Source organism: Streptomyces sp. NPDC001292 (assembly GCF_042896465.1).
In the GTDB taxonomy this organism is placed as follows: domain Bacteria; phylum Actinomycetota; class Actinomycetes; order Streptomycetales; family Streptomycetaceae; genus Streptomyces.
The window spans coordinates 1-57,671 of sequence record NZ_JBIAXG010000035.1 but is presented as its reverse complement, the minus strand read 5'-3'; the positions used below and the strand labels follow the sequence as shown (position 1 = coordinate 57,671).

The 57,671-nt window shown below is 71.6% G+C and carries 44 protein-coding genes, 10 tRNA genes, 1 other RNA gene, 3 pseudogenes and 1 riboswitch (1 of these 59 running past the window's edge); of the genes and pseudogenes, 32 read left to right on the top strand and 26 right to left on the bottom strand.

The window, feature by feature from the left end; all coding sequences use genetic code 11:
- Nucleotides 1-6, bottom strand: partial view of an MOSC domain-containing protein gene (locus ACFY4A_RS30305; protein WP_390832522.1) — the 5' portion only. Its footprint begins 858 nt before the window's first position; the window shows 6 of its 864 coding nt (coding positions 1-6); the start codon lies at nt 4-6; the stop codon falls past the left edge of the window.
- 372 nt (nt 7-378) lie between these two features.
- On the opposite strand from ACFY4A_RS30305, the gene ACFY4A_RS30300 reads away from it, so the two are divergent.
- Nucleotides 379-1,629 carry a tyrosine-type recombinase/integrase gene (locus ACFY4A_RS30300; protein ID WP_390832521.1) on the top strand — a complete coding sequence of 417 codons (1,251 nt, stop codon included), beginning with the start codon at nt 379-381 and terminating at the stop codon, nt 1,627-1,629.
- Here ACFY4A_RS30300 and ACFY4A_RS30295 read toward each other — a convergent pair.
- Nucleotides 1,600-1,687 (bottom strand) — tRNA-Ser (locus tag ACFY4A_RS30295). The genes ACFY4A_RS30300 and ACFY4A_RS30295 overlap by 30 nt on opposite strands.
- Before the next feature lie 73 nt (nt 1,688-1,760).
- Here ACFY4A_RS30295 and ffs point away from each other — a divergent pair.
- From ffs to ACFY4A_RS30265, 6 genes are all read left to right on the top strand, one after another.
- An RNA gene (ffs, locus tag ACFY4A_RS30290) (signal recognition particle sRNA small type) lies at nt 1,761-1,855 on the top strand.
- A 47-nt stretch (nt 1,856-1,902) separates the two neighbouring features.
- Nucleotides 1,903-4,140, top strand: a complete 2,238-nt coding sequence (locus ACFY4A_RS30285; RefSeq protein WP_390832520.1) for a DNA polymerase III subunit gamma and tau — start codon at nt 1,903-1,905, stop codon at nt 4,138-4,140.
- A gap of 160 nt (nt 4,141-4,300) precedes the next feature.
- The gene (purD, locus tag ACFY4A_RS30280) at nt 4,301-5,554 is read left to right on the top strand and encodes a phosphoribosylamine--glycine ligase (RefSeq protein WP_390832519.1); all 1,254 of its coding nucleotides are present in this window, start codon (nt 4,301-4,303) and stop codon (nt 5,552-5,554) included.
- A gap of 273 nt (nt 5,555-5,827) precedes the next feature.
- The gene (locus tag ACFY4A_RS30275) at nt 5,828-7,702 is read left to right on the top strand and encodes a hypothetical protein (protein ID WP_390832518.1); all 1,875 of its coding nucleotides are present in this window, start codon (nt 5,828-5,830) and stop codon (nt 7,700-7,702) included.
- 289 nt (nt 7,703-7,991) lie between these two features.
- Nucleotides 7,992-9,485 (top strand): N,N-dimethylformamidase beta subunit family domain-containing protein, encoded by a 1,494-nt coding sequence (locus ACFY4A_RS30270; RefSeq protein WP_390832517.1) that lies wholly within the window; start codon nt 7,992-7,994, stop codon nt 9,483-9,485.
- A 138-nt stretch (nt 9,486-9,623) separates the two neighbouring features.
- Entirely contained in the window at nt 9,624-10,523 is a 900-nt protein-coding gene (locus ACFY4A_RS30265) for a phosphoribosylaminoimidazolesuccinocarboxamide synthase (RefSeq protein ID WP_390832516.1), read from the top strand.
- Nucleotides 10,524-10,567: 44 nt separating this feature from the next.
- Here ACFY4A_RS30265 and ACFY4A_RS30260 read toward each other — a convergent pair.
- From ACFY4A_RS30260 to ACFY4A_RS30235, 6 genes and pseudogenes are all read right to left on the bottom strand, one after another.
- Nucleotides 10,568-10,640: transfer RNA gene (locus ACFY4A_RS30260), tRNA-Gly, on the bottom strand.
- 23 nt (nt 10,641-10,663) lie between these two features.
- A pseudogene (locus ACFY4A_RS30255) lies at nt 10,664-11,099 on the bottom strand (LuxR C-terminal-related transcriptional regulator); the annotation flags it as partial.
- Nucleotide 11,100: 1 nt separating this feature from the next.
- A pseudogene (locus ACFY4A_RS30250) lies at nt 11,101-11,642 on the bottom strand (ATP-binding cassette domain-containing protein); the annotation flags it as partial.
- A 157-nt stretch (nt 11,643-11,799) separates the two neighbouring features.
- Nucleotides 11,800-11,872: transfer RNA gene (locus tag ACFY4A_RS30245), tRNA-Gly, on the bottom strand.
- 81 nt (nt 11,873-11,953) lie between these two features.
- Nucleotides 11,954-12,025, bottom strand: a tRNA-Gly gene (locus ACFY4A_RS30240).
- Between the two features lie 147 nt (nt 12,026-12,172).
- Nucleotides 12,173-12,490 carry an Lsr2 family protein gene (locus ACFY4A_RS30235; RefSeq protein WP_141359994.1) on the bottom strand — a complete coding sequence of 106 codons (318 nt, stop codon included), beginning with the start codon at nt 12,488-12,490 and terminating at the stop codon, nt 12,173-12,175.
- Between the two features lie 364 nt (nt 12,491-12,854).
- On the opposite strand from ACFY4A_RS30235, the gene purS reads away from it, so the two are divergent.
- From purS to purM, 6 genes are all read left to right on the top strand, one after another.
- Complete coding sequence (gene purS / locus ACFY4A_RS30230) at nt 12,855-13,127, top strand: phosphoribosylformylglycinamidine synthase subunit PurS (RefSeq protein ID WP_390832515.1); 273 nt, start codon at nt 12,855-12,857, stop codon at nt 13,125-13,127.
- Nucleotides 13,124-13,804, top strand: coding sequence for a phosphoribosylformylglycinamidine synthase subunit PurQ (gene purQ / locus ACFY4A_RS30225; RefSeq protein WP_390832514.1), 681 nt, complete (start codon nt 13,124-13,126; stop codon nt 13,802-13,804). The genes purS and purQ overlap by 4 nt, the downstream gene beginning before the upstream one ends.
- Nucleotides 13,801-16,059, top strand: coding sequence for a phosphoribosylformylglycinamidine synthase subunit PurL (gene purL, locus ACFY4A_RS30220; protein WP_390832513.1), 2,259 nt, complete (start codon nt 13,801-13,803; stop codon nt 16,057-16,059). The genes purQ and purL overlap by 4 nt, the downstream gene beginning before the upstream one ends.
- A 128-nt stretch (nt 16,060-16,187) precedes the next feature.
- Nucleotides 16,188-16,985 (top strand): sterol carrier family protein, encoded by a 798-nt coding sequence (locus ACFY4A_RS30215; protein WP_390832512.1) that lies wholly within the window; start codon nt 16,188-16,190, stop codon nt 16,983-16,985.
- A gap of 234 nt (nt 16,986-17,219) precedes the next feature.
- The gene (gene purF, locus ACFY4A_RS30210; protein WP_390832511.1) at nt 17,220-18,749 is read left to right on the top strand and encodes an amidophosphoribosyltransferase; all 1,530 of its coding nucleotides are present in this window, start codon (nt 17,220-17,222) and stop codon (nt 18,747-18,749) included.
- Between the two features lie 33 nt (nt 18,750-18,782).
- The gene (gene purM, locus ACFY4A_RS30205; protein WP_390832510.1) at nt 18,783-19,850 is read left to right on the top strand and encodes a phosphoribosylformylglycinamidine cyclo-ligase; all 1,068 of its coding nucleotides are present in this window, start codon (nt 18,783-18,785) and stop codon (nt 19,848-19,850) included.
- Nucleotides 19,851-19,994: 144 nt separating this feature from the next.
- Here purM and ACFY4A_RS30200 read toward each other — a convergent pair whose 3' ends face one another.
- Nucleotides 19,995-20,246: a DUF3073 domain-containing protein gene (locus ACFY4A_RS30200; protein WP_390832509.1), complete on the bottom strand. Its 252-nt coding sequence runs from the start codon at nt 20,244-20,246 to the stop codon at nt 19,995-19,997.
- 299 nt (nt 20,247-20,545) lie between these two features.
- Nucleotides 20,546-21,631, bottom strand: coding sequence for a Leu/Phe/Val dehydrogenase (locus tag ACFY4A_RS30195; RefSeq protein ID WP_390832508.1), 1,086 nt, complete (start codon nt 21,629-21,631; stop codon nt 20,546-20,548).
- A 283-nt stretch (nt 21,632-21,914) separates the two neighbouring features.
- Here ACFY4A_RS30195 and ACFY4A_RS30190 point away from each other — a divergent pair, with 283 nt between their 5' ends.
- On the top strand, nt 21,915-22,784 hold the full coding sequence (locus tag ACFY4A_RS30190) for a hypothetical protein (protein ID WP_390832507.1): 870 nt from the start codon (nt 21,915-21,917) through the stop codon (nt 22,782-22,784).
- A gap of 543 nt (nt 22,785-23,327) precedes the next feature.
- On the top strand, nt 23,328-23,534 hold the full coding sequence (gene bldC, locus ACFY4A_RS30185) for a developmental transcriptional regulator BldC (protein WP_003949541.1): 207 nt from the start codon (nt 23,328-23,330) through the stop codon (nt 23,532-23,534).
- Between the two features lie 472 nt (nt 23,535-24,006).
- Here bldC and ACFY4A_RS30180 read toward each other — a convergent pair whose 3' ends face one another.
- From ACFY4A_RS30180 to ACFY4A_RS30160, 5 genes and pseudogenes are all read right to left on the bottom strand, one after another.
- Nucleotides 24,007-24,201, bottom strand: coding sequence for a DUF6274 family protein (locus tag ACFY4A_RS30180; RefSeq protein WP_390832506.1), 195 nt, complete (start codon nt 24,199-24,201; stop codon nt 24,007-24,009).
- A 198-nt stretch (nt 24,202-24,399) separates the two neighbouring features.
- A tRNA-Asp gene (locus ACFY4A_RS30175) sits at nt 24,400-24,474 on the bottom strand.
- A 93-nt stretch (nt 24,475-24,567) separates the two neighbouring features.
- A complete protein-coding gene (gene hrpA / locus ACFY4A_RS30170; protein WP_390832505.1) occupies nt 24,568-28,545 on the bottom strand; it encodes an ATP-dependent RNA helicase HrpA in 3,978 nt (1,325 codons plus the stop codon).
- Between the two features lie 302 nt (nt 28,546-28,847).
- On the bottom strand, nt 28,848-29,642 hold the full coding sequence (locus ACFY4A_RS30165; RefSeq protein ID WP_390832504.1) for a DUF4389 domain-containing protein: 795 nt from the start codon (nt 29,640-29,642) through the stop codon (nt 28,848-28,850).
- Between the two features lie 183 nt (nt 29,643-29,825).
- Nucleotides 29,826-30,080: pseudogene (locus tag ACFY4A_RS30160) on the bottom strand (YdcF family protein); the annotation flags it as partial.
- Nucleotides 30,081-30,106: 26 nt separating this feature from the next.
- Here ACFY4A_RS30160 and ACFY4A_RS30155 point away from each other — a divergent pair.
- From ACFY4A_RS30155 to xerC, 3 genes are read left to right on the top strand one after another with little or no spacing between them, the layout of a single operon-like run.
- Entirely contained in the window at nt 30,107-30,346 is a 240-nt protein-coding gene (locus ACFY4A_RS30155) for a hypothetical protein (RefSeq protein ID WP_390832503.1), read from the top strand.
- A 55-nt stretch (nt 30,347-30,401) separates the two neighbouring features.
- Nucleotides 30,402-30,626: a hypothetical protein gene (locus ACFY4A_RS30150; RefSeq protein WP_390832502.1), complete on the top strand. Its 225-nt coding sequence runs from the start codon at nt 30,402-30,404 to the stop codon at nt 30,624-30,626.
- Nucleotides 30,623-30,973 (top strand): tyrosine recombinase XerC, encoded by a 351-nt coding sequence (xerC, locus tag ACFY4A_RS30145; protein WP_390832501.1) that lies wholly within the window; start codon nt 30,623-30,625, stop codon nt 30,971-30,973. Before ACFY4A_RS30150 ends, xerC begins: the two co-directional genes overlap by 4 nt.
- 92 nt (nt 30,974-31,065) lie before the next feature.
- Here xerC and ACFY4A_RS30140 read toward each other — a convergent pair.
- The 4 genes from ACFY4A_RS30140 to ACFY4A_RS30125 form a co-directional block, all read right to left on the bottom strand.
- Nucleotides 31,066-31,139 (bottom strand) — tRNA-Phe (locus ACFY4A_RS30140).
- A gap of 24 nt (nt 31,140-31,163) precedes the next feature.
- A tRNA-Asp gene (locus ACFY4A_RS30135) sits at nt 31,164-31,238 on the bottom strand.
- A gap of 48 nt (nt 31,239-31,286) precedes the next feature.
- A tRNA-Glu gene (locus ACFY4A_RS30130) sits at nt 31,287-31,359 on the bottom strand.
- Between the two features lie 80 nt (nt 31,360-31,439).
- Nucleotides 31,440-33,041 carry a metallophosphoesterase gene (locus tag ACFY4A_RS30125; protein ID WP_390832500.1) on the bottom strand — a complete coding sequence of 534 codons (1,602 nt, stop codon included), beginning with the start codon at nt 33,039-33,041 and terminating at the stop codon, nt 31,440-31,442.
- Nucleotides 33,042-33,120: 79 nt separating this feature from the next.
- Here ACFY4A_RS30125 and ACFY4A_RS30120 point away from each other — a divergent pair, with 79 nt between their 5' ends.
- The 10 genes from ACFY4A_RS30120 to ACFY4A_RS30075 all read left to right on the top strand — a co-directional run bounded on the left by ACFY4A_RS30120 (nt 33,121) and on the right by ACFY4A_RS30075 (nt 41,484).
- Nucleotides 33,121-33,471, top strand: coding sequence for a metallopeptidase family protein (locus ACFY4A_RS30120; RefSeq protein ID WP_390832499.1), 351 nt, complete (start codon nt 33,121-33,123; stop codon nt 33,469-33,471).
- Between the two features lie 83 nt (nt 33,472-33,554).
- Nucleotides 33,555-34,088 carry a hypothetical protein gene (locus tag ACFY4A_RS30115; protein ID WP_390832498.1) on the top strand — a complete coding sequence of 178 codons (534 nt, stop codon included), beginning with the start codon at nt 33,555-33,557 and terminating at the stop codon, nt 34,086-34,088.
- A gap of 230 nt (nt 34,089-34,318) precedes the next feature.
- Nucleotides 34,319-36,484, top strand: coding sequence for a DEAD/DEAH box helicase (locus ACFY4A_RS30110; protein WP_390832497.1), 2,166 nt, complete (start codon nt 34,319-34,321; stop codon nt 36,482-36,484).
- A 235-nt stretch (nt 36,485-36,719) separates the two neighbouring features.
- The gene (locus ACFY4A_RS30105; RefSeq protein WP_390832496.1) at nt 36,720-37,166 is read left to right on the top strand and encodes a hypothetical protein; all 447 of its coding nucleotides are present in this window, start codon (nt 36,720-36,722) and stop codon (nt 37,164-37,166) included.
- Complete coding sequence (locus ACFY4A_RS30100) at nt 37,145-37,426, top strand: hypothetical protein (protein WP_390832495.1); 282 nt, start codon at nt 37,145-37,147, stop codon at nt 37,424-37,426. Before ACFY4A_RS30105 ends, ACFY4A_RS30100 begins: the two co-directional genes overlap by 22 nt.
- 12 nt (nt 37,427-37,438) lie before the next feature.
- Nucleotides 37,439-37,511 (top strand) — tRNA-Lys (locus ACFY4A_RS30095).
- A gap of 140 nt (nt 37,512-37,651) precedes the next feature.
- Nucleotides 37,652-38,782, top strand: coding sequence for a dihydrofolate reductase family protein (locus ACFY4A_RS30090; protein WP_390832494.1), 1,131 nt, complete (start codon nt 37,652-37,654; stop codon nt 38,780-38,782).
- Nucleotides 38,783-38,880: 98 nt separating this feature from the next.
- Nucleotides 38,881-38,954 (top strand) — tRNA-Met (locus ACFY4A_RS30085).
- 230 nt (nt 38,955-39,184) lie between these two features.
- Nucleotides 39,185-39,341, top strand: a riboswitch (cyclic di-AMP (ydaO/yuaA leader).
- Between the two features lie 11 nt (nt 39,342-39,352).
- Nucleotides 39,353-40,411: a M23 family metallopeptidase gene (locus ACFY4A_RS30080; protein WP_390832493.1), complete on the top strand. Its 1,059-nt coding sequence runs from the start codon at nt 39,353-39,355 to the stop codon at nt 40,409-40,411.
- A 128-nt stretch (nt 40,412-40,539) separates the two neighbouring features.
- Nucleotides 40,540-41,484: an aldo/keto reductase gene (locus ACFY4A_RS30075; protein WP_390832492.1), complete on the top strand. Its 945-nt coding sequence runs from the start codon at nt 40,540-40,542 to the stop codon at nt 41,482-41,484.
- 19 nt (nt 41,485-41,503) lie between these two features.
- Here the strand turns inward: ACFY4A_RS30075 and ACFY4A_RS30070 are convergent, their stop codons facing one another.
- The 4 genes from ACFY4A_RS30070 to ACFY4A_RS30055 all read right to left on the bottom strand — a co-directional run bounded on the left by ACFY4A_RS30070 (nt 41,504) and on the right by ACFY4A_RS30055 (nt 46,510).
- Nucleotides 41,504-42,847, bottom strand: coding sequence for a PrsW family intramembrane metalloprotease (locus ACFY4A_RS30070; protein ID WP_390832558.1), 1,344 nt, complete (start codon nt 42,845-42,847; stop codon nt 41,504-41,506).
- Between the two features lie 19 nt (nt 42,848-42,866).
- Nucleotides 42,867-43,709: a tRNA (guanosine(46)-N7)-methyltransferase TrmB gene (trmB, locus tag ACFY4A_RS30065; protein WP_390832491.1), complete on the bottom strand. Its 843-nt coding sequence runs from the start codon at nt 43,707-43,709 to the stop codon at nt 42,867-42,869.
- A 67-nt stretch (nt 43,710-43,776) separates the two neighbouring features.
- A complete protein-coding gene (gene lhgO, locus ACFY4A_RS30060; RefSeq protein ID WP_390832490.1) occupies nt 43,777-44,997 on the bottom strand; it encodes an L-2-hydroxyglutarate oxidase in 1,221 nt (406 codons plus the stop codon).
- 85 nt (nt 44,998-45,082) lie between these two features.
- Nucleotides 45,083-46,510: an MFS transporter gene (locus ACFY4A_RS30055; protein WP_390832489.1), complete on the bottom strand. Its 1,428-nt coding sequence runs from the start codon at nt 46,508-46,510 to the stop codon at nt 45,083-45,085.
- 683 nt (nt 46,511-47,193) lie between these two features.
- Here ACFY4A_RS30055 and ACFY4A_RS30050 point away from each other — a divergent pair.
- Nucleotides 47,194-49,293, top strand: coding sequence for an asparagine synthase-related protein (locus tag ACFY4A_RS30050; protein ID WP_390832488.1), 2,100 nt, complete (start codon nt 47,194-47,196; stop codon nt 49,291-49,293).
- Here the strand turns inward: ACFY4A_RS30050 and ACFY4A_RS30045 are convergent.
- Both ACFY4A_RS30045 and ACFY4A_RS30040 read right to left on the bottom strand, forming a co-directional pair.
- Nucleotides 49,280-50,134, bottom strand: a complete 855-nt coding sequence (locus ACFY4A_RS30045; protein WP_390832487.1) for a sigma-70 family RNA polymerase sigma factor — start codon at nt 50,132-50,134, stop codon at nt 49,280-49,282. The genes ACFY4A_RS30050 and ACFY4A_RS30045 overlap by 14 nt on opposite strands.
- Nucleotides 50,135-50,588: 454 nt before the next feature.
- On the bottom strand, nt 50,589-51,356 hold the full coding sequence (locus tag ACFY4A_RS30040; protein ID WP_390832486.1) for a TetR/AcrR family transcriptional regulator: 768 nt from the start codon (nt 51,354-51,356) through the stop codon (nt 50,589-50,591).
- Nucleotides 51,357-51,751: 395 nt separating this feature from the next.
- Between ACFY4A_RS30040 and ACFY4A_RS30035 the strand changes: the two genes are divergently transcribed.
- Nucleotides 51,752-53,128, top strand: a complete 1,377-nt coding sequence (locus tag ACFY4A_RS30035; RefSeq protein WP_390832485.1) for an NAD(P)/FAD-dependent oxidoreductase — start codon at nt 51,752-51,754, stop codon at nt 53,126-53,128.
- 234 nt (nt 53,129-53,362) lie between these two features.
- Entirely contained in the window at nt 53,363-55,048 is a 1,686-nt protein-coding gene (locus ACFY4A_RS30030) for a SpoIIE family protein phosphatase (protein ID WP_390832484.1), read from the top strand.
- 66 nt (nt 55,049-55,114) lie between these two features.
- Here ACFY4A_RS30030 and ACFY4A_RS30025 read toward each other — a convergent pair whose 3' ends face one another.
- Nucleotides 55,115-56,386, bottom strand: a complete 1,272-nt coding sequence (locus ACFY4A_RS30025) for an MFS transporter (RefSeq protein WP_390832557.1) — start codon at nt 56,384-56,386, stop codon at nt 55,115-55,117.
- 167 nt (nt 56,387-56,553) lie between these two features.
- Here ACFY4A_RS30025 and ACFY4A_RS30020 point away from each other — a divergent pair, with 167 nt between their 5' ends.
- Nucleotides 56,554-57,117 carry a MarR family winged helix-turn-helix transcriptional regulator gene (locus tag ACFY4A_RS30020; protein ID WP_390832483.1) on the top strand — a complete coding sequence of 188 codons (564 nt, stop codon included), beginning with the start codon at nt 56,554-56,556 and terminating at the stop codon, nt 57,115-57,117.
- The last annotated feature ends 554 nt before the right edge of the window (nt 57,118-57,671 follow it).

Below are 57,671 nucleotides of genomic sequence, written 5' to 3'. Positions count from 1 at the left end.
TTGCATGGCGGCCTCCTTCGATTCAACGCACGAGCGCAGCACGCCACACCAGCGCCCTCCCTTCCAGCGGAGAACCTCGCCATCCTCATGTCAAACGGAAAGACCGATGCACGGGAGTGCCCACGCGGGCGGTGCTGGGCATATGCGCAGGCCAGCAGCTTGATCACCCTGGCTGCTGCGGAGTGCCCCGATAGGCTCCGAACCGGCGACTGAGGCCGGCACCGCCGCTGGATGCAGAGTCTGAGGTCTGGCCTCATCCCTGCTCTATGAGCCCTTTGTGCAGGTATAAGGGCCGCACCTGTACCGGGTAAACCCGATCACCTGCGCCCTGGCCCCGAGGTCGGCGGAGCGACTTTGGCCAGGAGCTGCTTTGGCGCGATGGTGACGGTCGGCGTCCGTGATGATGGCAAGCCCGACCGCCGCCACATCGAGCGGAAGACCAAGGCAGAGGTCACCAGAGCTGTTCGCGAGATGGAGCGGGCACGGGACGCCAAGAAACTCCGGAAGCCTGGGCAGAGCTGGACCCTGCAGAGCTGGCTTGAGCACTGGGTCGAGGACATCGCCAAGCCGTACGTCTCCGAGAACACGTACGCCGGGTACGAGGTCGACGTCCGCGTGCACCTCGTGCCCGGCCTGGGCGCCCACAAGCTCGACCGTCTGGAGCCCGAGCATCTGGAGCGCTTCTACCGGAAGATGCAGGAGTGCGGGAGTTCCGCTGGCACCGCCCACCACGTTCACCGCACCGTCCGGACTGCCCTCGGAGAAGCCGTGCGGCGCGGGCACGTCCCGACCAATGCGGCTGAGATCGCCAAAGCTCCGCGGCTCGAAGAAGAGGACATCGAGTCGTACACGATCGAAGAGGTTCAGAGCCTGCTCGTGGAGGCGGCCAAGCTCCGCAACAGCGCTCGTCGGGTCGTCGCCCTGGCGCTGGGTCTTCGGCAGGGGGAAGCGCTCGGGCTGCACTGGGAAGACGTCGACTTGGAGGCGGGGTACGTCCGTATCCGGAAGAACCGGCTGCGCCCCAAGTACGCGCACGGCTGCGGTGCCGACCCATGCGGTCGGAAGGCCGGCTACTGCCCCAAGCGGGAGCAGACCCGGCGCGAACACAAGTCCACCAAGTCCCGAGCCGGACGGCGCACCATCGGCCTGCCCGACCCACTGATCAAGATCCTGCACCAGCACCGGGAAGCCCAGGAGCGGGAGCGGAGCGTGACCGGTGCCGACTGGGCGGGCAAGGGGTACGTCTTCGCACTCGCCCACCGGCGGGCCGCTGAGCCCGAACACCGACTTCCAGTCTGGAAGCGGCTGCTTCGGGATGCCGGCGTCCGGGACGCCCGTCTACACGACGCTCGCCACACCGCTGCGACCGTCCTCCTGATCCTGGGTGTCCCGGACGTCGTGATCGACTCGATCATGGGGTGGGAGCCCGGGGGAGCGGCCCGGATGCGCGCCCGGTACATGCATGTGACGGGGTCATGCTCCGCAAGGTCGCTCAGCAGGTCGGCGACGCGCTCTGGACTGACGGAAACTGAGACGGACAACGTCGAAGGGCCCTACCGCGAACGGTGGGGCCCTTCGACATCGTGCCCGGTGAGGCACTGGCGGAGGATACGAGATTCGAACTCGTGAGGGGTTGCCCCCAACACGCTTTCCAAGCGTGCGCCCTAGGCCTCTAGGCGAATCCTCCGCCGGAAACATTACATGACTCGGAGGAGTGCTCGCGAACTCGTTGCCGGTCCCCGGGATCGGGTACTCTTTGCGGAGCCCCTCACGCGGCGCTATCTGACTGAACTCCCCCAGGGCCGGAAGGCAGCAAGGGTAGGTTGGCTCTGGCGGGTGCGTGGGGGGCGCTCGCGTCCGCGGCCGGACACGTTGTCGGTGGGCGCCTATAACCTCGTATGCGTGTCGTCTCTCGCGCTGTACCGCCGCTATCGCCCGGAGTCGTTCGCCGAGGTCATCGGGCAGGAGCATGTCACCGACCCGTTGCAGCAGGCGCTGCGGAACAACCGGGTCAATCACGCGTACCTCTTCAGCGGTCCGCGCGGGTGCGGCAAGACGACCAGCGCACGGATCCTCGCCCGGTGCCTGAACTGTGAGAAGGGCCCGACGCCGACTCCCTGCGGGGAGTGCGAGTCGTGCCGCGACCTGGCCAGGAACGGCCCGGGGTCGATCGACGTCATCGAGATCGACGCCGCTTCGCACGGCGGTGTGGACGACGCCCGTGACCTGCGCGAGAAGGCCTTCTTCGGGCCCGCCCGCAGTCGGTACAAGATCTACATCATCGACGAGGCCCACATGGTCACGTCGGCCGGTTTCAACGCGCTGCTCAAGGTGGTCGAGGAGCCGCCGGAGCACCTGAAGTTCATCTTCGCCACGACCGAGCCCGAGAAGGTCATCGGGACCATCCGGTCGCGCACCCATCACTATCCCTTCCGCCTGGTGCCGCCCGGCACCCTGCGGGACTACCTCGGCGAGGTGTGCCAGAAGGAGAACATCCCCGTCGAGGAGGGGGTGCTGCCCCTCGTGGTGCGGGCCGGCGCCGGATCCGTGCGTGACTCCATGTCCGTCATGGACCAGCTGCTCGCCGGTGCGGGGGAGGAGGGTGTGACGTATGCCATGGCCACCTCGCTCCTCGGGTACACCGACGGCTCGCTGCTCGACTCCGTCGTCGAGGCCTTCGCCTCCGGTGACGGCTCCGGTGCCTTCGAGGTCGTCGACCGTGTGATCGAGGGCGGCAACGATCCCCGTCGGTTCGTGGCCGACCTGCTGGAGCGGCTGCGGGACCTGGTGATCCTCGCCGCGGTTCCGGACGCCGCCGAGAAGGGGCTCATCGACGCCCCGGCCGACGTCGTCGAGCGGATGCGGGCCCAGGCCCGGTCCTTTGGTGCCGCTGAGCTGAGCCGCGCCGCCGACCTCGTCAACGAGGGGCTGACCGAGATGCGCGGCGCCACCTCCCCCCGCCTCCAGCTCGAACTGATCTGCGCCCGCGTACTGCTGCCCGCCGCCTACGGCGACGAGCGGTCGGTGATGGCCCGCCTCGACCGGATCGAGCGCGGTGTCAGCTTCTCCACCGGCGCGGGTGCGCCTGCGATGGGGTTCGTGCCCGGACCCGATGTGCACGGGGGAGCGCCGACCGCGGCGGGGGCCGACGCGGGTGCGGCGCCGGTTCCTCCTGGTCCTCCTGTTCCGCCGGGCGGCGGGGCCGCCGCGGCTCGGGCGGCCGTACGAGGTTCGGGGGCCCCTGACGCGCCCTCTGCACCCCCTGGTCCCGGGCCGACCGCCGGTGACCGTCCCCAGGAGGCGGCTCCGCCTGCCGCGCCGCCCGCTCCCACTGCCGCACCGCCGGCCGCCGCACCCTCCGCGCCCGGTGCCTGGCCCACCGCGGCGGCCGCGGCCGGTGGCCGGCGGCCGGGCGGCTGGCCCACCGCGGCAGCCCCTGGCGGCGGGCAGGCGCCGGGTGCGCCGAGTGCGTCCAGCGCCCCGGGGTCCGCGCAGCAGGCACCCGCGCAGAGGCCTGCCGCCGCCCCGGTGTCCTCCGCCCCACCGGCCCCGGCGGGCGGCGGGCTCGACCCGCGCGCCCTCTGGCCGAACATCCTCGAATCGGTGAAGAACCGCCGGCGCTTCACCTGGATCCTGCTCAGTCAGAACGCCCAGGTCTCCGGCTTCGACGGCACCACCCTCCAGCTCGGCTTCGTGAACGCCGGCGCCCGCGACAACTTCGCGAGCAGCGGCAGCGAGGACGTGCTGCGCCAGGCGCTGGCCGAGCAGTTCAACGTCCAGTGGAAGATCGAGGCGATCGTCGACCCGACGGGAGGCGGCGGCTCCGGGCCCCCGCCCCCTGGCGGCGGCTACGGCGCTGGGGGCGGCGCGGCAGCGCAGCGTACGCCGGCTCCCCAGCCCACGGCCCAGGCGGCACCCGCTCCCGCCGCGTCCCCGGGCCGGCCGCCGTCCGCGGCGGCACCCGCGCCCGCCGCCGCCCCGGCACCCCGGCCCTCCGCCCCCGAACCGGCTCCCGTCGCCCCCGAGGACGACATCCCCGAGGACGACGACCCGGATCTCGACGAGTCGGCCCTGTCCGGTCACGAACTGATCGTGCGGGAGCTGGGCGCGACGGTGGTCGAGGAGTATTCGACGGAGTAGAGGAGTATTCAGCGGAGTAGCGGAGTAGCGGAGTAGCGGAATAGTGGAGTAGGGCCCTGCCCCGGCTCGGCCCGGCTCGGAGGAACATATGAACACCTCGTCGCCGTCCCCTCGGGCGGCCCGCACAAAGGGCCTCCGCCGCTGCCGTTAGGCTGACCTCGTGAAGGTCCTCGTCATCGGCAGCGGCGCCCGCGAGCACGCCCTGTGCCGTTCCCTGTCCCTCGATCCCGCCGTCACCGCGTTGCACTGCGCGCCCGGCAACGCAGGCATCGCCGAGGTCGCCGAGCTGCACCAGGTCGACGTCCTCGACGGCGCGGCCGTGTCCGCGCTGGCCGCCGAGCTGGGCGCCGATCTCGTGGTCGTCGGCCCCGAGGCCCCGCTGGTCGCCGGGGTCGCCGACGCCCTGCGCGCGGCGGGCGTCCCGGTGTTCGGCCCCTCCAAGGAGGCGGCGCGGCTGGAGGGCTCCAAGGCCTTCGCCAAGGACGTGATGGCCGCGGCAGGTGTGCCCACGGCCCGTTCGTACGTTTGTACGACGACCGAGGAGGTCGACGCGGCCCTCAACGCCTTCGGCGCCCCCCACGTCGTCAAGGACGACGGGCTCGCCGCCGGCAAGGGCGTCGTCGTCACCGACGACATCGAGGCGGCCAGGGCGCACTCGGCGGCCTGTGACCGCGTGGTGATCGAGGAGTATCTCGACGGACCCGAGGTCTCCCTCTTCGCCGTCACCGACGGCGAGACGGTCGTGCCGCTCCAGCCCGCCCAGGACTTCAAGCGGGCGCTCGACAACGACGAGGGCCCGAACACCGGCGGTATGGGCGCGTACTCGCCGCTGCCCTGGGCCGACCCCAAGCTCGTGGACGACGTCCTGCACAGCGTGCTTCAGCCCACCGTCGACGAGATGCGCCGCCGCGGCACGCCGTTCTCCGGCCTGCTCTACGCGGGGCTCGCCATCACCAGCCGCGGCGTCCGCGTGATCGAGTTCAACGCCCGTTTCGGCGACCCCGAGACCCAGGTGGTCCTCGCCCGCCTCCAGACCCCCCTGGCGGGAGTCCTCATGGCCGCCGCCACCGGTGATCTCGCCCACCTGGAGCCCCTGCGCTGGAGCGACGACGCGGCCGTCACGGTCGTCGTCGCCTCGCACAACTACCCCGGCACCCCGCGCACCGGTGACCCGATCACCGGCCTCGACGAGGTGGCCGCGCAGGACGCCCCGCACGCGTACGTGCTGCACGCCGGTACCCGCCGCGAGGGCGACTCCGTCGTGAGCGCGGGGGGCCGCGTGCTGTCCGTCACGGCGACCGGCAAGGATCTGACCGAGGCCCGCGACCGCGCGTACACCGCCGTCGCCCGTGTCCGCCTCGACGGCTCCCAGCACCGCTCGGACATCGCGGCACGGGCCGCGGCGGACGCCTGACGCGAAACCCGCCTCTTGCTCCGTACTTTCGTTCACCGGCAGGCCCCGGCTCCCCGAGCCGGGGCCTGATCATTGCGCTGTGTCGCCCGGCTCTGACCAAAGCCATTCCATCGAGTGACCAATGCTCCATCCGGCTGACGCGGGCCGGGGGCCCAACTAGGGTGCGCCCAGGCATTCCGGCACTTGGCCCATCGGCATTGCGATGTCAGTCATGGGTGCCACAGTGGGGGAATGAGCAACGCCAGGACAGTCGGGAGGGGGTGACGGCCGGCCGTGACCGGTATGGGTGTGGAGGTCGGTGTGCAGGCCGCGCGCTCCAGGGCCCTGGCCGTGCTGCGCGTGCGCAGCCGGGCGCTGGCCGCCGCCCTGCTGCCCGCCGCCCTCGCCGTGATCCTGCTCGCCGGCGGCTCGGCCGGGCACCTCGTGGGCCGGGGCTGGGACCTCGCCCGCTGGGCGGTCGGCGCCGTCGCGGTCGTCGTCCTGCTCCTGGCCGCGGGCATCGGGCTGGTCGTGGCCCGTGCCCGCCCCGCGACGACCCCGACCGTCCCGATAGCCGAGGAGTCGGCCCCGGACCTGTACCACCTGGTGCGGGACCTGGCCGACCGCCTCGGCGTACCCGCCCCGTCGGCCATAGAGCTCACCCCGGACTGCGACAGCTGGCTGGAGGACCGTACGCACCCGGCCCACGGCCCTCCCCCGAGGGAGGATCACCTCCACGGCGAGCCGGACGCGCTGCGCGGCCCGTCCTCGGCCCGCCCGGGCCGTGCGGCGGCGACGCCCGTCCTCGTCATCGGTTCCCCGTTCCTGTGGTGGATGCGCGTCGGTGAGCTGCGGGCCGTGCTCGCCCCGGTCGTCGCCGGTACGGGACCCTCGGCGCACCCGGACATAGCCGCGGCCCGGCGTTTCGTCCGCGGTCTGGACGCGGCGGTGGACGTCGCCTCGGCACCCGGCCGACCTCCGCTGATCCGCTCGGTGTGTGCCGGTCTCGGCTGGTTGGCCCGGCTGCTGCTGCGCGGCTGCCGGGAGCACGCGGCCCTGATGGAGCGCGGCGTGGCGGCCGCGGCGGCGGAGCGCGCACAGGCTGTGGACTACGGGCTCAGGATCGTCGCCCAGGAGCAGGTGGGTCTGGCGTACGCGGGCTGGGACCGGCTGTTGACCCGGGTCGCGCTCCCCGCCTGGCGCATGGGCCGCTGGCCCTCCCGGCTGGACGCCGGTGTCGTCGCGGCTCTCACCGAACTGTCCCGCCGCGACCGCCTGGCCGAGGGCTTCGCCTCCCGGCTCGGCGAGCGCCCGGCCTGCGACCTGCTGGAGGAGCCCGGCGCCGTCGACGAGGCCGCCTCGCTGCTGGCCGCGCGCCTCTTCCACGGCGGCGCGGCCGAGCGCGGCCAGGACTGGTGCCCGGTGGACTGGCAGGAGTACCCGGACGAGGTCGTCGACCGAAAGTGGCGTACCGACGCCGCTCGCCTCCATCGCGTCCTGGACGCCCTGGGCGTCCGCGGCTCCCCCGGCTCCGCCGCCGATCCGTACGGGCCGACCCTGGCCCGGGTCCTGGAGCACCTGTCCGCTCCGTCCCCCTCCGGCAAGCGTTCCGAGCGGACGGCACCACCGGCCGACGACGCCCGACCTGCTCGCGACGACGGCGCGTGCGGCGCGTACCACCCGTACGGCGAGCCCGGCGGACACAGAGAGCACGGCGCCCCCGGGGACCCCGTCGCGCCGGACGAAGACCCCGGCCTCGGCAGCGAGCGAGGCGCCGCGCTCGCGGCCGGCATCACCGCCGAGCTGGCCCGCGAGGAGGCGTCGGCGCCACCGGTGCGTACGGCCTCGGCGGGAGCCGACCAGCTCGGCGGCACGCTCCTCCGGAACGAGGACTCGCTGCCCCTCTTCCCGCTCGAACCGCCCCGCACCGGCCGTGAACTCCTCGCCGACCACGTCACCGCGATGGTGTGCTGCGCCGCGATGGACACCGCCGACGCCTCCCCGGGCCTCGACTGGCTCGACGGCCCCGCCCTCCTGATCAACGGCGAGAGGGCCGCCGACCTCGGCCCCAGGGTCCTCGCGCTGGTCGAGGACGGTGATCCGGTTCCGCTGCGGGCCTGGCTGGTCGACTCGGGCATACGTCCGGAAAAGCCGGTACGGCTGGTCTGACCTGGGCCGACACCGACCCGGTGGCCGTGCTACCGGATCCCCCGCTTCCACTTTCGGCCAATTCGCAACGAATAGTGACAGCATGCGCGCGACATGTGATGTGCTGGGACCGATAGCGCACGTGGCAAGCGCGTGCGACATACGACAGCCACACCCGGACACGCCCGACCGGACACGACAGCCGATCCGGCGGCGGACACGTCGCGGCGGACACGCCGGCCACCGCGGCCACCGACGGACCCGCACCGCCGCATGACACAACACGGGGGCACGAGGGAGGGGATCGGGCATGGGATCGGAGCAGATTCGCCGCTGGGAGTCGGGAGCTCTCGCGCACGCCGTGACGGACCCCTTCGGCCTGGGCCCCGTCCCCTGGCTGCGCGGCAGCGAGACGTACTTCGACGACACCGGCCACGTCGTCCCCTGGTACGTCGACCCGCCCCCGCAGACGACGTCCGACGGCCCCCGCGTCCCCGCGCCCCGCACCTCCGGCGGGGGCCCCCGCTCGGCCGACGACGTCCACCGGCAGATCAAAGGTTTCGTCTCCACCGGCGCCGTCACCCCCGGCGAGGCGATCGATTTCCACATCACCGTCGACCCGCCCCAGCAGTTCGGCGTGGACATCTACCGCATCGGCCACTACGGCGGCGACGGCGCCGCCAAGATCACCACCAGCCCGCGCCTGTCCGGCATCGTCCAGCCCCCGCCGCTCACCGCCGACCGCACGGTCTCCTGCCACCACTGGTGGCTGTCCTGGCGGTTGCAGGTCCCGTCCTACTGGAGCGTCGGCGCGTACGTGGCCGTGCTCACCACCGCCGAGGGCTACCGCTCGCACATCCCGTTCACCGTCCGCGACAACCGTCCCGCGGACCTGCTGCTGCTCCTGCCCGACATCACCTGGCAGGCCTACAACCTCTACCCGGAGGACGGCCACACCGGGGCCAGCCTCTACCACGCCTGGGACGAGCACGGCCGACTGCTCGGCGAGGCCGACGCCGCGACCACGGTCTCCTTCGACCGCCCCTACGCGGGCGCGGGCCTGCCCCTGCACGTGGGCCACGCCTACGACGTGATCCGCTGGGCCGAGCGCTACGGCTACGACCTCGCCTACGCCGACGCCCGCGACCTGCACGTCGGCCGGGTCGACCCCACCCGCTACCGGGGCCTGGTCTTCCCCGGCCACGACGAGTACTGGTCGGCCGGCATGCGCCGCACCGTCGAACTCGCCCGCGAGCACGGCACGTCCCTGGTCTTCCTCTCGGCCAACACCATGTACTGGCAGGTCGAACTGGGCCCTTCCCCCTCCGGCGTCCCCGACCGCCTGCTGACCTGCCGCAAGCGCAAGGGCCCGGGTCGGCCGGTGCTGTGGCGGGAGATCGACCGGCCCGAGCAGCAGCTGGTCGGCATCCAGTACGCCGGCCGCGTCCCCGAGCCGCACCCGCTGATCGTCCGCAACGCCGACCACTGGCTGTGGGAGGCGACCGGGGCAGAGGAGGGCGAGGAGATCGCGGGCCTGGTCGCGGGCGAGGCCGACCGGTACTTCCCGCGCACCCAGCTGCCCGAGTACCAGGACCGCATCCTGCTCGCCCACTCCCCGTACACGGACGGCGAGGGCGTGACGCGCCACCAGGAGACGTCCCTGTACCGGGCCCCCTCCGGCGCCCTGGTCTTCGCCTCCGGGACGTTCGCCTGGTCCCCGGCCCTGGACCGACCCGGCCACGTGGACGCCCGTGTCCAGCGCGCCACCGCCAACCTCCTGGATCGCATCTGCAAGCGCGACTGAGCGCCGGTGCGGAGCCACCCCAGCCCGGGACCGATCCCTCCCATACTGGAGAATCGAGCCATTGGCCCGTCCGTCTCCCACCACCACCCTGTTGGGGCCCAGCGGGCACACCTTTTCTTCAGACCACGGGGAGGAACCGTGTCCGGATTCGTCGAGAAGCCCGAGCCGATCCAGGTTCCGGGCCTGGTGCATCTGCACACCGGCAAGGTGCGCGACCTGTACCAGAACGAGGCGGGTGACCTCGTCATGGTCGCCAGCGACCGCATGTCCGCCTACGACTGGGTGCTGCCGACCGAGATCCCCGACAAGGGCCGCATCCTCACGCAGCTGTCCCTGTGGTGGTTCGACCGGCTCGCGGACCTGGCCCCGAACCACGTCCTGTCCACCGAGGTGCCCGAGGGCGCCCCCGCCGACTGGGCGGGCCGCACCCTGATCTGCAAGTCCCTGCGGATGGTCCCGGTGGAGTGCGTGGCCCGCGGCTACCTCACCGGTTCGGGCCTGGCCGAGTACGAGCAGACCCGTACGGTCTGCGGCCTCGCCCTGCCCGAGGGCCTGACCGACGGCTCCGAGCTGCCCGCCCCGATCTTCACCCCGGCCACCAAGGCCGAGGTCGGCGAGCACGACGAGAACGTCTCCTACGAGGAGGTGGCCCGCCAGGTCGGCGCGGAGACGGCCGCCCAGCTGCGCCAGGCGACCCTCGCCGTCTACGGCCGGGCCCGGGACATCGCCCGCGACCGCGGGATCATCCTCGCCGACACCAAGTTCGAGTTCGGCTTCGACGGCGACACGCTCGTCCTCGCCGACGAGGTCCTCACCCCGGACTCCTCCCGGTTCTGGCCGGCCGACCAGTGGCAGCCGGGCCGTGCGCAGCCCTCGTACGACAAGCAGTTCGTCCGTGACTGGCTGACGTCCGCCGAGTCCGGCTGGGACCGCAGGAGCGAGCAGCCCCCGCCGCCGCTGCCGGGGCCGGTCGTGGAGGCGACCCGGGCGAAGTACGTGGAGGCGTACGAGCGGCTGACGGGAACGAGCTGGTCGTAGCAGACGAAAAGACCCCGGTCCGGTGGACCGGGGTCTTTTTCCCGAGCGGACGACGAGGCTCGAACTCGCGACCTCAACCTTGGCAAGGTTGCGCTCTACCAACTGAGCTACGTCCGCATTGCGCCGTGGCGCGACGCCAACTATACCCAACCTCGCTCCCGTGCGAGCCGCACTGCCGCGTGTCGGTTCTCCGCGCCCAGTTTGGTCACGCCCGACGACAGGTGGTTCCGTACGGTCCCCGGCGGCAGCGCGGCCCGCTCGGCGATCTCCGCCACCGGTGCCCCGTCGGCGGCGAACTCCAGCACCTCGGCCTCCCGCGCGGTCAGCGGGGAGTCCCCGGCGGAGATCGCGTCGGCGGCCAACTCCGGGTCGACGTAGCGGTTTCCGGCATGCACGGTGCGGATGATCTCGGCGAGCCGCCGGGCGCTGACGGTCTTCCGGAGGAACACCGCGCACACCCGCGGCCGGCGCCCGCTTCAGGTGTCCGGGCCGTCCGTGACTGGTCACGATCAGCACCCGGCAGTCCGGCAGTTCGGCCCGCAGGGATGTGGCGACCTTCACACCGTCCGCGCCCGGTCCCTTCGGCGTCCAGCCCGGTGGTCGGCTCGTCCAGGAACAGCATCTCGGGCTCGCCGAGCAGCGCGAGCGCCAGGTCCAGGCGGCGCCGTTCACCGCCGGACAACTGCTTGACCCGTACGTCCGTGCGCCGCTCGAGACCGACCAGCGCCAGCACCTCACCGGGCGGGCGGGCCCCGCTCGCACAGCCCGCTCACATCCGCGCGGTCTCGGCGACGGCCGGCTCGGAGGGGAAGCCGCCCTCCTGCAGCATCACCCCGGTGCGAGGCCGTACCAGCGCCCTCCCCCAAGGTCTCGACTTCGCTCGACCAGGGGGACCCCATGGTGTACGGGTCGTGTCCGAGCACCCGTACGCGCCCCGAGGTCGGCGACGCCAGGCCTTCAGGGAGCTCGACCGTCGAGGTCTTGCCGGCACCGTTGGTGCCCAGCAGCGCGAAGATCCCCCCGGGCCATGTGGAAGGAGATACCGCGCACCGCCTCGAATCCGCAGCCGTACACCCGCCCGAGGCCGGTCACCTCAATCACGTGCTCGTCCGTGTCCATGGATCCCGCGTCCCGGCGGCCGGGGCGCCACAGCAGTGCGCGGTGTCATCACCCGGCATGACAAATGTCAGAGCGGACCAGGGAATAGCGCGGACCAGGGTGGATACCGTGGAACAACGAAAAGACCCCGGTCCGGTGGACCGGGGTCTTTTCCCTGAGCGGACGACGAGGCTCGAACTCGCGACCTCAACCTTGGCAAGGTTGCGCTCTACCAACTGAGCTACGTCCGCATTGCCTCCGACCGGCTCCCACCGATCGGTGCGAGCACCAGCCTACCTGATCCACAGGAGTGGTCGGGACCGGCGGTGCAGAGCGGGTGACAGGAATCGCACACTGCGCCTTCCCCCTGGAAGGGGGATGTTCTACTACTGAACTACACCCGCATGGACTCCGTGGGTCTCGGCCTTCCGGCCTCGTCCCTCGGCGTGCTCCAGACACTAGCTGATCAACAGGGGGGGTGCGCAAGTCGGTTGCCCCCAGGGCCCGCTGACGGACCCTGGGCCACGGCCGGGCGCTCCGGGAGCGGTCCGTCACTGGGCCGCGCTGAACGCCTCGTAGACCTTCTTGGGGATGCGGCCGCGTGCCGGCACGTCCATTTTGTGGGCCTGCGCCCAGGCGCGGACGGCGGCGGGATCGGGGGCGACCTCCGTCTGCCGGTACGTCTTGCCCGACTTCGACCGTTTGCGGCCGGCTTCCACGTACGGCGCGAGCGCCTTACGCAGTTTCTTGGCATTGGCTTGGTTCAGGTCGATCTCGTAGAACTTGCCGTCCAGTCCGAAGGCGATCGTCTCCGCCGCTTCCGAGCCGTCGATGTCGTCAAAGAGAGTGACCACGACACGCTGCGCCACGAATATCGGTCCCTTCGTGCGGCACCTCTGCGGCCCACCTGCTCCGCCATGCCGTGCATGACGTGCGGAGATGTTCGGAGATGCCGACTGTCCGCCTGTTATCGGGAAAAGTATCGGCTGTTGCCAATTCATTTGTACAGTGCCGGGCATTGCAATGGGAAGCCCGACTAAATCTGTCCGCGTGTCCCGGCGCAATACCGGATCGGGCGCCGAACGCCTAACTTTCCCAGAACTTTTGACGAAGACCGCCCATCGGCGCGGGGCCGTGACGGGCGTCACGTAGATTCCTACGAGTCTACTCGCGTAGAAATTTTGTGCGGGTAGTCTGAAGGAACCTGCTCAGCACCACACACCGGGAGTGCCAGTGGCACGCGTCGTAGTCGACGTCATGCTCAAGCCGGAGATCCTCGACCCCCAGGGCCAGGCGGTGCAGCGCGCACTGCCGCGGCTGGGTTTCGAAGGCATCTCCGACGTCCGTCAGGGAAAGCGATTCGAACTGGAAGTGGACGGGCCTGTCGACGAGGCCGCGCTCGCCCGCATTCACGATCTTGCCGAATCCTTCCTCGCCAACACCGTGATCGAGGACTTCACCGTCAAGGTCGAGGACACGGCGGAAGTTGCGGAGGCCGTGAAGTGACCGCTCGTATTGGCGTCGTCACTTTCCCGGGCAGCCTCGACGACCGGGACACCCGGCGCGCGATCGGCCGCGCGGGCGCCGAACCGGTCGCCCTCTGGCACCGGGACAAGGATCTCAAGCAGGTCGACGCGGTCGTCCTGCCCGGCGGTTTCTCCTACGGCGACTACCTGCGTGCCGGCGCCATCTCCCGCTTCTCGCCGGTGATGGAGACCGTCATCGAGCAGGCGAGGGCCGGCCTGCCGGTGCTCGGCATCTGCAACGGCTTCCAGGTCCTCACCGAGGCCCACCTCCTCCCGGGCGCGATGCTCGGCAACGACCACCTCCACTTCATCTGCCGCGACCAGAAGCTGCGGGTGGAGAACGCGTCGACCGCCTGGACCAGCGACTACACCGCCGGCCAGGAGATCCACATCCCGCTGAAGAACATGGACGGCCGGTACGTCGCCGACGCGTACACGCTGGACAAGCTGGAGGCGGAGGGCCGCGTCGCCTTCCGGTACCTGGACGGCAACCCCAACGGCTCGCTGCGGGACATCGCCGGCATCACCAACGAGGCCGGCAACGTCGTGGGCCTCATGCCGCACCCCGAGCACGCCACCGAGCCGCTGATCGGTACCGGACGTATCGACGGCCTGCCCTTCTTCACCTCGATCCTCAAGAAGCTGGTCACCGCATGAGCAGGACGCCTCTGGACACGGTCGAGCACGCGGCCGCGACCCCCGACGTCGAGCTGCCCTGGGCCGAACTCGGCCTGAAGAAGGACGAGTACGAGCGGATCGTGGAGATCCTGGGCCGCCGCCCGACCGGCGCCGAGCTCGCCATGTACTCCGTGATGTGGTCCGAGCACTGCTCGTACAAGTCCTCCAAGGTGCACCTGCGCCAGTTCGGCGAGAAGGCTCCCGAGAACGACGCCCTGCTCGTCGGCATCGGTGAGAACGCCGGTGTGGTGGACGTCGGCCAGGGCTACGCGGTCACCTTCAAGGTCGAGTCGCACAACCACCCCTCCTACGTCGAGCCCTACCAGGGCGCGGCCACCGGCGTCGGCGGCATCGTGCGCGACATCATCGCGATGGGCGCGCGCCCGGTCGCCGTCGTCGACCCGCTGCGCTTCGGTGCCGCCGACCACCCCGACACCAAGCGGGTGCTCCCCGGCGTGGTGGCGGGCATCGGCGGCTACGGCAACTGCCTGGGCCTGCCCAACATCGGCGGCGAGGTCGTCTTCGACGCCTGCTACCAGGGCAACCCGCTGGTCAACGCGGGCTGCGTCGGCGTGATGCGGCACGAGGACATCCACCTGGCCAAGGCCTCGGGCACGGGCAACAAGGTCATCCTGTACGGCGCCCGCACGGGCGGCGACGGCATCGGCGGCGCGTCGATCCTCGCCTCGGAGACCTTCGACGACGCCAAGCCGTCCAAGCGCCCGGCGGTCCAGGTCGGCGACCCCTTCCAGGAGAAGCTGCTCATCGAGTGCACCCTGGAGGCCTTCGCCGAGAAGCTGGTCGTCGGCATCCAGGACCTCGGCGCGGCCGGCCTGTCCTGCGCGACGAGCGAGCTGGCCTCCAACGGTTCCGGCGGCATGCGCGTCATCCTGGACGACGTCCCCCTGCGCGACTCCACGCTCTCGCCCGAGGAGATCCTCATGAGCGAGTCGCAGGAGCGCATGTGCGCGGTCGTCGAACCGGAGAAGGTCGACCGCTTCCTGGAGATCTGCGAGAAGTGGGACGTCATCGCCACCGTCATCGGTGAGGTGACCGACGGCGACCGGCTGGAGATCTACTGGCACGGTGGCAAGATCGTCGACGTCGACCCGCGCACGGTCGCCCACGAGGGCCCGGTCTACGAGCGCCCGTACGCGCGTCCCCAGTGGCAGGACGCCCTTCAGGCCGACGACGCGAACAGGCTGCCGCGCCCGCAGACGGCCGAGGAGCTGAAGGGCCAGATCCTGAAGCTCGTGGCGTCCCCGAACCAGGCGTCCAAGAAGTGGATCACCCAGCAGTACGACCACTTCGTGCAGGGCAACACCGTGCTGGCCATGCCCGAGGACTCCGGCATGATCCGGATCGACGAGGAGACCGGACTCGGTGTCGCCCTCGCCACGGACGGCAACGGCCGCTACGCCAAGCTCGACCCGTACACGGGCGCGCAGCTCGCGCTGGCGGAGGCGTACCGCAACGTCGCCACCACGGGCGCGAGGCCACTGGCGGTCTCCGACTGCCTGAACTTCGGCTCGCCCGAGGACCCGGCCGTGATGTGGCAGTTCGCGGAGGCCGTACGCGGTCTGGCGGACGGCTGCAAGCAGCTGGGCACCCCGGTGACGGGCGGCAACGTCTCGCTCTACAACCAGACGGGCGAGGCCGCCATCCACCCGACCCCGGTGGTCGCCGTCCTCGGCGTGATCGACGACGTCGCCCGCCGCACCCCGGTCGCCTTCCAGGAGGAGGGCCAGCTGCTGTACCTCCTCGGCGACACCCGCGAGGAGTTCGGCGGTTCGGCCTGGTCGCAGGTGGTCCACGACCACCTCGGCGGCCTGCCCCCGAAGGTCGACCTGGAGCGTGAGCGGCTGCTGGCCGAGATCCTGATCTCCGCCTCCCGCGACGGCATGGTCGACTCCGCGCACGACCTGTCCGACGGCGGCCTGATCCAGGCGGTCGTGGAGTCCGCCCTCCTGGGCGGCAAGGGCGCGCGTCTGGTCGTACCCGACGGCCTGGACGCGTTCACCTTCCTCCTGTCGGAGTCGGCCGGCCGCGCGATCGTCGCCGTGCCGCGCTCCGAGGAGGTCCGTTTCAACGACATGTGCGGCGCGCGCGGCCTGCCCGCCACCCGCATCGGTGTCGTGGACGGCGACACGATCGAGGTCCAGGGCGAGTTCGAGCTGCCCCTGACCGAACTGCGCGAGGCCCACGAGGGAACGATCCCGGCGCTGCTGGCGTAAGTCCCTTCGGCGTACGCGGTGCGGGCCCCGCCCATTCCTTGGGTTGGGCCCGCCCGTGCGTTCCCCACGGGCGCGTCCGCCGGTCACAGGCCGAGGCGGCCAAGCCGTGAAGGCATAGGCTCGCCGTCATGCCCCCGGCCAAGAAGCGCGCCCGGACCTACGACCCCGACAAGACCCGTGCCGCCGTTCTGGCCCAGTTCGGGCATGTGCGGGACGCGGTACGCGCCCTGACTCCCGAGCAGCTCGCGCTGCCCACGCGGCTCGGTGACTGGACCGTGCGGGATCTGGTCGCCCACATCGGCATGGCCCTGTCGGCCGTCGGCCGGCTGCTCGACCGGCCCGAACCGGCACGGCAGGACGGCGCCCTGCTCGACTGGCCGTCGGCCATCGGCGCCGACGCCCCGGCCATCGCCGCACACGCCCGCGAACTCGCCGAGCGGAACCCCGACCTCGCTGCCTATCTGGACGCCGCCGAGCGGGACTTCACGGCCGCTCTCGCCGGGCACCCGGGCACCCGGCTGCTCGGCACCAGCGCGGGCGCCCTGCCGCTGGCCGACTACGTCGTCACCCGCGCCGTCGAGCTCGTCGTCCACACCGACGACCTGAACGCCGCCGTGCCGGGCCTGGACATCCCCTACGACCGCCAGGCGCTGGCCGCCGCCACCCGGCTGCTGGCCGACGCGCTCGCCGCCCGGGCGCCCGGCGGTTCGACCGAGGTGCGCATCCCCCCGTACGCCGTCGTGCAGTGCGTGCAGGGCCCCCGGCACACCCGCGGCACCCCGCCCAACGTGGTCGAGACCGACCCGCTGACCTGGGTCCGGCTGGCCGCCGGCCGGCTGGCGTGGCAGGACGCCGTGGCGGCCGCCGAGGTCAGCGCGAGCGGGGAGCGGGCCGATCTCGGCGGGCTGCTGCCGCTCCTGGCCTGAACCCGCTCCCTGCGGCGTCCACGGCCCGAATGATGTGCGACACCTCACTCATGCCCCCCGCGGAAAAGTCCGCCGCGCCTTCCCGACGCCGCCGTCACCACCGGATGGGCCATCGATTCACCGCTCTGACCTGCTAAAACGGCGATGGCGCGCGGGAAGCGGCAGGAAAGCGGTCCCGGATGGGCGCGCATCCCCAATTCGGACCAGTGGTCGACCTCGCCTACACTCGATGCCGTGCCACGTGGTGACGGACGACTCAACCACGACCTGCTCCCCGGTGAGAAGGGCCCCCAGGACGCGTGCGGCGTCTTCGGTGTCTGGGCTCCGGGTGAAGAGGTCGCAAAGCTCACGTACTTCGGGCTGTACGCCCTCCAGCATCGGGGCCAGGAATCCGCGGGTATCGCGGTCAGCAACGGCTCCCAGATCCTCGTCTTCAAGGACATGGGCCTGGTCTCCCAGGTCTTCGACGAGACCTCACTCGGCTCCCTCCAGGGTCACATCGCGGTCGGACACGCCCGCTACTCGACCACCGGCGCCTCCGTGTGGGAGAACGCCCAGCCGACGTTCCGCGCGACAGCGCACGGATCGATCGCCCTCGGTCACAACGGCAACCTGGTCAACACCGCCCGGCTCGCCGAACTGGTCGCCGACCTGCCGAAGGACAACAACGGGCGCTCCACCCGCGTCGCGGCCACCAACGACACCGACCTGCTCACGGCCCTGCTGGCCGCCCAGGTCGACGCCGAAGGCAAGCCGCTGACCATCGAGGAGGCGGCCCACACCGTCCTGCCACAGGTCAAGGGCGCCTTCAGCCTCGTCTTCATGGACGAGCACACCCTCTATGCCGCCCGTGACCCGCAGGGCATCCGCCCGCTGGTCCTGGGCCGCCTGGAGCGCGGCTGGGTCGTCGCCTCGGAGACCGCCGCACTGGACATCACCGGTGCCAGCTTCGTCCGGGAGATCGAGCCCGGCGAGTTCGTCGCCATCGACGAGAACGGTCTGCGTACCTCCCGATTCGCGGAAGCGAAGCCCAAGGGCTGTGTCTTCGAGTACGTGTACCTGGCCCGCCCGGACACCGACATCGCCGGCCGGAACGTCTACCTCTCCCGCGTCGAGATGGGCCGCCGCCTGGCGAAGGAGGCCCCCGTCGAGGCCGACCTCGTCATAGCGACTCCGGAGTCCGGCACCCCCGCCGCCATCGGGTACGCGGAGGCCTCCGGCATCCCCTTCGGCAGCGGCCTGGTGAAGAACGCCTACGTCGGCCGCACCTTCATCCAGCCCTCGCAGACCATCCGCCAGCTCGGCATCCGCCTGAAGCTGAACCCGCTGAAGGAAGTCATCAAGGGCAAGCGCCTGATCGTCGTCGACGACTCGATCGTGCGCGGCAACACCCAGCGGGCCCTGGTGCGGATGCTGCGCGAGGCCGGCGCCGCCGAGGTGCACATCCGGATCTCCTCGCCGCCGGTGAAGTGGCCCTGCTTCTTCGGCATCGACTTCGCCACCCGGGCCGAGCTCATCGCCAACGGCATGAGCATCGACGAGATCGGCACCTCGCTGGGTGCCGACTCGCTGGCGTACATCTCCATCGACGGCATGATCGAGGCGACCACCATCGCCAAGCCGAACCTGTGCCGCGCCTGCTTCGACGGCGAGTACCCGATGGAGCTGCCCGACCCCGAGCTGCTCGGCAAGCAGCTGCTGGAGTCCGAGCTGGCCGCCGGGCCGGCCGCCACGGCCGCGGCCGACGCGATCCGCCGCCCGTAAGCACCGCAAGACGACACGAAGGTTCCCAAGGTCATGTCTTCCGAGACCACTGGCGCCAGCTACGCGAGCGCGGGCGTCGACATCGAGGCGGGCGACCGCGCCGTAGAGCTCATGAAGGAGTGGGTGAAGAAGACCCGCCGCGCCGAGGTGCTCGGCGGCCTCGGCGGCTTCGCCGGCCTCTTCGACGCCTCCGCCCTCAAGCGCTACGAGCGCCCGCTGCTCGCCTCCGCCACGGACGGCGTCGGCACCAAGGTCGACATCGCACGCCGGCTCGGCGTGTACGACACCATCGGCCACGACCTGGTCGCCATGGTCATGGACGACATCGTGGTGTGCGGCGCCGAGCCGCTGTTCATGACCGACTACATCTGCGTCGGCAAGGTCCACCCCGAGCGGGTCGCCGCCATCGTCAAGGGCATCGCCGAGGGCTGCGTCCTGGCCGGCTGCGCGCTGATCGGCGGCGAGACCGCGGAACACCCGGGGCTGCTCGGCGAGGACGACTTCGACGTCGCCGGCGCGGGTACGGGCGTCGTGGAGGCGGACCGGCTGCTCGGCCCGGAACGCATCCGTAAGGGTGACGCGGTGATCGCCATGGCGTCCTCCGGGCTTCACTCCAACGGGTACTCCCTGGTCAGGCATGTGCTGCTGGACCAGGCCGGTCTGCCCCTGGAGGCGCACGTCGAGGACCTCGGCCGCACCCTCGGCGAGGAGCTGCTGGAGCCGACCAGGATCTACTCGCTGGACTGCCTGGCCCTGATCCGCACCACCGAGGTGCACGCCTTCAGCCACGTCACCGGCGGCGGACTCGCCGCCAACCTGGCCCGGGTGATCCCGGACGGTCTGCACGCCGTGGTCGACCGCGCCACCTGGACCCCGGCGCCCGTCTTCGACCTGGTCGCGAAGACCGGCGGTGTCGAGCGGCTGGAGCTGGAGAAGACCCTCAACGTGGGCGTGGGCATGATCGCGATCGTGCCCGAGGAGTCGGCCGACGTGGCCCTCGCCACGCTGGCCGACCGCGGGGTCGACGCCTGGGTGGCCGGCGAGATCACCGACCGCGGCGAGCACACCACGGGCGCGGCCCTGGTGGGGGACCACGCGTGAACCACCCCCGCGAGCGGCACGCTCCGGCCGCCGATGCCCGGTCGGCTTCGGCGGGCGTACGAAACCCGGTCCGGTGCGTGAGCCCCGGACCGGGTGAGGTGCGATGCCTACGGCACGCCGGAGACGGCTGAGCCGCCGCGGGCGTTATGCGCCGCGACGGTGTTGCCGCGAGGAGTTGTCGTCCTCGTCCTCGTCGTCGTCCTCGTACAAATCGGCGTACCGTGCGTACAGGTCGTCGTCGTGCTCATCGTCCTCGAAGCGGTCGCCGTTCGGTGACTGATTCGACGTCGATGCGCCCAGCTCCTCGGCCAGGCGTGAGAGGTCTGTCCCACCGCTGTTGTACTTCAGCTGGCGGGCGACCTTCGTCTGCTTGGCCTTGGCCCGGCCGCGCCCCATGGCTCGACCCCCTCAACGACGGGGCTCAACGGCCCCAGAGTCTGACACGCGTTCATGATCCGGAACGGGCTCTCCATGGAGAGACCGGTCCGTAGGGCTTCCACGGTACCTGAGCCCGCGCCCATACGGTACGTCGCCCACCGGACGCGCGTGTGCACAGGACCGTCGAGGAAGCCTGTCCTTGCTGGTCAGTGGCGATTTTAACCACTTATCCGCAGACGACCCGCCGGTGGAAGTGAGAGTTGTCTCCACCTGTCCACCGGCAGGTACCGCGTGGACGCGCGACGTGCGCCGTGCCGTCAGCGGGCGGCCCGGGCGTCCGCCATCCGCTGCTCGGCGATCCGGTCGGCCGCGGCGGCCGGCGGAATCCCGTCCTCCTTCGCACGTGCGAATATGGCGAGCGTGGTGTCGAAGATCTCCGACGCCTTCGCCTTGCATCGGTCGAAGTCGAAGCCGTTCAGCTCGTCGGCGACCTGGATGACACCGCCGGCGTTCACCACGTAGTCGGGCGCGTAGAGGATCGAGCGGTCGGCCAGGTCCTTCTCGACGCCCGGGTGGGCGAGCTGGTTGTTGGCCGCGCCGCACACCACCCTGGCGGTCAGCACCGGCACGGTGTCGTCGTTCAGGGCGCCGCCGAGCGCGCAGGGGGCGTAGACGTCCAGCCCCTCGGTGCGGATCAGCGCGTCGGTGTCGGCCGCCACCCGCACGGCGGGGTGCTTGTCGACGATGCGCTGGACGGCGTCCTGCCGGACGTCCGTGATCACGACCTGGGCACCCTCCTTGAGCAGGTGCTCGACGAGGTGGTGCCCGACCTTGCCGACGCCCGCGATACCGACCTTGCGGTCGCGCAGCGACGGGTCGCCCCACAGGTGCTGCGCGGAGGCGCGCATGCCCTGGTAGACACCGAAGGAGGTCAGCACCGAGGAGTCGCCGGCGCCGCCGTTCTCGGGCGAGCGGCCGGTGGTCCAGCGGCACTCGCGCGCCACGACGTCCATGTCGGCCACGTACGTGCCGACGTCGCAGGCGGTGACGTAACGCCCGCCGAGCGAGGCGACGAACCGCCCGTAGGCGAGCAGCAGCTCCTCGGTCTTGATCTGCTCCGGGTCACCGATGATCACGGCCTTGCCGCCGCCGTGACGGAGGCCGGCCATGGCGTTCTTGTACGACATGCCGCGCGCGAGGTTCAGCGCGTCGGCGACGGCCTGCTCCTCGTTCGCGTACGGGTAGAAGCGCGTACCGCCGAGCGCGGGGCCCAGGGCGGTGGAGTGGATGGCGATGACGGCCTTGAGGCCGCTGGCGCGGTCCTGACAGAGCACGACTTGCTCATGACCCCCCTGCTCCGAGTGGAACAGGGTGTGCAGGACGCCGTTGGTCACGTCGGTCACGGTGGTGACTCCCGGGTAAGTAGCGGCGAGCGGGGACTGGCCCTCCGAAGACCCTCGCGCGTTGTGGTGGCGGGGGGCGGGAGGAGGGGTGGTGGGCAGCGGCCGGTGGGCCGCTCAGCAGGAGATTAGACCCTGACCCCCCTTTCCATGACCGCGGTGGTGGGGATCACCCTCCCCCGGAGTACGCCGCCACCCGGGCGTGGGACGATTTGCAGTGGTTTTCCGTCCACCCGGGTGCGGGCCGGGCGGGTTTCGGGTCCGGTCCGGTGGGGAGGGAGCAGGCGTGCCCAAGGTGTCCTCCGTGGTCGTCCCGTACGCGACCTACTTGCGCGTCTACGAGCCGCTGGCCGCCTTCCCGGAGCCGGAGCGCAGCCACTGGGCGCGCTATGCCCGCCGCCCCGACCGCCCTTCCTACCAGGACGAACTGCGCCGCTCGCTGGCCGACCTGCTCCCCACCCCGCCGGTTCCGGTGCCGGTGCACGAGAGCCCGGACGCGTTCGTGCTCGACGTCGAGGGGGTGGTCTGCGTCTGCCCCTGGCGCACCCGGCTGCGCGGCTGGCAGGCCCTGGGCGACCTCGCCGAGGAGTTCCCGGCCGTCGTACTGGACGCGGTGCTGCCGCCGGTGGTGCGCCGCCAGGCCGCCCAGGACTACGAGCGCTGGCTGGCCGACAACCCCGACGCCCGCCCCTGGATCCGTACCGCGACCTGGCAGGTGCCGCTGAACTGGTTCGTGCTGGTCTCGGACGAGGAACGCGAGTACGTCAAGGGCTCCGGGGACGCCGGCGACCACGGCGGCTTCGGGGACGGCGTGCCGGTGCTGCGCTACCGGACGCCGATGGCGCAGGCGCGGCGGCGGGTGGCACGCGGGCTGCGGGCGCTCAAGGACGCCATCGACGAGGGGCCGCTGATCGACGGCCTGGTGGACGTCGGACGCTGGCTGGAGGAGTTCCATCCGCGCTCGCTGGTGGAGCTGGACTACGGCGGGCTGGTGCACGCGCTGCCGGCCGGTGAGCTGGAGGGCGACCACTCGGCCGCCGACGTGGCCGAGGGGATCGAGGCGCTGCGCCAGGGCGACGGGGCGGCCGCGGGGGAGGCGTACGGGCGGCTCGTGGAGCGCTGGCGGACGGTGCGCGACCGGCGCTCCGCCAACTGACGCCCTGCCAGGCCCTTGTCGGAGTGACGCAGATCACGGTTGAACGGGACGTGAACGGCGTACCGCCGAGGGCGTTTCCGGGAGCTGACGGGACGTAGGTTCTGATCCGGGCGTTTGCATCAAGGGTGACGGACGGCACTTACCCGACCCTTGCGCCGCTTGCCTCTGCTCGTGCCAAAATAGGACAAGGAGTCCGGGGAGGGCTCCATCCGTCCAACTGTGCTCCACTGTGGGGCGGAATCTCCGCATTGCACTCTTTGGGGGGTCTGGCGACTCTTGATCGCGCTGTGACTGATCGTCACAGTGGCGTGACTGTCCGCTATGGCATGGTCCATCGGCTTCCGTCGCTGATGAACACCTGGGAGGGCAATTCCATCGGTTTGGCCGACGCGGCTGGACAGATGGTGTAGTTGTAGTGCCGAGGACAAGCCGTTCGTCCTATAACCGACTCGACTCGCGTCCGCCATTTCGGGCAACGCGGGTCAAGGTGCAGAATTTAGAGGAAAGAACCGAGAAGGTTCGGTTCTCCCGAGGAGGCCGCTCATGACCGCTCGCACCCCTGATGCCGAGCCGCTGCTGACCCCGGCTGAGGTCGCCACCATGTTCCGCGTCGACCCCAAGACGGTCACGCGCTGGGCGAAGGCCGGCAAGCTCACGTCGATCCGCACGCTCGGCGGACACCGCCGCTACCGCGAGGCCGAGGTCCGCGCGCTGCTCGCGGGTATTCCGCAGCAGCGCAGCGAGGCCTGAACAACCGAATAACCGGACGAACCGGCTGGTCCCCCAACTGGCCGAGGCGCCCGGAACCGCAGCTCCAAGCGACGCGGATCCTGCCCCAACAGGCCCCACGCCCAAGCCGTCAGAGCTCCGCAGGCAAGTGAACAAGGGTGCGTCGTCGATCGCGCTGGACTCCACCGGGTCCAGCGCGATCTTTTGTGTGTCTTCCGGAGTCCGCGGGTGGCTCTGTGAGCGGGCTTGTCGGAGTCTGGGGAGGCTCGGCGGATCATCTGTGGAGCAACACGCAGGGCAGTGCAATTGCACATATTAAATTGACCCTGTGTAGGGCGGGTGTAAGTACCGCACTTTCAGAAATTCATTCGGTGACACCCGTCACATGCCGAGGCGCTTGTTGCCGGCCGTGTCTCTGCGCTAGTGGAGGTTCCGGTTCCATCGCCCCACGCCCGCAAGGGAGTTCGGGATTCGAGGTGCGCCCCGGCGCGGCTCACGCCGGCGAGGGGCTGTCCTCCTCCACCGCCTCCTCCGGGGCGCCGGAGACCGTCCGTGGGGCGCCGTCCATCGCCAGTCGCAGCAGATGGTGGCAGACGGCGCAGCGGCGGGTGAGATGGCGGTACGACGAGGCGGCCGCGAGATGTGCACGGAGTAGCGCCCGCGTCTCGTGCCTGGCCGATGCCGCCATACGCCACCTCCAGTGGACCGCAGGAGAGCGGAGCTTGCTCCCTGGGTACCGAGGGAATGTGACGCCGTCAAGACACGGCGGCGCGCCACGGGCCGCCACGGGACCCCTCTGCCCCTCCGGGATCGTGCGGACGGGGTGCGCGCACATACGGGAAGAGGGCCCGCAACCCCCTCGGGGATGTGGGCCCTCTTGACAATGCGGTCCTGACGGGATTTGAACCCGCGGCCTCCACCTTGACAGGGTGGCGAGCACTCCAAACTGCTCCACAGGACCTGGTTTCGCGGCGCCATTCGTGCGTTGCGCTGCGAGAAGAGACTGTACAGGAGCAGGGGCCCACGGTCGAACTCACTTAGCGTGCGCGCGCTGTCACGGGGCGGCCGCGTCGATCGCCTTCACGATCCGCTTGTCGGAGACCGGGTACGCCGTGCCCAGCGCGTGCGCGAAGTAGCTCACCCGGAGCTCCTCGATCATCCAGCGGATGTCCAGGACCGAGGACGGCACCGGTCGGCCCCGCGGCATCTGCTCGAGCAGCCACGCGTACTCGTCCTGCATCTCGTGGACCTTCTCCATGCGCGTGGTGTCCCGCTGGACGTTCGTCGGCATCTGCTGGAGCCGGCGGTCGGCGGCCACCAGGTAGCGCATCAGGTCCGGCAGGCGCCGTATCCCGGACGCCGTGACGAATCCGGGCTTCACCAGGCCGTCCAGCTGCGTCCGCAGGTCCGCCAGGTTCGGCAGCAGCGCGGGGCTGCGTACGGCCTTCAGACGGCGCTCACAGGCCTGCCAGGCGGCCAGCACCTGCTGCACCTGGTCCACCGTCCGCACGGTCATGTCCACGATCTCGGCACGCACCTTGTCGTACAGCTTCCGGTACGACTCCTCGTCCCAGACCGGCCCGCCGAAGTCCGTGATCAGCCGGTCCGCCGCCGCCGTCGCGCAGTCGTCGAACAGCGCCTGGATCGAGCCGTGCGGGTTCGCCGAGAGGGCGAGCTTCTGCTGGTTGCTCAGCTTTTCGGACGCGAACTTCGCCGGATTGACCGGGATGTTGCGCAGGATCAGCCGCCGCGTGCCCCGCCACATGGCCTCGGCCTGCTCGGCCTCGGTGTCGAAGAGCCGTACGGACACGGTGTCGCCGTCGTCGACGAGCGCCGGGTAGGCCTTCACCGGCTGGCCGGCCCGACGGGTCTCGAAGACCCGGCTGAGCGTGCCGATGGTCCAGTCGGTCAGGCCCTTGCGCTCCAGGGACTCCCCGCCCTGCCGCTCCGCCGTCGCCGCGGCGGCCTGGGACAGGGCCTTGCGCGCCCTGGGCTTCAACTTCAGCTTCAGCGCCTGGAGGTCCTTGTCCTCGGCCAGCTTGCGGCGCCGCTCGTCGACGATCCGGAAGGTGATCTTCAGGTGGTCGGGGACCCTGGACCAGTCGAAGTCCTCGGCCTCGAAGGGCACACCGACCATGCGCTTCAGCTCGCGCGCCATGGTGCTGGTCAGCGGCTCCTGCAACGGCACCGCCCTCTCCAGGAACGCCTTCGCGTAGTTCGGCGCCGGCACGTAGTTGCGGCGGACGGGCTTGGGCAGGGAGCGGATCAGCTCGGTGACGACCTCCTCGCGCAGCCCAGGGATCTGCCAGTCGAAGCCCTCGTCCGTGACCTGGTTCAGCACCTGCAACGGGATGTGGACGGTCACGCCGTCCGCGTCCGCGCCCGGCTCGAACTGGTACGTCACCCGGAACTTGAGGTTCCCCTGCCGCCAGGAGTCCGGATAGTCGGCCTTGGTGACCGCCTCCGCCGACTCCCGGATGAGCATCTCCCGCTCGAAGTCCAGGAAGTCCGGCTGCTCGTGCCGCTTGCGCTTCCACCAGGAGTCGAAGTGCGCCCCGGAGACGACGTGTTCGGGCACCCGCTGGTCGTAGAAGTCGAACAGCGTCTCGTCGTCCACGACGATGTCCCGGCGCCGCGCCCGGTGCTCCAGCTCCTCCACCTCGCTGAGGAGCTTGCGGTTGTCGGCGAAGAACTTGTGGTGCGTACGCCAGTCGCCCTCGACGAGCGCGTTGCGGATGAAGAGCTCCCGGCTGAGCTCCGCGTCGATCCGCCCGTAGTTCACCTTGCGCTGGGCGACGATCGGAACGCCGTACAGCGTGACCTTCTCGTACGCCATCACCGCCGCCTGGTCCTTCTCCCAGTGCGGTTCGCTGTACGTCCGCTTCAGCAGGTGCCCGGCGAGCGGCTCGACCCACTCCGGCTCGATCTTCGCGTTGACGCGGGCCCACAGACGGGATGTCTCGACGAGCTCGGCGGACATCACGAAGCGCGGCGGCTTCTTGAACAGTGCCGAGCCGGGGAAGATCGCGAACTTGGCGTTGCGGGCGCCCAGGTACTCGCCACGGCCGCCGTCCTTGCGCGCACCGGGCCCGGAGTCCTTGGACTCCTTCACGTCCTTCACGCCGATGTGCGAGAGCAGACCGGCCAGCAGCGAGACGTGGATCCGGTCTGCGGGCGCGTCCTGGTCGTTGAGGTCGATGCCCATCTGCTTGGCGACCGTGCGCAGCTGGCTGTAGATGTCCTGCCATTCACGAATGCGCAGGAAGTTGAGGAACTCCTGCTTGCACATGCGCCGGAACGACGAGGAGCCCCGCTCCTTCTGCTGCTCGCGGATGTAACGCCACAGGTTGAGGAAGGCGAGGAAGTCGCTGGTCTCGTCCCGGAAGCGTGCGTGCTGCTGGTCGGCCTGGGTCTGCTTGTCGGCGGGACGCTCGCGCGGGTCCTGGATGGACAGCGCGGCGGCGATCACCATGACCTCGCGGACGCAGCCGTTGCGGTCGGCCTCCAGCACCATGCGGGCCAGGCGAGGGTCGACCGGCAGCTGGGCGAGCTTGCGGCCGGTCTGCGTGAGCCGTTTGCGGGGGTCCTTCTGCGCCGGGTCCAGCGCGCCCAGCTCCTGGAGCAGCTGCACGCCGTCACGGATGTTGCGGTGGTCCGGCGGGTCGATGAACGGGAACTTCTCGATGTCGCCGAGGCCGGCCGCGGTCATCTGGAGGATGACGGAGGCGAGGTTGGTGCGCAGGATCTCCGCGTCCGTGAACTCCGGGCGGGTGAGGAAGTCGTCCTCGCCGTACAGCCGGATGCAGATGCCGTCGGACGTACGCCCGCAGCGGCCCTTGCGCTGGTTGGCGCTGGCCTGCGAGACCGGCTCGATCGGCAGCCGCTGCACCTTGGTGCGGTGGCTGTACCGGGAGATCCGGGCGAAGCCGGGGTCGATGACGTACTTGATGCCGGGGACGGTCAGGGAGGTCTCGGCGACGTTGGTCGCCAGGACGATCCTGCGGCCGGTGTGCGGCTGGAAGACCCGGTGCTGCTCGGCGTGCGACAGCCGCGCGTACAGCGGCAGCACCTCGGTGAACCGGTAGTTCTTCTTGTTGAGCGCGTCGGCCGTGTCGCGGATCTCCCGCTCCCCCGAGAGGAAGATGAGGATGTCCCCGGGCCCTTCGGCCATGAGCTCCTCCACCGCGTCCGTGATCGCGGTGATCTGGTCCCGGTCGGCGTCGTCGGAGTCTTCCTCCAGCAGCGGCCGGTAACGCACCTCCACGGGATACGTCCGCCCGCTGACCTCGACGATCGGGGCGTCCCCGAAGTGCCGAGAGAAGCGTTCGGGATCGATGGTGGCCGAGGTGATGACGACCTTGAGGTCCGGCCGCCGCGGCAGCAGCTGCGCGAGATAGCCCAGCAGGAAGTCGATGTTGAGGGACCGCTCGTGGGCCTCGTCGATGATGATGGTGTCGTAGGCCCGCAGCTCGCGGTCGGTCTGGATCTCGGCGAGCAGGATGCCGTCCGTCATCAGCTTGACGAACGTGGCGTCGGGATCCACCTGGTCGGTGAACCGCACCTTCCAGCCGACGGCCTCACCGAGCGGGGTGTCCAGCTCCTCTGCCACGCGTTCCGCGACGGTACGGGCGGCGATCCGGCGGGGCTGGGTGTGCCCGATCATGCCGCGCACCCCCCGGCCGAGCTCCATGCAGATCTTCGGGATCTGCGTGGTCTTCCCGGACCCGGTCTCACCGGCGACGATGACGACCTGGTGAGCGCGGATCGCGTCGGCGATCTCGTCCTTCTTCTGGCTGACCGGCAGCTGCTCGGGATAGCTGACCGCCGGCACCCGGAAACGCCGGGCGGACATGCGCTCCTCCGCCTTCCCGACCTCGCCGTCGATCTCGGCGAGAACGGCGGCGCGCGCCTCCGGATTGCGAATCTTGCGCGCGCCTTCGAGCCTGCGGCCGAGCCGGTGCGCGTCACGCAGCGACAACTCGTTCAGGCGGGAGGCGAGGGCGCCGAGGGCGGGGGCAGGATGCGTAGACATACGGGATCCAGGATCTCATCCCCGAGAAATTCCTGGCGAACGCTTTTGCCGCGGGCCGCCGGCGGTGGCGCTCCGGTGCGCGCGTACGTCCTCGGGTGGTGTCACGGTGCCCGCGAACAAAAGAAGATCCCGCCCATCGGGCGGGATCTTTCTCTTGTGGCCGGGGCCGGGGGCGGGCGACCTTCCGCTTTTCAGGCCGTGTCTGTGCTCACCAGCGCCTGATCACGAGGTCAGCGGGTGATCTGCGCCAGCCGTGGTTGTGCGCTTCTGTTGGCGTACGGGTTGGCGTACGCCAAGTCGTGTCACCACTCCTTCACTGGGGCTGGCTGGGAGGCGGCTGAAGGCTGTGAGGTGGTGCTGGTGTTGTTGCTGGTGTTGGAGTTAAAGATCAAGAGCACGGCCCCAAGGACGAGGAACAGGACGACCAGGGCTTTGCCCGCGTTGCTGAGCAGCAGCGGGCGGGTGGCCGAGCGGGGTTGCTCGGTGGGGGTGGGCTCGTCGCCGAACAGCCGCTTGGGGTAGGCCGCGGTGAGCATCATCATGTAGGCGTACAGACGCATGTCGTAGCGGGCGGTGGCGGCGGTCGCCTCGAACAGCGGGCGCGGCATCCGGCCGCGGATCAGCACCAGGAGCCAGAAGATGAGGCAGATCACGTACCAGCCGTAGATGAGCAGCTCCACCACGATGGCGGCGGGGATGAGGAGAATGACGCGGAACAAGACGGCGAGGCGGTTGAGCTTGCCGGGGTGGACCTCGACCTGGACGGGGTAGTCGGGCGCCCGGAAGGCGAACGGCGGGTAGGTGTCGACCAACAGCATCGCGTAGGCGGTGACGCGGGTCGAGTAGACGAGGTAGCCGGTCAGGAACGAGGCGATCGGTTCGGGCAGCCGTCCGGTGATCAGAGCGGCGAACCAGCCGACGACCATGACGACGAACGCGGCGATCCACAGGAAGAGCAGGGCGATGGCTTGGGGGATCAGCAGGAGCCAGCGCAGCAGCACGGTCCAGCGGCGCTGCCGGCCGGGCTCGGGGAGATCCAATTCCGGGAGTACCTCCGGCGGGGGAGCGGGGGGCGGCGCCCACGTATGGTCTGCCATAGCCAGCTCCTGTCAGGTCCGCGACTGTCGCTCGGCTCAGAGCTCCAGGATCACACTGGTCGGCCCGGTGCACGCGGGGTGAGGACCAACCGGGTGACCGGCTTGTTCGCAGTTGGGGGTGCGAACCGCCCCGGCGGATCGGGCAGGCTTCGGGCCTGCGCGCAAGACGCGGTGCTGGCCGTGTCACCGGCTCGATGCGGCGTGCCCCTGGGTGCTCTCTGGGATGAGTCGGCTTGTGAAGCCGTGTGATGCAAGCCGCTCGTAGGCATGAATCACGTCGTTGGGAACGGCTTGCGAGATCATGAAGCCGTGAGCGGGATAGATCAGCAGGCGTTGTAGCGACCCGACGAGCACGTTGATGACCAGGCGTGCGTCGCGGATTGAGTCGACGTATTCGGGGAGCGTCATGAGCGTGGACGCGCTGACGAATTCGACCTCCGCCACGGGGCGTGCTGGTCGCGCAGATGTGGCCTCTGAACAGTGCCGAGCGGCGCGCCGTGCTCGGGGCGCTCGCCGGGGCCTCGTACCGGGTCCTGCGCGGCAAGAGCACCACCCGGCAGGAGAACCGGCTGGAGTCTGTCTCGGAGCACGCGGTCACCCGGCTGACGGCCGAGATCACAGCGCTGCACATTGAGCGTCAGCGCATCGTGCGTGAGTACGCCGCCGCGAAGGCCGCCAAGACGGGTGCGTCGCGGTGGTGGTGAACACGCAGCCTGCGAGCGGCCGTTGCCCGGCCGCGCACCCGGACGACCCCATCCCGTGCGAGAGTCCGCCGAGGACCGGTTGCACGCGCTCTACGTGCTCGCCCTGGTCCTGGGGATGCGCCGGGGTGAGTTGCTGGGTCTGCGCTGGGATGCGGTGGACTTCGACCGGGAGACGCTGATTGTGAAGCGGGCTCTCCAACGCGTCTCCGGGGAACTCCGGTTGGTCCGGCCCAAGACCTCGCTTCGGTCCGCACCGTCCCGCTTCCGCCGGCCGTCGTGAAGGCGCTCACCGAGCACCGTGAGCGCCAGGCGCAGGAGCGGGCCGCCGCCGGGACGGAGTGGAAGGAAAATGGGCTGATCTTCACGTCCCGGCTCGGCACCCCGTTGGAGCCGGACAACCTTCGGCGGAGTTGGCACCCGCTTCGCGCGAGGCTGGGGCTGGAGATCCGGTTTCACGATCTGCGGCACTCCGCTGTGTCGCTGCTGCTCGATCTCGGGGTCCCGTCCCACGTCGTCCGGCAGATCGTCGGTCACAGCGACATCGGGGTGACCATGAAGGTCTACGCCCCCGCCTCGCTCGATGAACAGCGGAAGGCGCTCCGGGAGCTGGGTGACACGCTCTCCTGAGGGTCGTTGGCGTACCGGTTGGCGTAGACGGCATGAAAACGGCCCCGCCGAATGATCTTCGGTGGGGCCGTATGCCCTGGTGAGGGCGGTTGTGGCTGGGGCCGGGGTCGAACCGGCGACCTTCCGCTTTTCAGGCGGACGCTCGTACCAACTGAGCTACCCAGCCACGAGGTTTCACGTGAAACCTCAGCGGTCCTGACGGGATTTGAACCCGCGGCCTCCACCTTGACAGGGTGGCGAGCACTCCAAACTGCTCCACAGGACCATGGTTGCGTGCGAACCGACGAACGTAAGTGTCGCACACCGTACTGCGTGCCCCCAACGGGATTCGAACCCGTGCTACCGCCTTGAAAGGGCGGCGTCCTAGGCCGCTAGACGATGAGGGCTATCGGCCCGCCTGGGCGCTTCTCAGCGCGTCGGGGACGTGAAAAGCATAGGGGATGGCCGGGGGTATCGCCAAAACCGTTTACGAGTCGGAGGGGGAGGCCGCGGACGAGGAGGGCGTGGAGGGGGAGGGCGCGGACGGGGAAGGGGCGGCGCCCGGCTTGTTCTCCTCGGGCAGGTGGCGGCTGACCTCGGCCGTCGTCTGCCCCAGGCCGCCGAGCCTGATCGCGTCCCAGGCCTGGAGGCGGCGGCTGTCCCGGTCGAGGTAGAGGATCGACGCCTCGATCGGGGCCGGGTGCTTCCCCTCGACCGCGCGCAGCCCGCTGCCGCCCGTGGATCCCTCCATGCGCAGCCGCGTGCCGTACTTGAGGACCTCCGTCCCCTGGTGGTGGAGGTGGCCGCACAGCACCAACGGCACGGTGCCGTCCGTCTCGCGTGCCGCGGACGGTTCGTGGGCGATGGCGATGTCGACCGGGGTGCCCTTGGCCCGCTGGTCGCGCAGGGCCGAGGCCAGTCGGGCGCCGGCCAGCTCCTCCGACGCGTTGCCGCCCGGTGCGCCGGAGCGGTCGGGGGTGAACTGGGGGTCGCCGATCCCGGCGAAGCGCAGACCGGCGACGGTCTCGGCGCGGCCGTCGTCCAGGACGTGCACGTTCTCCATCCGCTCCAGGTAGCGCTGGGTGGCCTTCGAGTCGTGGTTGCCGCGCACCCAGACATAGGCGACACCCAGGTCCTCGATCGGGTCCAGGAAGCCGTTCTCCGCCGCGGTGCCATGGTCCATCGTGTCGCCGGAGTCGACGATCACGTCCACCTCGTACTGCTCCACCAGCGAGGCGATGATCTTCCAGCTCGCCGGGTTGAGATGGATGTCGGAGACGTGCAGGACCCGGATCGTCGTCGGGTCCGGCTGGTAGGCGGGGAGCGTGGAGGTGACGTCGTAGAGCTTGGTCACGTTCGTCACCAGGCGCGCCAGCTCCTTCTGGTAGACGTCGAACTCGGTGACGATGCTGCGCGCGTTGCCGACCACGGAGGGCGCCGAGGACAGCAGTCCGGAGAACTTCGGCTCCAGCACCGACTGGGGGTTCCAGGTGGCGTACGCCGTCGCCCCGGACGCGGCGAGCAGGGTCAGGGCCAGGCCGCCGGCCGCCAGGGCGCGGCGGGGGCGGCGGTAGACCGCCAGGCCGAGCGCGGTGGCGCCGGAGACGACGGCCACGCAGGACCGCACGGCCAGGTCGAGGGTGCCGTGCTCGACGTCGTGCGCCACCTCGTCCTGGAGGCCGGAGATGCGTTCCGGGTGGTCGACCAGGGCCTGGGAGCGGACCGGGTCGAGCTGGTCGACGTTCACGTCGAGGCGGACCGGGCCTATATGGCTGTCCAGTTCCAGGGAGCCCAGCGGAGAGACGTTGATCTTCGCACCGCCACTCAGGGACGGGCGCAGGGTCATCGTGGTGTTCATGGGACCGACCGGCGCCCGTACGTTGCCGACGACCAGCAGCCCCAGCCAGGCGCCGACCAGGACGACGGCCACCAGGCCGGCGGCGCGCGCCCAGGGGCGCGGCTCGTGCGCCAACGACAGGTCCGGGCGCGGACGGGGCGACCGGCCGCGGAGGGCGACGGCGTGCACCGCCCTGCGTATGCCGCGGCGGGGGTGCGGGCGGTTCGGGTCTGCGACGGGGACGCGGGGCATTGGGCGCGTATGCCCATGCCCGACACCCGATATGCCCGCGCGCGGCATGGTCGCGCGGGTCGTACCGGACAATGACCGTGTGCTGGAGATGACGCGCGAGGAGTTCGAGGAACTGGTCGCCGAGGCCCTCGACCGGATTCCGCCGGAGCTGACGCGGCTGATGGACAACGTCGCGGTGTTCGTCGAGGACGAGCCGCCCGCCGACGATCCCGAGCTGCTCGGGCTGTACGAGGGGACCCCGCTGACGGAGCGCGGCGAGTGGTACGCGGGGGTGCTGCCCGACCGGATCACGGTCTACCGCGGGCCGACGCTGCGCATGTGCGAGACACAGGAGGACGTGATCGCGGAAACGGAGGTGACGGTGGTTCACGAGATCGCCCACCACTTCGGGATCGACGACGAGCGTCTGCACGCGCTGGGGTACGGCTGACGCTCGCCGGGAGCGGTCGCGTGTCCTTGCGCGGGTGAACGGAGTTGGGCACGGCGACTTCTTCCTCCCGGAGGTGGCTGCCCGTGCGCCCCTTGTACGTATCCGTCCGTCTCGCCGCCGCGGTCGCCGCCGTCACCGCCGCCGCGGGCTGCGTGAGCGTGGGGGAGGACGCCGACGGCGCGGCCAGGCCGTCGCACTCCGCCGGACAGCGCGGCGGCCGGGCTCCGGGCGGTGAGGACGCGGTGTCCGGCGGTGACGCGGGTCACGCCGGTGGCGGCGGGGACGGCAAGCGCGGCCACGGGGGGAAGGGGAAGCCCGGCGAGTCGCCGTCCGCGTCGGCCTCGCCGTCGGCCGAGGCCGACGCGTCGGCGGCGCCGGGCGGTGGCGGGATGCCGCCGAAGGCGGGCGAGCCGACGCCGACCGAGGCGGTGCCGGTGCCCCCGCAGACGTCCGCCGAGCCCGAGCAGCCGCCGGCCTCGCCGCCCGCTCCGACGACTCCGTCGGATCCGCCGGCGGCCGAGCCGTCACCCTCGGCGCACGACGGCACGGGGTCGCAGCTGGAACAGCGGGAGCACCTGTACAAGCCGGGCCGGCGGCCGCACCGGACGAGGGGCTGACCCGCGGTCGCGCCGCCGGTTGGCCTTCGCCACGCTGCCGGTTTGCCTTCGGGGGTGCAGGGTGCGTATGGTGGTAGATCGTTTGATCCCATTTGCCCGGCGCCCACGCAGAGCGCGCCGTGTGGCGCGTACTCTCCTTTGCCGTGGCGGACCGCATCGAGGCGGTCGTGGCGCGAATCACGGAGTTGACGGGCGCGTGCCGACGAGACTCCGGAAGGTTTCGCATTCGCATGTCCATTGCCACTGATCACGTCGTCGTGCCCGAGAACGCCGACGACGCTCCCGAGAACCACGAGGCCCCGGAGATCACCTTCGCGGACCTCGGCCTGCCCGAGGGCGTCGTCCGCAAGCTCGCGCAGAACGGTGTGACCACGCCTTTCCCGATCCAGGCCGCGACCATCCCGGACGCCCTGGCCGGGAAGGACATCCTGGGCCGGGGCCGCACCGGCTCCGGCAAGACCCTGTCCTTCGGTCTGCCGGCCCTGGCCACGCTGGCCGGCGGCCGCACCGAGCGGAAGCGGCCGCGGGCCGTCATCCTCACCCCGACCCGTGAGCTGGCCATGCAGGTGGCCGACGCCCTCCAGCCCTACGGCGACGTCCTCGGCCTGAGGATGAAGGTCGTCTGCGGCGGCACCTCCATGGGCAACCAGATCTACGCCCTGGAGAAGGGCGTCGACATCCTGGTCGCCACCCCGGGCCGGCTGCGCGACATCATCAACCGCGGCGCCTGCTCTCTGGAGGATGTGCAGATCGCGGTCCTGGACGAGGCCGACCAGATGTCCGACCTGGGCTTCCTGCCCGAGGTCACCGAGCTGCTCGACCAGGTTCCGGCGGGCGGTCAGCGGATGCTGTTCTCCGCGACGATGGAGAACGAGATCAAGACCCTCGTCGACCGCTACCTGACCGACCCGGTCAGCCACGAGGTCGACGCTGCGCAGGGCGCGGTGACGACCATGTCGCACCACATCCTGATCGTGAAGCCCAAGGACAAGGCGCCGGTCACCGCGGCCATCGCCTCCCGCAAGGGCCGCACCATCATCTTCGTGCGCACCCAGCTGGGTGCCGACCGCGTGGCCGAGCAGCTGCGCGAGGCCGGCGCGAAGGCCGAGGCGCTGCACGGCGGCATGACCCAGGGCGCCCGCACCCGAACCCTGGCCGACTTCAAGGACGGGTACGTCAACGTCCTGGTCGCCACCGACGTCGCCGCCCGCGGCATCCACGTCGACGGCATCGACCTGGTGCTGAACGTCGACCCGGCCGGCGACCACAAGGACTACCTGCACCGGGCCGGCCGTACGGCCCGCGCGGGACGCACGGGCACGGTGGTCTCGCTGTCCCTGCCGCACCAGCGGCGTCAGATCTTCCGCCTCATGGAGGACGCGGGCGTGGACGCCTCGCGCCACATCATCCAGGGCGGCGCGGCCTTCGACCCGGAGGTCGCCGAGATCACCGGCGCCCGGTCGATGACCGAGGTGCAGGCCGAGTCCGCGGGCACCGCCGCCCAGCTGGCCGAGCGCGAGGTCACCCACCTCACCAAGCAGCTGGAGCGCGCGCAGCGGCGTGCGGCCGAGCTGCGCGAGGAGGCCGACCGGCTGATCGCCCGGCTCGCCCGCGAGCGCGGCGAGACCGTGTCGTCCGAGGGCTCGGCCGCGGTGGCCGAGGAGCAGGCGGTGGCCGAGGTGTCGTTGCCGGAGCAGCCGGCGGCCCGGGACGTCGACCGCATCGACCAGGAGGAGCGCGAGGAGCGTGCGGCGGCCCCGTCGTCGTACGACCGGCGTGAGCGGCGCGAGGACCGTGGCGGTTTCCACCGCGACCGGGACCGTGCGCCCCGTTCCTTCGACCGTCGTGACGAGCGTGGCTCCTTCGACCGCCGCGACGACCGCGGCGGCTTCAACCGGGACCGTGACCGGGACCGCGGCGACCGTGGCGGCTTCCGCCGTGACGACCGGGGCGACCGCGGTGGCCGTGCCTTCGACCGCGACCGGGACCGTGACCGCGGCTTCGAGCGCCGTGACCAGGACCGCGGCTTCCGCCGTGACGACCGCGGTGACCGGGGCGACCGTGGCGGCCGTTCCTTCGAGCGGCGTGACGACCGTGGCGGTTTCCACCGCGACCGGGACCGCGCGCCCCGTTCCTTCGACCGTCGTGACGACCGTGGTTCCTTCGACCGCCGCGACGACCGCGGCGGCTTCCGCCGGGACGACCGCCCGGCCCGGCGCGACGAGCGCGGCGGGCACCGCGGCAGCGACCGCCCGTTCAACCGTGACCGCCAGGGCGACCGCCCCGGCTTCCGCTCCGGCGGCCACGAGCGCCCCTACGGCCGCCGTGACGACCACCGCGGCGGCGGCTCCTTCGGCCGCCGGGACGACAAGCCGCGCTGGAAGCGAAACGGCTGACGCCGGGTGAACCCACCTCGCAAGGGCCCGTACGACTCCTGTCGTACGGGCCCTGCGGTTTTTCAACCACCCCTGTTGACCAGCAACAGCTACCACGGGGTGGGCGAACCGGCGGTGACCGGCGGCCGGTTCGTGGACAACCACCGCGCTGCACCTCACCAACGGCGAGGGCAGGTTCGACTGCAAGCGGTCGGCCTCCGGCCGGCCCAAGGGGACCTCCGCCACCCTCGGCGACATGGGGAACGACCGGTGCGCCGAGATGCCGATGCGGATGCCGAGCGGTGAGCCGCGCACGTACAAGGGCCACTGCGGCACGTCGTACCAGCCCGGCAGCAGCCACTCCTCCCTCGGCAAGGGCTGGAACGACTGCGACGTCCTCACCGCACCCGGCGACCTGACCGACGACGTCCGCACCGACCTGCTGGCGCGGAGGAAGTCGATTGGGGACATGTACCTCTTCGCGGCCAAGAGCAACGGGACGCTCGCGGCCGGAAGGAAGATCGCGACCGGCTGGAAGGGCTGCAAGAAGATCGTGGGCGCCGGTGATCTCGACGGCGACGGGATCGGCGACGTGCTGGCGCTGGACGGGAAGGGCACGCTGTACCGCTACGACGGCCGGGGCAGCGGGCCGCTGAAGAAGCGGGTCAAGGTCTTCACGAAGTGGGCGACCAGTACGACGTGATCGTCGGCGTCGGCGACATCACCGGCGACGGCAAGAACGACCTGGTCGAGCGGGACACCGCGGGCAACCCGTACCGCAACGACGGCAACGGCGAGGGGCTCCTTCAGTGGCCGCACGAAGATCTCCGGCGGCTGGAAGGGCTACAAGGGGATCTTCTGACCGCAACCTTCACCCGGTCACCGCCGATCAGGCCGAACTTCCGGCCGGGTACCCCGGATACCCGATCGGCGTCGGGCTCTCCTCCCGCTATGCTCGGGTAGGCAACATCGCCTGGGCCCTTAGCTCAATTGGCAGAGCAGTGGACTTTTAATCCATTGGTTGTGGGTTCGAGTCCCACAGGGCCTACGGCCGCAGGAGGAGGCGAGTCCCCTCCGACCTGCCCCGCAGCGCCCGGGTCGGCTTCGGCCGATCCGGGCGCTGCGGCGTCCTCCCCGGCGGGGTCGGTCACACTGGGGGCGAGTCCGTCGCCGAGAGAGAGGGCGTCGATGCCCCACCCGTACGTCCTGCTGTCCGCCGCCGTCTCGCTCGACGGCTACCTGGACGACACCGGTCCCGAGCGCCTGCTGCTCTCCAGCCCCGCCGACTTCGACCGGGTCGACGAGGTACGCGCGTCGGCCGACGCGATCCTGATCGGCGCCGGCACCCTGCGGGCCGACAACCCGCGGCTGCTGGTGAACTCGCCCGAGCGGCGGGCCGCCCGCCGCGCCGCCGGGAAGCCGGAGTACCCGCTGAAGGTCGCGGTCAGCGCCTCCGGTGAGCTGGACCCCCGGGCGCCCTTCTGGCACACCGGCGGCGAGAAGGTCCTCTACACGACCGACGAGGGCGCGCTGCGGCTGCGGCGTACGGGCCTGGCCGCCGACGTCGTGCCGCTGGGCGCCGAACTCGGCTGGCCCCGGCTGCTCGAGCACCTGCACGACGTGCGCGGGGTGCGTCGGCTCATGGTCGAGGGTGGCGGGACCGTCCACACACAGCTGCTCCAGCAGCAGCTCGCGGACGAGGTGCAGCTCGTGCTCGCCCCCCTGTTCGTGGGGGACTCCGACGCGCCCCGGCTGTTCGGTCCCGGGACCTACCAGGGCGGGCGGCTGCGGCTGGTGGAGACGCGGACCATCGAGGACGTCGTCCTGGTGCGCTACGAACCCACCGCTCCCGGCACCGCCGGCCGCGCCGCTCCCGCGGACCGGCACTGGCTCCGGCTCGCCTGCGAGCTGGCGGCGCAGTGCCCGCCGTCCCGGACCGCGTTCAGCGTGGGCGCCGTGGTGGTCGCCGCCGACGGGACCGAACTCGCCCGCGGGTACTCGCGGGAGGGAGGCGACCCGGTCGTGCACGCGGAGGAGGCGGCGCTGGCCAAGGTCGACCCGGCGGATCCGCGGCTGCCGGACGCCACGGTGTACAGCAGTCTGGAGCCGTGCGCCCGCCGCGCCTCCCGGCCGCGTCCGTGCGCCCGGCTGATTCTGGACGCCGGGGTGCGGCGGGTGGTGACGGCCTGGCGGGAACCGGACACGTTCGTCGAGGGCGCCGACGGGACCGGGGTGCTGGCGGCCGGGGGCGCGGACGTCGTCGTGGTGCCGGAGTTCGAGCAGCGGGCCAGGGAACCGAACCGGCATCTGCTCGGCTGAGCGGGGCCTCGACGCCGGCCGGGAACCGTGTGACGAACGGCGGACGGTGAGGTGGGCGCGAGCAGCCCTCCGGATGACATATACTGGTGTCACAACGACGCGGGGTGGAGCAGCTCGGTAGCTCGCTGGGCTCATAACCCAGAGGTCGCAGGTTCAAATCCTGTCCCCGCTACTGAAGGCTCAGGGCCGGAATCCGATCAGTGGATTCCGGCCCTGAGTGTTTGGCGGGCGCAAAGGCTCTCCCGGAAGTGGGGTCAACTCGCCCGGTTTTCGGTGGTCATGGACCGTAAGGTCGGGCCGGAAGGTTGAGCGATCAAGCCGAACGGCTTGGAATCCATGGCCCGCGTCTATTAACGTTCGGTAACGCAGCACGGTCGTCCCAGCCGTCACAAGAGGCGGCTCCGTGCCCGCACGCCGAATCCCGCAAGGGAACCGGGGAACCACCAACTTGGGGTGAATCGAGCGTAACCGCCGTGCGAGCACGGTTTGTTTACGCGCGTAGGAGACCTTCCCGCTCCGAACCCGTCAGCTAACCCGGTAGGCGAGACGGAAGGAAAGGAGTGCGCCTTCGTGGCGTCCAACCCGCCTGCCCCGGAAGCTCCGTTCGCGCCGAGCCGGCAACACGGAGAGACCTTCGGCTACGACAGCCGCCGCGCCGACGAGGGCCCCTGGGAGGAGTGGAACCCCACCGCGGAGTCCATCCGTCCCGTGCGCGGTCGGCACCGCGTCGCCAAGCAGCGCGGCGGCGGGCTCGCCCGCAGCTCCACCGTTCTCGGCGTCGGCGTCATCGCCGCCGTCGGCGCGGGCGGCATGGCCAGCGCCAACAGCGGCAAGCCGCCGGTGTCCATCTCGCTGCCCGATCTGCCCTCCGTGGGCTCCCTGTTCCAGGACTCCTCCGACGCGGCCCCCGAGGGCTCGTCGGCCGCGCTCAGCAGCGTCGGCGTGGCCGCCGCCGAGGCCGAGGGCGGCACCGCGGACGCCGGCGAGGTGCTGCGCAACCGGATCATGGCGCAGGCCGAGCAGCAGCAGGTCCAGATCGAGGCCAAGGCACAGGCGGACGCCGAGGCCGCCGCCGCCAAGAAGGCCGCCGAGGAAGCGGCGAAGGCGCGGGAGGCGGCCGAGGCCAAGGCCGCCGCCGAGAAGAAGAAGGCGGAGGAGGAGGCCAAGAGGAAGGCCGAGGAGGCCAAGCGGAAGGCCGAGGAGGCGCGGCTGGCCGAGCTGGCGAGGCAGTACGCGCTGCCCACCTCCTCGTACACGCTCACCTCCGCCTTCGGCCAGGCCGGCTCCATGTGGTCCTCCGGCTACCACACCGGCCTCGACTTCGCCGCCCCCACGGGCACCCTGCTCAAGGCGATCCACACCGGCACCATCACCGAGGCCGGCTGGGCCGGCTCCTACGGTTACCGCACGATCCTCACCCTCGACGACGGCACCGAGCTCTGGTACTGCCACCAGTCGTCGATCAGCGTCAGCGTCGGCCAGAAGGTCAGCACGGGCGACGTGATCGGCCGGGTGGGCGCCACCGGCAACGTCACCGGGCCGCATCTCCACCTGGAGGTCCACCCAGGAGGCCAGTCCACCGGGACCGACCCGACGGCGTGGCTGCGCGGCAAGGGCCTCACCCCCTGACGGGCACGCCTCGACCCTCACTACACGGACCGGTCTGACGAGCCAGTGAGGCCTGTTTGCGCAACCTTTGCGGCCGGATGCGGCCCGGCCCGGAATGGGCCGCTCCGGCGCGGTTGTTGATGTTGAACATGACTTCTCTGCGCAAACTGGGTTCGTCCGATCTCGAGGTCTTCCCGCTCGCCCTCGGCGGCAACGTCTTCGGCTGGACCGCCGACTGGGAGCAGTCCTTCGCCGTCCTCGACGCCTACACGGCCGCCGGAGGCAACTTCGTCGACACCGCCGACTCCTACTCCGCGTGGGTGGAGGGCAACCAGGGCGGCGAGTCCGAGACGATCATCGGCGAGTGGATCAAGGAGCGCGGCAACCGCTCCGACGTCGTCATCGCCACCAAGGTCAGCCAGCACCCCGACTACCAGGGTCTGAGCGCCGCCAACATCAAGGCCGCGGCCGACGCCTCCCTCAGGCGCCTGGGCACGGACCACATCGACCTGTACTACACGCACTTCGACCAGCCGGAAGTCCCCGTCGAGGAGATCATCGGCGCGCTCGACGAACTGGTCAGGGCGGGCAAGGTCCGGCACATCGCCGCCTCCAACATCTCCGCCGAGCGCCTTCGGGAGTCCCTGGACTTCTCCGAGCGCGAGGGTCTGGCCCGGTACGTGGCGCTCCAGCCGCACTACAACCTGGTCTCGCGCGACACCTACGAAGGCGAACTGCAGAACGTCGCCGAGCGGTCCGGCCTGGCCGCCGTCCCGTACTACGCGCTCGCCTCCGGCTTCCTGACCGGCAAGTACCGGCCCGGTACGACGGTGGACAGCGCGCGGGCGCAGGGCGCGGCCAAGCACCTCGAGACCGAGCGCGGCCAGAAGGTCCTCACGGCTCTGGACGAGGTCGCCCGGGCCCACGGCGCCGAGGTCGCCACGGTGGCCCTGGCCTGGCTCGCCGCGCAGCCGACGGTGGCCGCCCCGATCGCCTCGGCGCGGACGGTGGAACAGCTCCCGGCGCTGCTCGGGGTCGCGCAGCTGCGGCTGACGGAGGAGGAACTCGGGAAGCTGACGCGGGCGTCGGCGTAACTCCCGCCCCCCAGGGCCGCTACGGCTGTGTCCGGTACGGGTTGTACGAGGGATACGGCGCCGTCGGCCCGTACGACCCGTACCCCAGCGGCTGCGGGTGCACCCCGTACACGCAGTACACCCCGTACCCCGGCCAGGGGGGCGCGGCCATGGGCGTCGTCATCCTGGCCGCGTGGTCCAGCGCGGGCTGCGCCACCTCCCGCCTGCGCCACAGCTCGTGCAGCAGCTCCCGCTCCCGTACGGCGAAGTCGGCCCCGGCCCGCCCCCGGCGCCCGCGGTGCCGGAGGCACGCCAGTGAGGTCGCGTACGCCTCGTACTGGGCGACCGTCCGCGCCGCCTGCCTGCCGAGGTGGCGTCTGGCGTGATCGCGGGCCAGCCTGCGCGCCCGCATGGAGGCCAGGGCGAACGGTTCGGCCGGGGTGAGCCATCCGGCGGCGGTGTACGCGGGCAGTTCCTCGCGCACGGTCCTCAGCTCGCGCTGCCGGGTCCAGATGACCAGCCAGGTCAGCAGCCCGAACGCGGGCACCATGATGGCGGCGTACACCGCGAGGAAGCCGTACTCGCCGAAGGTCGCCGAGCCGTTCCAGAGGGCGTGCATGCCCATCGCGAGCAGCAACCCGGTCGGCGGCGGCAGCAGGCGCCGCGGGCGGCGGCCCCCGGACATCGCGGCGATGCCGAAGCCGATGCCGGTGAGCACGGTGAACATCGGGTGCGCGAACGGCGACATGATGACGCGGACGAAGAAGGTCGCCGCGGTGACGGAGGCGATGCCCCGGTCACCGGTGAGCTGGTCGGTGCCGAAGGCGTTGCCGAGGTAGAGGATGTTCTCGGTGAACGCGAAGCCGGTCGCGGTCACCCCGGCGATGACGACCCCGTCGACGATGCCGGTGAAGTCGCGTCTGCGGAAGAGGAAGACCAGCAGGACGGCGGCGGCCTTCGCGGACTCCTCCACGACCGGCGCTATCACCGTCGCGCCCAGGGTGTCGGCGCCCGCGGGGTCGGCGGTCGCCGTGGCGATCCAGTGGGTGGCGAAACTGTTGGCGACGATCGCGATCAGGGCCGCCGCGCAGGCGCCCCAGGCGAAGGCGAACACCAGGTTCCGCCAGGGGGCGGGCTCGACCCGGTCCAGCCAGCGGAAGGCGGCCGTCAGCAGCGGTACGGGCAGCACCGCGAGCCCGAGCCCGACGAGGAACCCCTCGGTGCCGGTCTGCCGGCGCACGAGGGCGAGGATGACCAGCCCGGAGAGGGCCAGCAGGGTGACGAGGGCGCCGTACCTGACCCATCGCCGCTGCCACCAGTGCGCGTGGCGGGACGGGCCGCCGGGAGCGCCGGGAGGCGTCGGGTACGGGGGGCAGGCGGCCACGGCATCGGCCCTCACGAGGTCACTGCGGGTGCTGGTCTTCGTGTGGCACGCGACGGAAGAGCAGGTCGTTCACCACATGACCCTTCACCAGTCCCTGGCCCTCGAAACGGGTCAGCGGCCGGAAGCCGGGACGTGGCGCGAAACCGCCGTCGGGCCGGGTGTTCTCGAAGTCCGGGTGCGCCGTCAGCACGTCGAGCATCTGCTGCGCGTACGGCTCCCAGTCCGTCGCGCAGTGCACGATCGCGCCGGGCCTGAGCCGGGTGGCGGCCAGCGTCAGGAACTCCGGCTGGATCAGCCGCCGCTTGTGGTGCCGCTTCTTCGGCCAGGGGTCGGGGAAGTAGACGCGCAGCCCGTCGAGGCTGTCGGGGGCGAGCATCTCGCGCAGCAGGATGATGGCGTCGCCGTTGCCGACGCGGACGTTGCCGAGGCCTTGCCGGTCGGCGAGGCTCAGCAGGTTGCCCTGGCCCGGGGTGTGCACGTCGACGGCGAGGATGTTGGTGTCCGGGTCCTCGGCCGCCATCCGGGCGGTGGCCTCGCCCATCCCGAAGCCGATCTCCAGCACGACCGGGCGCGTGTTCCCGAAGAGCTCGGCGAGGTCGATCACCCGCTGCCCGTCGATGTCCAGCCCCCAGGTGGACCACAGCCGCTGCAACGCGTCCGCCTGTCCCGCGGTCACCCGGCTCCGGCGCGGCTGGAAGCTGCGGATCCGCCGCTCGAAGTGCGAACCGGCCGGATCGGCCTTGGGCCCGTCGGGGAAACGCGGCTCCCCCTTGGCCCGGGTGTGCCGCACGGACACGCCGGGCGCGTGCCGGGGCAGCTCACCGGGGGCGGGAGCCTGGGGGGTGTTCAGCGAGTCAGTCACAGTGGGAACGATTTTACGGGGGCCGACACGAACCGGCCCTCAAGGCCGACAGGACCCGGCGCACCCTTCACGTCGACGCCAGCACGGCCAGGGCCCGCCTCGCCACCTCGCGCCCGATCGGCAGCGAGGCGGTCGCCGCGGGACTGGGCGCGTTGAGCACGTGCACCGCCCGGGCGCCCTCCCGGATCAGGAAGTCGTCCACCAGCGTGCCGTCCCGCAGGACGGCCTGCGCCCGCACCCCGGCGGCGGCCGGCACCAGGTCCTCCTCCCGCACCCTGGGCATCAGCCGGCGCACCGCCTGCGTGAAGGCGCCCTTCGACACCGACCGCCGCAGCTCGCCCGCCCCGTACCGCCAGTGCCGGTGGGCGATCCGCCACGACCCGGGCCAGCTCAGCGTCCCCGCCAGCTCCCGCGGCCGCACGACCCCCCATCCGTAGCCCTCGCGGGCCAGCGCCGGTACCGCGTTGGGCCCGATGTGCACTCCGCCGTCGACCCCGCGGGTGAGATGCACACCGAGGAAGGGGAACGCCGGATCGGGCACCGGATACACCAGCCCCCGCACCAGCTCCGGCCGCGCCAGCTCGTAGTACTCCCCGCGGAAGGGAACGATCCGCACCCCGGGCTCGTCCCCGGTCAGCCGCGCCACCTCGTCGCAGTACAGCCCCGCGCAGTTGACCAGCACGCGCGCGCGGACGACGTCACCGCGCCCGGTCAGGACGGCCACCCCCAGCTCCGGCCGCCGGTCCACCCGGACCACCCGGGCCCCGTACCGGATCTCCGCGCCGGATGCCTCCGCGAGCTGCCGGGCCACCGCCGTGAAGTCGCAGATCCCCGTCGTCCCCACGTGGATCGCGGCCAGTCCGCGGATCTCCGGCTCGTACTCCTCGATCTGCGCGGGGCCCAGCTCGCGCACCGGAATGCCGTTCTCCCGGCCGCGCTGCACCAGTGCGTGCAGCCGGGGCAGCTCCTCCCGCCCGGTCGCCACGATCAGCTTGCCGGTCACCTCGTGCGCGATGCCGTACTCCGCGCAGAACTTGACCATCTCGGCGGCGCCCCCCGCCGCGTACCGCGCCTTCAGCGAGCCCGGCCGGTAGTAGATCCCGCTGTGGATCACCCCGCTGTTGCGTCCCGTCTGGTGCCGGGCCGGGCCCTGCTCCTTCTCCAGCACGGTCACGCGTGTGCCCGGCGCGGCGCGCGTGATCGCGTACGCCGTCGACAGGCCGACGATGCCACCTCCGATCACCAGCACGTCGCAGTCGTGAGCGATGTCCGGCCGCACCTGCTCCACCTCCCGCCTCGATAGTGCACTGCGCCACTGACAATGCCCTCGATCCGGCGGGACCGCGCGGCCGGGGTGTCCGGCCGGGCCCGGCTCAGGCCGGGGTCATCATCAGCAGCGGGCGGGCCCGCTCGCGCAACTCGACCACGCGTGGCTCGTCGCTGTACGGCTCCAGCCGGTGCAGGAGGTCCTTGACGTACTCCGTGGTGCGCGCGGAGGAGATCCGCCCGGCGACCTCCACGGCCCGCACGCCCTGCTCGCAGGCCGCGTCCAGGTTGCCGGACTCCAGTTCGGCGACGGCCGAGACGACCAGCCGCAGGCCGTGCGAGCGGACGAACTCCTCCGTGGGCTTCGACAGCGCCTGCTCGGTGAAGCGGCGGACCTGGCGGGGTGCCTTCAGGTCCCGGTAGCACTCGGCGGCGTCGGCGGCGAACCGGTCGTAGCCGTAGAAGCCGAGCCAGGAGGGGTCGTTGTCCCCGTCGCGGGACCGCTCGAGCCAGCCCTCGGCCGCCTTCAGGGCGGCGCCGGCCGCCTGGGCGTCGCCCGCGCGCGCGTGGGCGCGTGCCTCGACGAGCCGGAAGAAGCTCATGGTGCGGGCCGTGGCCAGGCCCCGGTTGCGCTCCAGGGCGGCCTGCGCGAGGTCGACGCCCTCGTCACCGAAGCCGCGGTAGGTCGCCTGGAGGGACATCGATGCCAGGACGTAGCCTCCGAGGGGCACGTCGGCGGCGGCACGGGCCAGGCGCAGCGCCTGGATGTAGTAGCGCTGGGCGGCCTCCTGCTGGCCGGTGTCGAAGGCCATCCAGCCCGCGAGCCGGGTCAGTTCGGCCGAGGCGCCGAACAGTGCCCTGCCGACCTCGTCGGAGTACGAGGCGAGCAGCAGGGGCGCCGCCTCCACGCGTAAGCACTCCGGCACCATCGACGAACGCCAGTCGCCGCCTCCGTACTTGGAGTCCCAGCGTCTGGCGTCCTCGGCGGCCTCCCGCAGCTTCCGCACATCGCTGTGGCCGACTTTGATCGGTGCGCCGGAGGCCTCCGCAGGGCCCGCCTCGCGCGCCACCGAACTGTCGGCCGGGGTTATCAGCCACCGTGAGGCGGGCGTTGCGTATGCGCTCACTGCGAACGATCCGGCGAGCGACTGCCAGATGCCGCCGGAGCCGGCCCGGCGGCCGGCGAGGTCGAGCCGGTACAGCTCCGTCGCCGACTTCACCGCCTGGCCCACGTCCCTGGGGAAGGCGAGGCCCACCTCGGGTGCGGGATCCGCGTCCGCCAGGCCGATCTCGTGGAGCGGCACCGGGCGGCCGAGCTTCTGCCCGATGGCGGCCGCGATGAGGTGCGGCGCCGCACCCTGCGGCACCATCCCCTTCGAAACCCAGCGCGCCACCGAGGTCTTGTCGTAGCGAAGTGTCAACCCACGCTGGGCGCCGAGGTCGTTGACGCGCCGCGCGAGTCCTGCGTTGCTGATTCCCGCGAGGGCGAGAACGGCGCCGAGCTTTTCGTTCGGCCCGCGTTGCTCCCTGGACATGCGCCACCCCTCGACACAGACGGCTGCCGCGCTGGCATAACCACGCGGCATTCGTAAACCCAGCGTAGTTCGCCGCATCCCAAGCGTTAAGGGGCATTCTTCCGGATGGCGGGATTGTGGCCCGCACGTGAGTGCGGGCCCTGCACGCAGGGTTGCGGCGTGCCCCCGTTGTGTGGCCGTGCGCCCGTGCGTGCGCTCTTCTCCGGCCACCGGGGGAGCGATTCCATGGTCCTGCGTGGGTCGGCCCGCTGTACTGGATCCAGTGGGCTGGGGGACACCGCCGCCTTCATCCCCGCGGGCGGCGGAACGGTCCGGGGGGCGAACTCCGCCTCCCGGACCGCGTGTTGTCTGCGCGATGCGCAGAGCGAGTACGGAGCGTGCGCGCACGTGTCCCCATGGCGCGGAATTGGCCGAAAATCGACCGAGCTCCCCGCCGTCGATTACGGCTCCCACCACGGCACTTGAGGGCGCGAAGGGTGTTGTGGGGAGCGCAACAGGGGGCGCATTCGAGTCGCAGCGGCCTTGCGCGGTACGGGCGTTCGCCACCACCGGGGCAGGCGCGCGGGGGCGCGCACCCCGCACCGAAGGCGGCTCCGCCTCCCCTCCGGCGCGCCTCCTTCGTGGCAGCATGGTGACCCGGTTCGTTGCGGTGCGCTGGTTGCCCACAAGCGGTGGAGGCTTCGATGCGGTGGTTGGTGGGATGGAGCAGCACCGCCGCGGGCGCCACCGGGATCGGCTCCGCGGGCGCCACCGGACACGACGGCCAGACCCTGCATCCGGTGGGCTCCCAGCTCCTGTGGGGCGACCCCGACCCGCTGTGGGCGGTCGGCGACTGGCGTCCGGACGAGGTCCGTGTGGTGCAGGCCGACGCTCGGACCAGGATCGCGGTGCTCGGCATCTGCGGGGCCTCCGACGAACAGCTCCGGGTCGGTCTGTTCGCCGCGCGCGGGGGCGCGCTCAGGCATCTGACGGCCTGGCCCGGAAGCTACACCGCCGTCGTGCAGGTGGGCCGCCGCGTCACCGTCTGCGGCGACCTCGCCGGAGCCCGCCCGGTGTTCCACACCCCGTGGGCCGGCGGCACGGCGTACGCGACGGCCGCGCTGCCGCTGGCCGACCTCGTCGAGGCCAACCTCGACTTCGGGCATCTGGCCGCCCTGCTGGCCGCCCCCGACGTACCGGCGGCGCTGGACGACTCCACACCCTACGAGGGCGTACGGCGCATTCCGCCGGGGCATGCGCTGATCCTTCGGACGGGGGCGCGTGAGGTCGCCGGGTACGAGCCCGTCGCCTCGCTCGCGGTGGCCGCGCCGCCGGCCGACCCGGACAGCGCGGTCGACGCGGTGCGCGACGCGCTGGTGGAAGCCGTCCGCGCCCGTCTGTCCGCGCCCCGGCACGTACCCGACATCGACCCCGGCCCGGTGCCCGGAATGGGCCCCGCCGAGCGCCGCGCGGCCCGCGGGATGCCGGTGCCGGGCATCGGGGCCGACCTGTCCGGCGGACCGGCCTCGGGCACGCTCGCGTTGCTCGCCGCCGGGCTTCCGGGCCGGCCGGGCACCCTCCTGGGCCACGGCACGGGAGCCGGCGAGCGCCTGCTCGCGGTCACCTTCAACGATCTGACGGCGGCCGGGCGCGAGGCCGAACTGGAACGCGCCGGGACGCTCGCGGCCAACCCCCGCCTGCACCACGTGGTGGTGACCGGCGGCGAGGACGTGCTGCCCTACGCCGACCTGGACGGACCCCTCACCGACGAACCCGGCCCGTCCCTGGTCGCGGCGGCGCGGCACCGCGCGCGGCTGGCGTCGGGCAGCGCGGACCACTTCACCGGCCACGGCGCCCGGCAGGTCCTGGACGCCCACCCCGCGCGCCTGGCCGACCTGCTGATGGACCGCAAACGCCGCCCTCTGGTCCGGCCCGTCGCCGCGCTCGCCAAGGCCGACGGATCGGTCATGGTCCCCGCGCGCGTGTACGGCGCGGCGCGGCGGCTGGCGCGGACGCCCTACCGCGCGGGACTCGACCTGCTCGCCGAACGGCTGCTGCGCCGCCGCTTCGACGAGCCCGGAGGCACCGTCGGGGCGTCGCTGGCCGCACTCACCTGGGCCAGACCCGGGCCGGCGGCCCGGTGGCTGACCGGAGAGGCGCTGGCTGAAGTATCGGTTCGCCTGCAAGGGGCGACGAACCGTTCGGGGGTGGGGCCCGGGCAGCGACCGGGCGACTACCGCGCGCGTGCCGCCCTCGCCCGGCACGCGGCGGACCTGCGGGTGCTCGAGCAGGCGGCCGAGGTCCGCTCCCAGCGGCTGCACACGCCCTTCCTCGACAACCAGGTCGTCCGCGCCTGCCGGGCCCTGCCGGAGGCCCTGCGGGTGCAGCCGGGTGCCCGCGCGGTGATCCTGCGCACGGTCCTCCAGGGCGCCGGGGTGGGCGACCTGCCACCCGGCTGGGGCGCTCCCTCGCACGCCTCGGCCGCGGCGGCGTCCCGCACCGGGTTGCGCGTGGCCGTCAACGACCTGGTGGACCTGTTCGCCACCCCCCTGCTGGCCGAGGCCGGTCTGGTGGAGGCCCGCGTGGTCCGCAAGGCCCTGCGCGCGGCCGCGCAGGGCGAGCCGCTGCCGCTGGACGGTCTGGCGGAACTGGTGTCCCTGGAGCTGTGGCTGCGGCGCCTGCTGTCCCGCCGCGGCACCTGCTGGACCGGCACACCCGCGCGGGCCCGAGCGGTACCGGCGGGCATCGCGCCGCAGCGGGGCGCGCTGGCCTCCGGCGGCCGGGCGAGCCCTACCGGCGGGTGAACCGGGACTCGGCCCAGTCCGCGAGGGCCACGGTGTCGAAGGTGCTGTGCGGCTCGACGACGCCGAACCAGCCGATGACGGCGACCGGGACCACTGCGGGGATGCCGCCGGCGACCTCCGCGATCCGGGGGGCTGCCGGCCGGCACTCGGCGCACTCCTCCAGGTGCTTGCGCAGCCCCCGCTCGGCACGGGAGCGCAGCTTGCCGCGGGCGTAGCCGCCGAGCTGGTCGGCATACCGGGCGCACTCCTCGTCCGCGGTGAGGGCGGCACCGACGTGGGCCTGGAGGTAGGCCTGCCGAAGACCCTCCCGGGCCCGGCCGGCCAGTACCCGCGTGCCGTTGGCGTCCAGCCCGAAGAGCGTGGCGACGGCACTCGGCGACTCGTCCTCGACCTCGGTGTGCCACAGCACGGCCTGCCACCGCTCGGGCGGCGAGCGGAAGGCCCGCATGGCCATCGACTGCTCGGCCTCGTGCGTCGCGCGCACGTCGGCGCCGAGGTCCAGGCCCGCTCCGAACGAGCCGCTGGAGGCGGCGTCGTCCGACAGCTCCGCGGCCCGCGCGGCCTGCGCGGCGAACACCGCGAAGTCGTCGACCAGTTGCTCGTGCCGGGCGGTCCTGGTCCACTGCGCGGCGACCCGCCGGACGGTGGTGAGCGGATAGGCGCGTACGGCGTGCTCGGGGCCGGAGCCGCCGCGCACCGCCTGGAGCACCCGGGCGAACACCTCGGCGGTCAGGTCGTCGGCGGTGTGGGCGCCCCGGCGACACGTGCGCGCGTACCGGCGTACGGCGTCGGCGTGGCGCCGGTACAGCTCCTCGTACGCGCTGTCGTCGCCCGTGCGCACCCACCCGATCAGGTCGGCGTCGGAGGGCGGCAGGTCGGCCGAGGGCGCCTGCTCCGCCGCGGACGGCGGATCACCTCCTCGAGCGGCTCACGCTGCGCCGGTATGCCGCCCTGCGCGGGTATGCCGCCCTGCGCCGGGGCGCCGCCCCGCGCGGATACGCCTCCCCGGGGCCGCCCGGCGCCGCGCGGAACACCGGACGGTCCGCCCTGGGCCGGCACCTGCGGAGAATCCGGCCCGTTCGTCCGCGACCCGCCGTCGCCGACGCCGTCGCCACGCCCGTCGACGCTCATCGCGCAAACGCCCCCGTTGTCGGTCAGACGCCCCGATCACCGGGCCGGAGTGCCACGCCGACCACCGCCGGGCCCCGGGGGCAGGGATCCTCCACTCGTCCGTGGGGGCCTGTCGCGCCCCGGTACCGTCCTCACCCGTACGGGGAAGGCCCGCCGGACACGGCTCACGCCGGCCGCGAGCGCAACCCCTCCAGCAGGATGTCCAGCAGCCGGGCCGAAGCGGCGGCCTGCTGCGCCGCGTCCGGCAGCGAGGGCGCCGCCGTCGCGATGACCAGCAGCACGTCCGACACCGACACGTCCGGCCGCAGTTCGCCCGCCGCGCGCGCCCGCTCCACGAGCCGGCCCACGACCTCCAGCAGCGCCGCCGCCCCCGCGTCGTCCTCCACCGTGCCGGACTTGAGCGCCGCCCCGTCGGCCACGAGCCTGAGCTCCCCGGAGCCCGGCTGGGCGCGCTGCTGCGGCACCCGGGGGTCGGCCCGGTCCTCGGCGACCGAGACCCGCAGCACCTGCGGCGGCAGCAGCCGCCCGGCGCCGGAGGACACCGACGTCCGCAGGAAGCGGGACAGCGCCGACCACGGCTCGTCCTCCTGGCCGAGCGCGGCTCGCGCCTGGTCGGCCAGCCGGGAGGTCTCCTCCTCGGCTATCCGCCGCACCAGGACGTCCTTGCTCGGGAAGCGCCGGTACACCGTGCCGACGCCGACCCGCGCGCGCCGCGCCACGTCCTCCATCGGCGCGCCGTACCCCAGCTCGCCGAAGACCTCGCGGGCCGCCCGCAGCACGTGCTCGAGGTTGCGCTGTGCGTCCACGCGCAGCGGCGCCGTCCGGCCCGTCCGGGGCTCGTCCCCGCGCGCGTTGCCCGCCGCAGTGCCCATCGCCCCGCCACCGGGTGCCACGGCGGACGCGGTGGACCAGTGAGTGCCCTGAATGTGCATAAGTGATCCCCCGGTAATGACGTCTCCCCCCGGAGACTCTCCCCGTCTCTGGTTCCGGAGCGCGTGGAACGGGATCACGCACGATCAAGCCCGCCCCCGAGAGCCGGTGGTACTCGGCGGGCTCGCTCGGACCACATCCCCCACACCCCGTCGACAAACGAACATAGTTGAGAGGGAGTCAATTCAGAAGGGGCAGGTTCCGCACGGAGCGCCCCCCGATCGGAGTACGAGCCGTATACGTCCGTGTTGCGCCCCCTTCCGCCCCCCGGCGCACACCCACTGACCTGCGCCCTTTCCGCACGTATCGACAATTCGGCCAAGCCCGCGCCGCTCGGTCGACCGTCACACAATTCGCCGGGGCTGTGGACAAACGAGAGCGCCGGGTGCGTCATGGGATGGTGAAGGAACGTGCGCGCATTCTCGTTGTCGGCGGCGGCTACGTCGGGATGTACACGGCCCTGCGCCTGCAGCGGCGGATGAAACAGGAGCTCAGTCGGGGCGAGGCGGAGATCACGGTGGTCACGCCCGATCCCTATATGACGTATCAGCCGTTCCTGCCCGAGGCCGCGGCCGGCGCGATCTCCCCCCGGCACGTCGTCGTCCCGCTGCGCCGGGTGCTCGACCGGTGCCGCATCATCGTGGGCGAGGCCACCTCCATCGACCACGCACACCGCACCGCGACCCTCACCACCCTCGCCACCGAGGAGACCGGGGGCACCGAGAAGCTGGCGTACGACGAGCTCGTCATCGCCCCGGGGTCCGTCTCGCGCACCCTGCCCATTCCCGGCCTGCTCGACTACGGCATCGGCTTCAAGACCGTCGAAGAGGCCATCGGCCTGCGCAACCACGTCATCGAGCAGATGGACATCGCCTCCTCCACCCGCGACCCCGCGATCCGCGACGCGGCCCTCACCTTCGTCTTCGTCGGCGGCGGGTACGCGGGCGTGGAGGCGCTCGGCGAACTGGAGGACATGGCCCGCTACGCCGCCCGCTACTACCACAACGTCAAGCCCGAGGACATGAAGTGGATCCTCGTCGAGGCCTCGGACCGCATCCTGCCCGAGGTCGGCGAGGAGATGGGCCGCTACACGGTCACCGAACTGCGCCGCCGCAACATCCAGGTCCTCCTGCGGACCCGCCTCGAATCGTGCGCCGACCGGGTCGCCGTCCTCAGTGACGGGGAGCGTTTCCCGACCCGTACGGTCGTGTGGACCGCGGGCGTCAAACCGCATCCGATCCTCGCCGCCAGCGACCTGCCGCTGAACGACCGCGGGCGCCTGAAGTGCACCGCCCAGCTGACCGTCGAGGGCGTCGAGCACGCCTGGGCCGCGGGCGACGCCGCCGCAGTCCCCGACGTCACCACCGGCGAACCGGGCAGCCTCACCGCCCCCAACGCCCAGCACGCGGTCCGTCAGGCCAGGGTCCTGGGCGACAACATCAGCCACTTCCTGCGCGGCGAACCCCTGGAGACGTACGCGCACAAATACGCCGGCTCGGTCGCCTCGCTCGGACTGCACAAGGGCGTCGCGCAGGTCTGCGGGCGCAAACTGAAGGGCTACCCCGCCTGGTTCATGCACCGCGCCTACCACCTCAGCCGGGTGCCCACGGTCAACCGCAAGACCCGGGTGCTCGCCGAATGGATGCTGGCGGGACTCTTCAAACGGGAGATCGTCTCCCTGGGTTCGCTCGAACATCCCCGGGCGGAGTTCGAACTCGCGGCCGGGGGAAAGCATCCTCTCGACCCGAACATCAACCCGAAAGGGTCGTCCTGACCGGACCGGGGAACTCCGCCGAACGACCCGGCGTCCAACGGATGTCGGCGCGGTCGGCCACACCGCCCAACCGGCCCGCGACCGGGGACGGGCATCCGCCCGCCCGGCACGGATGACGCATTCCCGCTGTGCCGCACCCCAGGGACAGTAAGAATGTGCGGTCACCGCCGCGCGGCCCCTGACCCCCGGCCGGGCCCGGAGCTGGCCTGAGACGACGACACGAGGCAAGGATTCGTGAACTTCACGCGCTGGAGCGCCCGGCTCCCCGGAATCACCGGAACGCAGCGCCGCGCCGCAGCGCGGCCCGATCTCGCGACCGTCCCGGACCGGCGGGCGGACGGCACCGTACCCGTGGCCCGCGCCGAACAACTGACCGACGAGACAGTGCCGGTGCCCGCCGTCGACGAACTCCCCGCGCGTGAGGTCCTCGACCGCGTCCCGGCCCTCGTCGCCCTCGTCCACGGCCCCGACCACCGCATCGCCTACGTCAACGACGCCTACGCGGCGGCCTTCGGCGTACGCCCGCTCGGCGGACCCGCCCGCGAGGCCCTGCCCGAACTGCACGAACTGGGTCTGCTGCCGCTCCTGGACCAGGTGCTGCGCAGCGGCAGGCCCCGCACCCTGAAGTCCCGCAAGGCACCGGACGGCCGCTCTTACACGTTCACGTGCACACCGGTCGCCGAGCCGAAGGACGACGGCCGCGGGGGGAGCGGCGTTCTGGTCTTCGCCACCGACGTCACCGACCACGCCGACGCCGCCGAACGCCTGCGCGCCAGCGAGCGCCGGCAGCGCGAGACCGCCGTCACCCTCCAGCGCTCGCTCCTGCCCCAGGTGCTGGAGCAGCCCGACGACCTGCGCATCGCCGCCACCTACCAGCCGGGCGGCACGGAGGCCGCGGTCGGCGGCGACTGGTACGACGTCATCACCCTCGGCGGCGGCCGCACGGCACTGGTCATCGGCGACGTGATGGGCAGAGGGGTGCGTGCCGCCGCGGTCATGGGCCAACTGCGCACCGCCGTCCGCGCCTACGCCCGTATGGACCTGCCCCCGCACGAGGTCCTGCAACTCCTGGACGGCCTCGCCGCGGACATCGACGCCAACCAGATCGCCACCTGCGTGTACGCCGTCCACGACCCCAACGAGGGCCGACTGGTGTACGCCTCCGCAGGGCACCTGCCGATCCTGGTCCGCGACGAGAACGGCACCGTGCTGCGCGCCGACGAGCCCACCGGTCCGCCGCTCGGCACCGGCGGCTGGGTGCACGCCTCCGGCTCGGTCCCGCTGGGCCCCGGCTCCACGGCGGTCCTCTACACCGACGGCCTGGTGGAACGCCGCGACCAGGACCTCGACGAGGGAATCGCCGCGCTGGAACGCGCCCTCGCCGGCGCCACCGGCTCACCCCAGGTGGTCTGCGACCGCCTGGTCCGCTCGGCCGGCGTGCAGGCAGACCACGACGACGACGTGGCCGTCCTCGTCCTCCAGCACCCCGCCCGCACCGGTCCGGACGGCGAACTCTTCCGCAACGCCGCACTGGAACTGCTCGGCGGAGTGGAAGCGGCCCCCCGCGCACGTGCGTTCGCCTCCGGCGTCCTCACCAGCTGGCGTTTCCCGCCGGATCTGCACGACCTCGGCGTCCTGGCCGCCAGCGAACTGGTCGCCAACTCCCTCCAGCACGGCAGCCCGCCCATGCGACTGCGCCTTCGGCGCACCGACCGCCGCCTCATCGTCGAAGTCACCGACGGCGACGACCACCTCCCCAGGCGCCGCCGCGCCGACCCGGGCGACGAGTCGGGCCGCGGCATCGCCATCATCGCCGCCATCGCCACCAACTGGGGTTCGCGCAGAGCCCCGGGCGGCGGCAAGGCGGTGTGGTGCGAGTTCACCCTGCCAGGGGCAGTGGGCCGACGGGGCCCGCGCTGAGGCGGACCGTCCACCGGGGTGCCCGGGTCCGGGGCGCGGCCCCACGGCCGGCGGACGGGCGCGGGCTCACGCCTCCGCGCCCACCGGCTCCGCGGTCACCCCGCCCCGAGCGACCACGCGGCTCCGCGCGGCCCACGGATGGTCCTGCACGGCACTGAGCCCCCGCCCCAGCCGAAGCGCCAGGACGGTGATCACGAGCGAGAACAGCAGGAACGTCACCACGTACGGCCCCGGCAGCGCGGCCGCCAGCGGACCGCCCGCGGCAGGTCCGAGTGCCAGCGCGAGCTGCTTCACCAGGGCGAAGGCCGAGTTGTACTGCCCGGCCATTCCCTCCGGAGCGAGATCCGCCACCAGCGGCGCGACCGTCGGCGACAGCATCGCCTCACCGAGCCCGAACAGGGCGTACGTCGAGACGAACGCGGCCGTGGCCATCGCCTGGCTGCCGTGCCCGAGCCCCGCGTACGCCGCCGCGGCCCACGCCACGGCCCAGATCAGCCCCACGGCCGCGATCACCCGCGACCGCCGCCGCCGCTCCACGAACTTCAGCACGGCGAACTGCGCCACCACGATCACCAGCGTGTTCGCGGCGAGCGCCGTCCCCAGCGTCGACGTACCGATGCCGGCGGCCTCCACGCCGTACGCGCTCAGGCCCGACTCGAACTGCCCGTAGCAGGCGAAGAACAGCACGAAGCCCAGTACGCACAGCTGCACCATCGCCCGGTTCCCGAGCAGCTGCCTCCAGCCGGTCGCCGCCGGCTGTCCGGCCCGCGCCGACTCGTCGGCGATCCGCGGCGAGTGCGGCATCCGCACCGTCGACATCAGCACGGCCAGCAGCAGGAACACCGCCGCCTCGATAGCGAACAGCAGCGTGAAGGAGGAGACCCGGGTGGTGTCGACGAGGTGGCCGCCGATGAGGCCGCCGACGCCCAGCCCGAGGTTCTGCAGGAAGAACTGCATCGCGAACGCCCGCGACCGCGTCTCCGCCGTCGAGCAGTCCACGATCATCGTCGCCAGCGCCGGCTGCATCACGGCCTGCCCCGCGCCGAGCGCCGCCGCCGACAGCAGTACGGCTCCGGCTCCGCCCGCCAGTCCCAGGCTCAGCGCGCCGAGCGCGGCCGTGACCAGGGCGGCGAGCAGGACCGGCAGCGGGCCGCGCCGCACGATCGCCCGGCCGGCGAACGGCAGCACGATCAGCGCGGCCACGGCGAAGACGGCGAGGACGATCCCCGCCGTCATGGCTCCCAGACTCCGCACCTGCGCCACATAGACGTACAGGTAGGGAACGGTGAAGCCGAGCCCGAACGCGCTGAGTGCGTTGCCCACGTGGATCCGGCGCATCGCTGCGCCCATCGCCCTGGTCACGTTCACCCTCTCTTGAGCAAGTGGTGGATGGGTGCTTGAAGTAGTCAGTAGTTAGGGCTGAAGACTTCGAAGCTAAATTTCGATGCTAAACAGTACACCTGGAAGGACTTCAATGCCAAGCGGTGGCGTGCCATACTGCGGGCATGGGTGACACCCCCGGCGGCATCGACGGCATCGGCACCGAGCCTGCGCTCGAAGAACAGATCGCCGCCTACCAGCGCGAGTTCCAGGACCTCGACCCCCAGGTCGAGCAGATCGTCTCCGCGCTGGCCCGGCTCAACCGCCGGATGAACGTGGCCTACGGCCGGCAGACCGCCGCGCTCGGCATCAGCAACGCCGACTGGGAGGTGCTGAAGGCTCTCGTCCTCTCCGGCGCCCCCTACCGCCTGGGCCCGAGCGACCTCGCCAAGCGTCTCGGCCTCACCCCCGCCGCGATGACCCACCGCATCGACCGGATGGTGGCCGAGGGCCTGGTCACCCGGGAGCGCGACGAGGCCAACCGCGTCCGGGTCATCGTGGAGCTGACGTCCGAGGGCCGTGAGAAGTGGCTCGAGGCCATGCGGCTGGCCACGGTCTTCGAGGGCGACCTCCTCCAGGACCTCTCCCCGGCCGAGCGCACGGCCCTCGGTGAGGTCCTGACCAGGATCCTGCGCCGTGTGGAGCACGCCCAGCCGGACGCCGGCGGACGGCTCAGCGACCTCGACTGAGAACCCCGGCGGGGACGCTTGACAGTCGCCTGCCGGATCCGTAATGTTCTCCGGGTTGCCGCGGGGCCGTAACGGTTCCTCGTCGACACCTCCGCCGCATGAGCGGCACCCAAACCACCAGCACAATCTCCCATCCGGGATTGTTTTCGGCGTGCCCGAATTCAATTCGAGTGGGACTCGTCGATCTTGATCCGGCGCCCCGAGGGCCGATTGGGAATCACCGAGAGAATCCGCTAAGGTTTGAGACGTCGGAACGGCCCAACGGCCGCGAAGACAAATCCCGCTGACTGGGAGTCAGGTCGAAAAAGATCTGATAGAGTCGGAAACACTGAAGGGAAGCGCCCGGAGGAAAGCCCGAGAGGGTGAGTACGAAGGAAGCGTCCGTTCCTTGAGAACTCAACAGCGTGCCAAAAGTCAACGCCAGATATGTTGATACCCCGTCTCCAGCATTGGCTGGGACGAGGTTCCTTTGAAAAAACACAGCGAGGACGCTGTGAACCGAGGGGACTATTCCTCTCCTTGGTTCCGCTCCCGTGTGTGTCACCGGGATGACC

Bases quoted from the DNA above. Each gene is read 5' to 3' on its own strand.
- ACFY4A_RS30270 (WP_390832517.1), top strand. From the start codon at position 7,992: ATGGGATCGGAGCAGATTCGCCGCTGGGAGTCGGGAGCTCTCGCGCAC.
- purM (WP_390832510.1), top strand. From the start codon at position 18,783: ATGTCTTCCGAGACCACTGGCGCCAGCTACGCGAGCGCGGGCGTCGAC.
- ACFY4A_RS30300 (WP_390832521.1), top strand. From the start codon at position 379: ATGGTGACGGTCGGCGTCCGTGATGATGGCAAGCCCGACCGCCGCCAC.
- ACFY4A_RS30125 (WP_390832500.1), bottom strand. From the start codon at position 33,041: ATGCCCCGCGTCCCCGTCGCAGACCCGAACCGCCCGCACCCCCGCCGC.
- ACFY4A_RS30110 (WP_390832497.1), top strand. From the start codon at position 34,319: ATGTCCATTGCCACTGATCACGTCGTCGTGCCCGAGAACGCCGACGAC.
- ACFY4A_RS30215 (WP_390832512.1), top strand. From the start codon at position 16,188: ATGCCCCCGGCCAAGAAGCGCGCCCGGACCTACGACCCCGACAAGACC.
- ACFY4A_RS30155 (WP_390832503.1), top strand. From the start codon at position 30,107: ATGTGGCCTCTGAACAGTGCCGAGCGGCGCGCCGTGCTCGGGGCGCTC.
- ACFY4A_RS30090 (WP_390832494.1), top strand. From the start codon at position 37,652: ATGCCCCACCCGTACGTCCTGCTGTCCGCCGCCGTCTCGCTCGACGGC.
- ACFY4A_RS30075 (WP_390832492.1), top strand. From the start codon at position 40,540: ATGACTTCTCTGCGCAAACTGGGTTCGTCCGATCTCGAGGTCTTCCCG.
- purL (WP_390832513.1), top strand. From the start codon at position 13,801: ATGAGCAGGACGCCTCTGGACACGGTCGAGCACGCGGCCGCGACCCCC.
- ACFY4A_RS30050 (WP_390832488.1), top strand. From the start codon at position 47,194: ATGCGGTGGTTGGTGGGATGGAGCAGCACCGCCGCGGGCGCCACCGGG.
- ACFY4A_RS30105 (WP_390832496.1), top strand. From the start codon at position 36,720: ATGGGGAACGACCGGTGCGCCGAGATGCCGATGCGGATGCCGAGCGGT.
- hrpA (WP_390832505.1), bottom strand. From the start codon at position 28,545: ATGTCTACGCATCCTGCCCCCGCCCTCGGCGCCCTCGCCTCCCGCCTG.
- ACFY4A_RS30040 (WP_390832486.1), bottom strand. From the start codon at position 51,356: ATGCACATTCAGGGCACTCACTGGTCCACCGCGTCCGCCGTGGCACCC.
- ACFY4A_RS30165 (WP_390832504.1), bottom strand. From the start codon at position 29,642: ATGGCAGACCATACGTGGGCGCCGCCCCCCGCTCCCCCGCCGGAGGTA.
- ACFY4A_RS30025 (WP_390832557.1), bottom strand. From the start codon at position 56,386: ATGCGCCGGATCCACGTGGGCAACGCACTCAGCGCGTTCGGGCTCGGC.
- bldC (WP_003949541.1), top strand. From the start codon at position 23,328: ATGACCGCTCGCACCCCTGATGCCGAGCCGCTGCTGACCCCGGCTGAG.
- ACFY4A_RS30180 (WP_390832506.1), bottom strand. From the start codon at position 24,201: ATGGCGGCATCGGCCAGGCACGAGACGCGGGCGCTACTCCGTGCACAT.
- ACFY4A_RS30035 (WP_390832485.1), top strand. From the start codon at position 51,752: ATGGTGAAGGAACGTGCGCGCATTCTCGTTGTCGGCGGCGGCTACGTC.
- ACFY4A_RS30020 (WP_390832483.1), top strand. From the start codon at position 56,554: ATGGGTGACACCCCCGGCGGCATCGACGGCATCGGCACCGAGCCTGCG.
- ACFY4A_RS30055 (WP_390832489.1), bottom strand. From the start codon at position 46,510: ATGTCCAGGGAGCAACGCGGGCCGAACGAAAAGCTCGGCGCCGTTCTC.
- ACFY4A_RS30200 (WP_390832509.1), bottom strand. From the start codon at position 20,246: ATGGGGCGCGGCCGGGCCAAGGCCAAGCAGACGAAGGTCGCCCGCCAG.